Below are 57,671 nucleotides of genomic sequence, written 5' to 3'. Positions count from 1 at the left end.
GACATCGGCATCGTGCCGTCCCGCCGGACGCGCGATCCCGAGGAGGTCAGCGTCGCCTGGCAGATCGACGCCTACCGGTTCGAGATGCCGCTGGTCGTCGCGCCGATGGACAGCGTCGTCAGCCCCGCCACCGCGATCGCCGTCGGACGGCTCGGCGGGCTCGCCGTGCTCGACCTCGAAGGGCTCTGGACGCGCTACGAGAGCCCCGAGCCGCTGCTCGCCGAGATCGCCTCGCTGGACGACGTCCGCGCCACCCAGCGGCTCCAGGAGATCTACTCCGAGCCGATCAAGGAAGAGCTGATCGGCCGCCGGATCGAGGAGGTCCGCGAGGCGGGCGTCACCGTCGCGGCGCGGCTGTCGCCGCAGCGCACCGCACAGTTCCACAAGGCCGTCATCGACGCGGGCGTCGACCTGTTCGTGATCCGCGGGACGACCGTGTCCGCCGAGCACGTGTCCGGGCGCGCGGAGCCGCTGAACCTCAAGCAGTTCATCTACGACCTCGACGTCCCCGTGATCGTCGGCGGCTGCTCCACCTACACGGCGGCGCTGCACCTGATGCGCACCGGCGCGGCCGGCGTGCTGGTCGGGTTCGGCGGCGGTTCCGGGCACACGACGCGGACCGTCCTCGGCGTCGCGGTCCCGATGGCCACCGCGGTCGCCGACGTGGCCGCCGCCCGCCGCGACTACATGGACGAGTCCGGCGGCCGCTACGTGCACGTGATCGCCGATGGCGGCATGGTCAACAGCGGCGACATCGCCAAGGCGTTCGCCTGCGGCTCCGACGCCGTGATGGTCGGCTCCCCGTTCGCCCGCTCCACCGAGGCGCCCGGACGCGGCTACCACTGGGGCAGCGAGGCCCACCACGGCGACGTCCCCCGCGGCACCCGCATCGAGATCGGGACGATCGGGACGATGGAGCAGATCCTGCACGGCCCGTCCCACGTGGCCGACGGCTCCATGAACCTGATCGGCGCGCTGCGCCGCTCGATGGCCACCGCCGGGTACACGGAGCTGAAGGAGTTCCAGCGGGTCCAGGTCGTCGTGGCCCCCGGGCAGTCCACGGACTGAGCCGGTCCAGGGGCTGAGCCGGCCGCCGACTGAGAGACACCCCACCCCCGTTTGATCGCATCTCGGGGTGAACCGGTCCTTACTCTTGGGTAGGAACCTGTTCCGAAACCGAACCGCTGTGGGGGGATGCGCGATGACGGGATCACCGGTGACGGGTCTTGGAAGCTCCCGGCTCGGCCCGGCCGAGCGGGCGGCGGCCCTTGACCGCATGGCCCGCGAGGAGTTCGACGTCGTCGTGGTCGGCGGCGGCATCGTCGGCGCCGGCGCGGCGCTCGACGCGGCCACCCGCGGCCTGTCGGTCGCGGTGGTCGAGGCCCGCGACTACGCGTCCGGGACGTCGTCGCGGTCCTCCAAGCTGATCCACGGCGGGCTGCGCTACCTGGAGCAGTACAACTTCGACCTCGTCCGGGAGGCGCTGACCGAGCGCGCGCTGCTGCTCCAGCAGATCGCGCCGCACCTGGTGAAGCCCGTCCCGTTCCTGCTGCCGACGACGCACCGCGTGTGGGAGCGCGCGTACCTCGGTGCGGGCGTGGCCCTCTACGACGCCCTCTCCTTCCAGATGGGCAGCACGCGCGGCGTCCCGCACCACCGGCACCTGACGCGCCGCGGCGCGCTGCGCCTCGCGCCGTCCCTGCGCAAGGACGCCTTCACCGGCGCGATCCAGTACTGGGACGCGCAGGTCGACGACGCCCGCTACGTGCTGACCGTCCTGCGGACGGCGGCGGAGTACGGCGCCCAGATCGCTTCGCGCACCCAGTGCCTCGGGTTCCTGCGCGAGGGGGAGCGGGTCACCGGCCTGCGCATCCGCGACCTTGAGGGCGGCGCTACCAGCGAGGTCCGCGCGAAGCAGGTCGTCAACGCGACCGGCGTGTGGACCGACGACATCCAGGAGCTCGTCGGCGGACGCGGCCAGATCCACGTGAAGGCGTCCAAGGGCATCCACCTGGTCGTGCCGAAGGACCGCATCCACTCCTCGACGGGGCTCATCCTGCGCACCGAGAAGTCGGTGCTCTTCGTGATCCCCTGGGGCCGCCACTGGATCATCGGCACCACCGACACCGCCTGGGATCTCGACAGGGCCCACCCCGCCGCGTCCAAGGCCGACATCGACTACGTGCTGGACCACGTCAACTCCGTCCTGGCGACGCCGCTCACGCACGACGACGTGGAGGGCGTCTACGCGGGCCTGCGCCCCCTCCTCACCGGCGAGACCGAGGAGACGTCCAAGCTCTCCCGCGAGCACGTGGTCGCGCACCCCGTCCCGGGCCTCGTCCTGGTGGCGGGCGGCAAGTACACGACCTACCGGGTCATGGCCAAGGACGCCATCGACGCGGTCGCCCACGGCCTCGACGGCAAGGTCGCCCAGTCCTGCACCGACCGGATCCCGCTCGTCGGCGGCGACGGCTTCCAGGCCATGTGGAACGCCCGGCACCGCCTCGCCGCGCGCTCCGGCCTGCACGTCGCCCGCATCGAACACCTCCTGCGCCGCTACGGGACGCTCCTGGACGACCTGCTCGAACTCATCGCCGACAAGCCCGACCTCGCCAAGCCGCTGAGCGGGGCCGACGACTACCTGCGCGCCGAGGTCGTCTACGCCGCCACCCACGAGGGCGCCCGGCACCTCAACGACGTCCTCGCCCGCCGGACCCGCATCTCCATCGAGACCTGGGACCGCGGCGTCGGCGTCGCCCAGGAGGCGGCCGACCTGCTGGCCCCGGTCCTGGGCTGGTCCAAGAAGCAGCGCGACAGGGAGATCGAGTACTACCGCAAGCGCGTCGAGGCGGAGCGCGCCTCCCAGACGCAGGAGGGCGACCAGGAGGCCGACGCCCACCGCCGCGGCGCCCCCGACATCGTCCCCGTCGCCACGCCCTGACCCCGTCGCCTCCGGCCTGGCGCTCAGCGTTCGAGGCGGCCTCGCATGAGGGCCCTGCCGGTGCTGTACAGCTCGGCGGGGACCCGGACGGGGTCGAGGAGGTGCTGGAATGCCAGGCCGAAGTCGAGGGCCATGGTGAGGGTGGCGCGGTCGTCCGGAGCGATACCGTCGGGGGCGGTTTCGTCGGGGGCGGCGCCGTCCGCGGGTTGGAGCTCCCGGGCGAGTTCGGCGCGGCGTTCGGCGTACCAGTCGGCGATGCGCCACCCGGCGGCGTAGTCGCGCATGCCGTAGAGCCAGAACTCGACCAGGAGCAGGGCGAGGCGGCGTGGGGCCTCGCCCGGGTCGCGGCGGGACGGGCGGCCGGTGGGGTCGGCGTCCTCGGCGTCCTCGGCGGCGGCGCGGAGCTCCTCGCAGACGCCGGTGCGGGTGCGGGCGCTGGTGATGCGCTCCATCAGGGCGAGCAACATGTCGGTCTTGCCGGCGAAGTTGGAGTAGACGGCGCCCTTGGTGAGGCCGGCGGCCGCGGCGATGTCGTCGAGCGAGGCGCCGTGGATGCCGCGTTCGGCCCAGAGGCGCTCGGCGGCGGCGAGCAGGGCGGCGCGGGTCTGCTCCCGCCGGTCCCGGCGCGGCCGGGGGCGGCCGGGGTCACCCTCGGGCGTGCGGCCGCGGGCGTGCGTCATCGCTGTCCCTCCCCTGGACGGCGCCGCGCCCTCGGGCGGCGCTGAGATTCTCCTCCTGCTTTCGGGATACACCGGGCGGACACGGTCAGTCCTCGACTTGCACAACTCCGGCCTGCTTGGAACGGTCCGTTCGGCGAGGTTTGTCAGCCGCGGTCGGAGAAACCGGGATCGCCCGGGGGAGTCGGCGGGACCTAGTGGGGCATATCACTGCAAGTAGCGCATTACTTGCGGGTAGCCAAACTGGACGGGTGGTCATACCCTGCCTGCATGGCATCCCCGACGGTCCCTGCCGAAGGCGCGGCAGACCCTGCCGAAGGCGCGACGAACTCTGCCGAAGGCGTGAAGGACTCTGCCGAAGGCGCGAAGACCACTGCCGAAGGTCCGGCGAGCTCTGCCGAAGGCGTGAAGGACTCCGCTGACGGCACAGCGAACACTGCCGAAGGCGCGAAGACCGCTGCCGATGGCACGGCGAGCACGGCCGAAGGCGCGAAGGACTCCGCCGAAGGCGTGAAGGAGTCTGCCGAAGGCGCGGCAAGCACCGGAGGCGTGAAGGACTCTGCCGACGCCGCGGCGGACTCTGCCAAGAGCGCGGCGGAGCACAGCCTCCCCAAGGCGCTGATCGACCGGCTGGTCTCGCATGTCGTCTCGGACGGCGCCGAGACCGCGACGATCCCCACCCCCTTCACCGGTGAGCCGCTCGCGGCCGTTCCGCTGTCGAGCCCCGAGGACGTCCGGGCCGCCTACGAGCGGGCGCGCAAGGCGCAGCGGGCCTGGGCGGCGCTGCCGGCGGGCGAGCGGGTCAAGCCCTTCCTGCGGCTCGCGGACGCCCTGGTCGACCGGCGCGAGGAGATCCTCGACGTCATCCAGCTGGAGACCGGCAAGGCGCGCCGCCACGCCATGGAGGAGTTCCTCGATGTGGCGCTGTGCTCGCTCTACTACGCCCGGCGGGCCCCGCGGCTGCTGAAGCCGCGCCGCCGCCAGGGGATGATGCCCGGGGTGACCCGCGTCCAGGAGCTGCGGCACCCGAAGGGCGTCGTGGCGCTGATCGCGCCGTGGAACTACCCGTTCGCGCTCGGGGCCAGCGACATCGCGCCGGCGCTGATGGCGGGCAACGCGGTCATCCACAAGCCGGACACCCAGACCTGCCTGTCCAGCCTGTGGGTCCTCGACCTGCTGGTGTCGCTCGGGCTGCCCAAGGACCTGTGGCAGATCGTCGTCGGGGAGCCGTCCGAGATCGGCGACCCGCTGGTGGACAACGCCGACTACGTCTCGTTCACCGGCTCCACGCGCGGTGGCAAGGCGATCGCGGAGAAGGTGGCGCCGCGCCTGGTCGCCTACTCGCTGGAGCTCGGCGGCAAGAACCCGATGATCGTCATGCCGGACGCCGACGTCGAGCGCGCCGCGCGCGGCGCCGTCCGCGCGTGCTTCACCAACGCCGGGCAGCTGTGCATCTCGATCGAGCGGATGTACGTGCACGAGGACGTCTACGACCGCTTCGTCCCGAGGTTCGTCGAGCTGGTCAAGGGCATGAAGCTCGGCACCGGCCTGAACTTCGAGGCCGAGATGGGCTCGCTGACCCACAAGCGCCAGCTGGACGCGGTTTCCGCGCACGTCGACCAGGCCGTCAAGGAGGGCGCGACCGTCCTCGCCGGCGGGAAGGCCCGTCCGGACGTCGGCCCGCTGTTCTACGAGCCGACGGTCCTCGCGGACGTCAACGGCGACATGGACCTGTGCGCGAACGAGACGTTCGGCCCCGTCGTCTCCGTCTACAAGTACCGGGACGAGGACGAGGTCGTCGCCCGCGCCAACGACACGTCCTACGGGCTGAACGCGTCGGTGTGGACGAAGAACGCGGCGCGCGGCCGCCGCATCGCCGCCCGCATCCAGGCGGGGACGGTCAACATCAACGACGGCTACGGCGCCGCGTACGCCTCGTACGACTCCCCGATGGGCGGGATGAAGCAGTCCGGTGTGGGACGCCGCCACGGGTCCGAGGGGCTGCTGAAGTTCACCGAGGTCCAGACCGTCGCGAGCCAGCACTTCATGGACCTGGAGCCGCCGGCCGCCATCGGCTACGACAAGTTCGCCGACTACATGGCCACCGGCATCAAGCTCATGAAGAAGCTGCGGATCAAGTAGGGAACGCCTGTGAAGCATGACTTCGACGTGCTCGTCGTCGGGTCGGGGTTCGGCGGCAGCGTCTCGGCGCTGCGGCTGACCGAGAAGGGCTACCGGGTCGGGGTCATCGAGGCGGGCCGCCGCTTCGACACGAACCCGGCCGGGGCGCCGGGGTCCCGGTATCCGGAGCTGCCGAGGACGAACTGGCGCATCGCCCGCTACCTGTGGGCGCCCGCGCTCGGCCTGACCGGCATCCAGCGGATGCACCTCATCCGCGGCGCGAAGTCGAGCCGCGTGATGGTGCTGGCGGGCGCGGGCGTCGGCGGCGGGTCCCTCAACTACGCCAACACGCTGTACGTCCCGCCGGAGCCGTTCTTCAAGGACCGGCAGTGGGCGCACATCACCGACTGGCGGGACGAGTTGGCGCCCTACTACGAGCAGGCGAAGCGCATGCTCGGCGTCGTCCAGAACCCGACGACGACGGCGGCCGACAAGGTCATGAAGCGGGTCGCCGACCGGATGGGCAAAGGCGAGACGTTCGTGAAGACGCCCGTCGGCGTCTACTTCGGGCGCGGCGCCGGGATCGAGAGCGCCGACCCCTACTTCGGTGGCGAGGGCCCGCGCCGGCGCGGCTGCCTGGAGTGCGGCGAGTGCATGACGGGCTGCCGCCACGGCTCGAAGAACATGCTGACGGAGAACTACCTGTACCTGGCCGAGAAGGCGGGCGCCCGGGTGATGCCGCTCAGCCGCGTCACCGCGGTGCGGCCGCGCGCCGGGGGCGGCTACGAGGTCGACATCGTCCGGACCGGCTCGTTCGGCCGCAACCGCAAGACGCTCACTGCCGAGCAGGTCGTCTTCGCCGCGGGCACCTACGGGACGCAGAAGCTCCTGCACAAGCTGAAGTCGACCGGGCTGCTGCCGCGGCTGTCCGACCGGCTCGGCGCCCTGACCCGCACCAACTCCGAGGCGATCCTGGGCGGCGGGCGCCGGGGCGGCAAGCCGGGCCCGGACTTCTCCGAGGGCGTGGCGATCACGTCCTCGTTCCACCCGACGCCGGACACCCACATCGAGCCCGTCCGGTACGGCCGCGGCTCGAACCTGCTCGCGAGCCTGCAGACCCTCCTGGTGGACGGCGACCGGCCGGGGGAGCGGCACAGGCCGCGGATCCTGAAGTTCGCCCGTGAGGTGGTGCGCCGGCCCGGCGACCTCGTCCAGCTCTTCGACGTCCGGCGCTGGTCGCAGCGGACCGTCATCGCGCTGGTCATGCAGACCCGCGACAACTCGATCACGCTGAGCCCGAAGAAGGGCCCGTTCGGGTGGGACGTCCGCGCGTCCGCCGGGCACGGCGAGCCGAACCCGACCTGGATCCCCGAGGGGCACGAGGCGACCCGCCTGATCGCCGAGGAGATCGGCGGCATCCCGGGCGGCGCCTGGGGCGACCTGTTCGACATCCCGATGACCGCGCACTTCCTCGGCGGCTGCGCGATCGGCGACTCCGCCGAGACGGGCGTGATCGACCCCTACCACCGCGTCTACGGGCACCGCGGACTGCACGTCGTGGACGGCTCCGCCGTCTCGGCCAACCTGGGCGTCAACCCGTCGCTCACCATCACGGCCCAGGCCGAGCGCGCCATGTCGTTCTGGCCGAACCGTGCGGAGAAGGACCCTCGCCCCGCCCTGGGCGACGCCTACCGGCGCCTCGCCCCGGTCGCGCCGAAGAACCCCGTCGTCCCGGCCGACGCCCCCGCGGCTCTGAAACTCCCGATAGTCGACATCGCCTGACCCGCTCGGTGGCCGCCCCGGCGGAAGCCGAGGAGCCCGGTGCCGGAGCGGAAAGCTCCGGCACCGGGCTCACCGGTCAGACGGGGTACGTAATCAGGCGCCGTCGGGGATCAGGCGCGGTAGGCGGCCCACTGGTTCTTCATGCGCGTGGACTGGCCCGGCGTGAACTCGTACATGCAGGAGTCGTAGCTGTAGTCCATGAAGTTGTGGATGGGGTCGGCGCCGGGCGCCGAGCAGGTGTCGCGGCCGGTCGGGCAGCCTGAGGCCGGGCTCTGTTCGGCGGGCGTGTCGGAGACGCTGTCGCCGGAGCCGCTGCACCCGCCCTGGAACGTGTGGTAGAGCCCCATCCAGTGGCCGACCTCGTGGGTTCCGGTGTCGCCCTCGTTGTAGTTGCCGATCGAGCCGCCCGGCAGGCTCTGGTAGTGGACGACGACGCCGTCCATCGACGGCTGGGAGCGGTAGCTGCTCGGGAACGTGGCCCAGCCGAGGAGGCTGCTGCCGAGGTCGGCGGTGTAGAAGTTGAGGTCCTGCGCGTTGCCGGTGTGCAGCGCGGACTTCATCTTCCTCTCGTTGCCCTCGGGGTCGGAGAACCAGGCCGCGTTCTGCGTCCGCCTGATCTCGGCCAGAGTGAACGTGACGCCGCTGCCGGCGTAGGCGTTGTTGAGGACGGTGAGCTGCTTGTTCAGGACCGAGTCGGACACGTTGCCCGCGCTGCCGTAGACGACCTGGAAGTGCACCCGGACGGTGATGGCCGCCGCGGTGCTCGCCTTCCTCAGCTTGCCGACGCGGTTCTGGAAGTCCTTCTCCATCGCGGCGACCTGGGCCGCTCCGGGCTGGTTCCGCTCGGTGGCGTGGGCCCCGGCCCGGACGCGGGCCTGCGCGGGCTGGTCGGCGCAGACGGTGGACGAGGCGTGCCCGGCGGAAGGGGCGGCGAGTGTGGCGGGTGCGGCAGGGGCGTACGCCGTGAAGGCGGCGGCCATGCCGAGTACGGCGGCGATTCCGGCGCGTTTCATGGAACTCCTTGGGGGTGCTGCGCGAGCGGGGGAGCGCGCGCTGGGGGAGCGGAGTCATCGCTGGAACTAGGGTGAATGCGAACAAACAACGCGTCTTTAGCAAACCTGAACGAACACGGATGCGTAATGCTGAATACGGCGCCGTAGCGCGGCGGCGTAGCGTGGCCCCATGGATGTGGAGGCCGAGGCGGCACGCATCATGGCCGAGCTGCGGGCGCAGGCGGACCCGGTGCGGGCCGAGGGGGAGAAGCGCTATCTGAAGAGCGAGTTCGCCCATATCGGCGTCCCCGTTCCCGCGCTGCGCAGGATCGCGGTGTCGGCGGTCAAGACCAAGCCGACACGGGAGGAACTGGTCGCCCTCGCCGCGACCCTCTGGGACGTCACCGACGAAGGCCGCCCGGTGCACGAGGCCCGCATGGCCGCCATCGAGGTGCTCATGAAGCGGGTGGCGTTGTTGGAGCCGCGCGACGTGAGCCTGGCCGAACGGCTCATCCGCGACTCGGCGAGCTGGGTGTACGTCGACCAGCTCGCGGAGAAGGTCGTCGGCGCCCTGGTCTTCCGCCACCCGGACCTGGCGGCGGTGCTCGACGCGTGGGTCGCCGACCCCTACATGTGGGTGCGGCGCACGGCGATGCTGGCGCTCATGGCGGGTGTGCGGGCGGGAGATCCCGACCTCGCCCGCATCGACCGCTACGGGGACGCGCTGATCGCCGAACGCGAGTTCTTCATCCGCAAGGTCATCGGCTGGGTGCTCCGCGAACTGTCCAAGAAGGACCCCGACTGGGTGGCCGCCTGGGTCGAACCCCGCCTCGACACCATCTCAGGCGTGACCCTACGCGAGGCCGTCCGCCGCCTACCCCCCGAAGTAGCGACCCACCTCAAGACCACCGCCAAGAACAAGACCGCCACCAGGAGCAAGGCCGGAGTGGGCCGGGGCTGAGTGCAAGGCCGGGGCTGATGGTCAGGCCGCGGCCTGTAAGCGGACCGCGGCCGACGGCCGTGTCAGGCGCGGTAGGCCGTCCACACCTTGTGGATGCGGGCGCCCTGGCCGGCGGTGAAGGAGTTCATGCAGGTGTCGTAGCTGTAGTCCATGTAGTTGTGGATCGGGTCGTCGCCGGGCGTAGGGCAGGTGTCCTTGTAGGCCGGGCAGCCGTTGGTGGGGTCGCGCTCGGCGGGGGTGTCGGAGACGCGGTCGCCCTGGCCGCTGCAGCCGTCCTGGAACGTGTGGTACAGCCCCAGCCAGTGCCCCACCTCGTGGGTCGCGCTGAACCCCTTGTTGAAGTTGTGGATGGAGCCCCCCGGCATGCTGGCGTAGTGGATGGTGACGCCGTCCATCTCGAGGTCGGACTTGTACCTCCAGGGGAAGGTCGACCAGCCGAGCAGGTCGCCGCCGATGTAGGTGCTGTAGAGGTTCAGGTCGGCCTTGCCGCCCCTGTGCAGCTTCGGCTTGTAGGTGTCCTCGTAGCGTTCCGGGTCGCCGAACCAGGCCGCGTTGTCGGTGCGGCTCACGGCCTTGAGCGTGAAGGAGACGTGCGTGTCAGCGCCTCCGTTGCGCCCGCCGTAGGACGCGTTCATCGTGTCGATCTGGCGCTGGATCATCGCAAGGGACACGTTGCCCTTCGCGCCGGCGTGGATCACATGGAAGTAGACCGGAATGGTGATCCGCGCCCCTCGGCGCAGGCCGGCCGCCTTCGCGGACCCGTGCTTGCCCTGGCCGAGATCGTCGAGGATCCGGTTCAGGCGCGCTTCCACGGCCGCGGCCTCGGCGGGGCTCAGGTCCAGGTCGTCGCGGACATGGCCGTCCGTCCGGTGCCGCACGTCGGCGTGCCGCTCGGCTGAGCGGTTCGCGGCGAGGGGCTGCGCGCAGTCGCCGCCCCGGCGTTCGTGCCACGGGCTCGCGGACGGCCCGGAAGGCGCGGCGGGGACGAGGGCGGCGAGCAGAGCGGCGGCGGCGAGCAGCTTCACGGCACTCCTAGGGACGTCGCTCGCGGCCGGGGACCGGGCGAGCGCGGCGTTCCGGCGAGCACGGCGCACCCCCGGAGGCCGACTTCCGCGGAGACCGGGTTCGCGAGGAGACCGGGCCTCGGGGGAGAGCGGGCTTCCGGGAGAGCTGTGCTTCGCCGAATACAGGACGTCATCAACTGATAGCAGAACGCGGTCATTCTGTATGTGTGATCAAGGTAAATCGATGCTGACCGTTATCGGTCAGTTGCCGCATGTAACGATCGGCTCCGGGGTGCGGCGCATCGGCGCAGGCAGGGGCCCGTAGACTGGGAGACCCTTCCGGCCGGGCGAAAGGCGTAGTTGGTGGCCGCAGACCAGTCCTTTGACACCGTCCTCGTCGTCGACTTCGGCGCGCAGTACGCGCAGCTGATCGCACGACGGGTCCGCGAGTGCCATGTGTTCAGCGAGATCGTGCCGTCCACCATGCCGGCGGCGGAGATGCTCGCCAAGCGGCCGAAGGCGATCATCCTCTCGGGCGGCCCGGCTTCGGTGTACGCCGAAGGCGCCCCGGTCGTGCCGGAGGGCCTGTTCGACATCGGCGTCCCCACGCTCGGCATCTGCTACGGCCACCAGGTGATGGCGCAGGCCCTCGGCGGGACGGTCGAGAACTCCGACGTCGCCGAGTACGGCGGCGCCACCGTCGCCGTCACGTCCCCGGGCATGCTGTTCGCGGGCTTGCCGCACGAGCAGGCGGTGTGGATGTCGCACCGCGACTTCGTGAGCAGCGCCCCCTCCGGCTTCACCGTGACGGCCAGCACGGACGTCACCCCGGTCGCGGGCATGGAGGACCTGGAGCGCGGCTTCTTCGGCGTCCAGTTCCACCCCGAGGTCCTGCACACCCAGCACGGCATGGAGATCCTGCGGCGCTTCCTCTACGAGGGCGCCGGGTGCCGGCCGAACTGGACGATGGTGAACATCGCGGACGAGTCCATCGAGGCCGTCCGGCAGCAGGTCGGCGAGAAGCGGGTCATCTGCGCGCTGTCGGGCGGGGTCGACTCCGCCGTCGCCGCCGCGCTCGTCCAGCGCGCCATCGGCGACCAGCTGACCTGCGTGTTCGTCGACCACGGCCTGCTGCGCAAGGGCGAGCCCGAGCAGGTCGAGAAGGACTTCGTCGCGGCCACCGGCGTGAACCTGCACGTTGTGGACGCCCAGGAGCGCTTCCTGTCCGCCCTCGACGGCGTCACCGATCCGGAGGAGAAGCGCAAGATCATCGGCCGCGAGTTCATCCGGGTGTTCGAGGAGGCGGCCCGCGAGATCGTCCACGGCGGGTCCGGGGCCGCCGGGGAGCCGGCCGAACCGGTCGAGTTCCTCGTCCAGGGGACCCTCTACCCGGACGTGGTCGAATCGGGCGGCGGCACCGGCGCGGCCAACATCAAGTCGCACCACAACGTCGGCGGCCTCCCCGAGGACCTCCAGTTCAAGCTGGTCGAGCCGCTGCGGACGCTGTTCAAGGACGAGGTCCGCGCGCTCGGCGAGCAGCTCGGCCTGCCCGCCGAGATCGTCTGGCGGCAGCCGTTCCCCGGCCCCGGCCTCGGCATCCGCATCATCGGCGCCGTCACGCGCGACCGCCTGGACATCCTCCGCGACGCCGACGCCATCGCCCGCGAGGAGCTCACCCGCGCCGGCCTCGACCGCGACATCTGGCAGTTCCCGGTCGTCCTGCTCGCGGACGTGCGGTCCGTGGGCGTGCAGGGCGACAGCCGCACGTACGGGCACCCGATCGTGCTGCGTCCGGTGACCAGCGAGGACGCGATGACCGCCGACTGGGCGCGGCTCCCCTACGAGGTCCTGCAGCGGATCTCCACCCGCATCACCAACGAGGTCCGCGAGATCAACCGCGTCACCGTCGACATCACCTCCAAGCCCCCGGGCACCATCGAGTGGGAGTAGCAGGCACGGCGAAGGCCCGGACGGATCCGTCCGGGCCTTTCGCTTTCACCGGCCGGCGCCGGCCCTGCCGCCAGGCCGTGCCGCCGGCGTCAGACGTGCTGTCGGCCGAGCAGTCAGACGGTGGCGGGGGCCAGGGCGGCCTCGGCGTCCAGCGTCGCGGCGGCCGCGTTCACCACGGCGGCGATCCGCAGCGCCTCCTGGACGAGCTCGCGCGACAGGCCCGCCTCGCGGACGACCTTCTCGTGCGACTCCAGGCACCGCCCGCAGCCGTTGATCGCCGACACGGCGAGGCACCACAGCTCGAAGTCGACCTTGTCGACGCCGGGCTTCCCGATGATCGACATCCGCAGCCGGGCCGGGAGGGTCGCGTACGTCTCGTCCCCGATCAGGTGGGTGGCGCGGTAGTACACGTTGTTCATCGCCATGATCGACGCGGCGCCCTTGGCCGCCTCGAACGCCTCGGCGGACAGGTTGTCGCCCGCCTCCTCGGCCAGCTCCCGGATGACGACGGTGCTGCGTGTGGCGAGGGCGCAGGCGAGGACCGTCCCCCACAGCTGCTGGTCGGTGAGCTGGGAGGTCGAGGTCAGCGAGCCCAGGTTGAGCTTGGTGTCCTTGGCGTAGCCCGGGAGGGCGCCCTTCAGCGCGTCCACGCTCATGATCATGCGTCCTTTCGTGCGGACGGCCGGCCGCGGTCCGCGCGGCCGGCCGCCGTCGGTCGTGCTGGGACTCCGCGGGATCGGACCCGGTGAGAGGCTCAGGCGCCCGCGAGCAGCTTGGTCGCGTCGAGCGTCTCCTCGCCCTTGTTCCAGTTGCAGGGGCACAGCTCGTCGCTCTGCAGCGCGTCCAGCACCCGCAGGACCTCCTTGACGTTCCGGCCGACGGAACCGGCGGTCACCATGGCGAACTGGATCTCGTTGTTCGGGTCCACGATGAACGTCGCGCGCTGGGCGACGCCGTCCTCGGTGAGGATGCCGAGCGCCTCGGACAGCTCGCGCTTGAGGTCGGACATCATCGGGAACGGGATCTCCCGCAGGTCCGGGTGGTCCTTGCGCCACGCGTAGTGGACGAACTCGTTGTCGACCGACGCGCCCAGCACCTGAGCGTCGCGGTCGGCGAAGTCCTCGTTGAGGCGGCCGAACTCGGCGATCTCGGTGGGACAGACGAAGGTGAAGTCCTTCGGCCAGAAAAAGACCACGCGCCACTTGCCCTCGTAGGACTTGTGGTTGATCGTCTCGAACGCGTTGTCGGCGTCCAGCGAGACGCAGGCGGTGAGCTCGTACTCGGGGAACTTGTCACCGACAGTAAGCAACGCATGCTCCTTCGACATGAGAAAGGGTCGCCTCCGCATGAGGAGGCGCAGGAAGGCCGCGGGCTTCCCGCCTCGGCGGCCGTGTCACTCACAGTGCCGTGAGTCGATTCGCAAGAGAAATCGATCTGTCGCAAGTGATCGATAGGAACTTCTTATCAATAGCCCGCTTGCCTGCACTGACCTGCGGAGCAATGACCGGGTGGTGCGGAAACCAAGCCGACTACTAGATGTAAATCACATCGACTCGCCCAAAACGGGCTTCACGCTCGGTGACGAGCCAGTGTAGGGCGTCGAGCCCGCACAATACGCATCGAGTGACCTATCCCTCAAAGCCGGTCATTCTCTCGGGCGTGGGCGGCGGCGTGGGTGGCGAGGGCTTCGGCGGCGTCGGCGAACATGTCGGCCAGGCCGGGCAGGGTGGTCTTGAGTTCGCCGTCCAGCCAGGCGATGAGGTTCTCGTTCCAGCCGGCGACCAGCATGGTGGCGACGAACTGCACCCGCGCGTCGGCGTCGGGCGGGATGTCGTAGAACGTCCGGGCGTACTCGATGACCCGGCGGGTGTAGTCGCGGCGTGCGGCGGCCTGGCGCTCGCGCAGGACGGGACTGGCGGTCGCCTCCACCAGCATCACGCGGACCTTCCGGGGGTCCGCACGGCTCATCTCCAGGGCGGCCACGGCGGCGGAGCGGACGGTCGTGCGCAGGCCGGCGTCCGGCCCCGCGGCGGCGACGCCCTGCGCGGCGGCCTCGGCGACCTCCGTGACGATCCGGTCGTGGACCTCGGTCAGCAGCGCGTCCAGGTCGGCGAAGTTCTCGTAGAAGTAGCGCGGGTTGAGGCCGGCGCGAGCGCAGACGGCGCGCAGGGACGTGCCTCGGACGCCTTCCGCCGCGAGCAGGTCGAGGGCCGCCTCCAGGAGCGCGGCGCGGCGGTCGGCGCGGCGGCGGTCGGCGGTGACGCCGCCGTACGGGCGAGGGCTCACCTCCCAATCTTGACACAGGCGTTTCCAGAACCTACCTTTCTGGCAACACGCGTATCCAGATGGGGAGGCCCCCATGCCCCGGACCAGCGAAGCCGACTCCCCGAAGCGCGAGCCCGTGAACGGCGGGCCGCAGGCCGATCGGGCGGACATGGCGCGCATCTTCGCGCCGCTCATGCACGAGCACGACTACGTCATCGACCAGATAGACGGGGAGCTCCCGTCCGGCCTCACCGGCACGCTGTACCGGATCGGCCCGGGCAAGTGGGAGGTCGGGCGCACGCTGATGCACCACCTCTTCGACGGCGACGGGATGGTCTCGCAGTTCGCCTTCGACGGCCGGTCCGTGCGGTTCCGCAACCGCTACGTCCGGACGCCGCAGTTCAAGCACGGCATGGTCTCCAGCGCCCCCAGCCACCCGGGGGTCGGAACGCCGCTTCCCGGCGGATTCTGGGCCAACTTCGTTAAGGGGAAGGGGCCGGCGAACGTCGCCAACACCGGCGTGGCGCTGCACGCCGACCGGCTGCTGGCCCTGTGGGAGGGCGGTCCGCCGCACCGCCTCGACCCCGACACCCTGGAGACGCTCGGCGCGTACGACTTCGACGGGCGTCTGCGCGGCGCGCTCAAGGCGTTCTCCGCTCATCCGAAGTGGGATCCGGTGACGGGCGAGATGTTCAACTTCGGGCAGGACTTCACCCCGCTGCCGTCCCTCAACTGCTGGAAGGTCGACCGGCACGGCAGGCTGCGGCGGCTGGCCAGAGTCCGGATGCTGAACATGCCGTGGAACCACGACGTGGCGCTGACGACCGAGCACATGGTGTTCGTCCTGGACCCGTACATGGTCGACCTGCGCACCATGTTCGGCGGCGGCGCGTCGGTGTTCGACGCGATCCGGCACCGTCCCGAGAAGGGGACGCGCTTCGTGCTGGTGCCGCGCAACGGCGGCCCCGCGCGGATCGTGGAGCACGAGTCGCTCGTGCACGTCCACGTGGCGAACGCCTTCGAGGACGGCACCGACACCGTCGTCGACCTGGTGCGCTTCGACGACTTCGAGGCGATCAGACGGGACCTGTCCGAGTTCCGCACGCGCTTCACCGACCTGCCGTCCAGCAGGCTCATGCGCTACCGGATCACCCCGGCGGGCCGCGTGATCGAGACGCAGTTGTCAGACACGCCTGGCGAGTTCCCCCAGTACGACTGGCGCCTCTCCACGCGCCGCCACCGCTTCACCTACATGACGGGACGGACGGGCCCGAGCGGCGAGTACGACACCATCCTGAAGGTCGACAACGACACCGGGCATACGCAGGCGCATGAGGCCGGCCCGGACACCTATGTGGGCGAGCCCATCTTCGTGCCCCGCGCGCCGGATTCCGACGAGGACGACGGGTGGCTCCTAACCGTGGTGTATCTCGCCCCAGAGCACCGGTCGCGGCTCACCATCCTGGACGCCCGGGACCTCGCCCCCGTCGCGAACCTCCACCTTCCGCACCACCTCCCCTTCGGCTTCCACGGCACCTTCACCTCACGAGTCGCCGATCCCGGCGCCCCGATCCCGCACCCCGACCGCCTCCCCATCCACTGAGCCCCGCCCCATCGTGTGGGCGCAGTACCGCGCGGACGCTGTGGCGAATCCCACCCCGCCTCGACCTGGGACATGTCACGGTGCGTGACCTCGGTTGGGTAATCTCTCGGTCAGGATGGCGATCAGCAGACCGACGGTGGCCCAGTTGCGGGCCTTCCTGGCATTGGCGGAGTACCTGCATTTCCGCGACGCCGCCGCCGCGCTCCGCATGAGCCAGCCCGCCCTGTCCGGAGCCGTGGCGGCGCTTGAGGAGAGCCTCGACACTCGCCTCGTCGAGCGGACGACGCGCAAGGTCCTGCTGACGCCCGCGGGTGAGCGGGTCGCGCGGCGCGCCGAGACCGTCCTGGCGGAACTCGACCGGCTGGTCGAAGAGGTCAAGGCCGTCCGGGGGCCGCTCGTGGGGCCGCTCCGCGTGGGGGTCATCCCGACCGTCGCTCCGTACCTGCTTCCCGTCGTCCTGCCGCGGCTCGCCAAGGAGTTCCCCGACCTGGAACTGTCCGTGCACGAGGAGCAGACGAGTCACATCGTCGCGGAACTGCTCGCCGGGCGCCTGGACGTGGTGCTGCTGGCGCTCCCCGTGCCGGCGGCGGGCGTGACCGAGCTGCCGCTGTACGACGAGGACTTCGTGCTCGTCGCGCCCGCGGGATTCGACCTGGACGCCACCGAGGTGGAGCGGGAGGCGCTGAACGACCTCGACGTCATCCTCCTGAACGAGGGCCACTGCCTGCGCGACCAGGCGCTCGACGTCTGCAGGGAGGTGGGCGCGCGCGCCGCGGCGGCCACGTACGCGACGAGCCTGGCGACGCTGGTCCAGCTCGTGTCGGGCGGGCTCGGGGTGACGCTCGTCCCCGAGACGGCGCTGCACGTGGAGACCCGCCGGGCGCCGAACCTCGGCGTGCACCGGTTCGCGGCACCGGCGCCCTTCCGCCGCGTCGGCCTCGGCTTCCGGTCGACGTCGCCGCGCGCGGACGAGTTCGAAGCGCTCGCCGCGAGCATCCGCACCGCCGTCGCCGACTCGGGCGTCGCCCCCGGCATCCGTCCCGCCTGATCTGGTCCGTCTGATCTGGTCCGTCCGGTATCTGCCCGCCTGGAACTCGGGGCGTCGGGGGCGGTGGGCGGCCGATCCGGGGATTAAGGCGCGGGTCAAGTGGCGGCCAGGCGGGGTCAAGTCTGCGTCAGGGGACGTCCTCGCAATAGCGATGCGCGTTCGTGCGGCGGCGTGACGTCACCATGCTCGTGGGGCGAGGAGGAGGCCCCATGTCCCCGAAGCTCAGCGTCGTCGTGCCTTTCCACAACACCGAGGAGTACTTCCGGGAGTGCCTGGAGTCGCTGGCCGGCCAGACGCTGGGCGACCTCGAAGTGATCATGGTGGACGACGGGTCCACCGACAACGGCGCCGTGATCGCCAAGGACATGTGCGGCCGCGACCCCCGGTTCCGGCTGTTCACGCGGGAGAACGAGGGGCCGGGGCCGGCCCGCAACGCCGGGGTGCGGCAGGCGAGGGGCGAGTACCTGGCGTTCGCCGACGCCGACGACGTCGTGGAGCGCGAGGCCTACGCGCGGCTGGTCGCGTCCCTCGAACGGACCGGGTCCGACATGGCGTGCGGGAACGTCCAGCGGATGGACGACGACCGGACCTGGCAGTCGTTCCTGCACGACGGCCTGTTCACGGAGCCCCGGTCGAAGACGCATGTGTCGTCCATGCCGATGCTGATGCGCGACCGGACGCCGTGGAACAAGGTGTACCGCCGCTCGTTCTGGACCCGGACGGGTCTGGAGTTCCCCCCGGGCTACTACGAGGACCCTCCGGTCACGGCGCGCGCGCACGCGCTGGCCCGCTCCGTGGACGTCCTGAGTGAGACCGTCTACTTCTGGCGCAGGCGCCCCGGGTCCATCACAGAGGACCGCTACGACTGGGACAACTTCAGCCAGCGCATGCGCTCCGCGCGGGCCGTGCGGGACGGTCTGGCCGACTACGCGCCGCACCTCCTGAACGCCTACGACGAGCACGTCCTCATCCCCATCGAACTCCGCGTCCTTTTCGAGGCCCTCCCCAGGACGCAGGACGAGCACCGCGGGGAGCTCCTCGCCATCGGGGCGGCCCTGGCCAGGCAGGTGAGCCCGCGCGTCCTGAAGCGGCAGCCCGCGATGACCCGCCTCCAGATGCACCTGCTGTGCCGGCGGATGATGCCGGAGCTGCTGGAGGTGCTGCGCTACGTCCAGCTGCGCAAGGCGGCGGACGCGCCGCGGGTGCGGCGCGGCCTGCGCCACCGCTGGTACGCGCAGTTCCCGTTCTTCGAGGACGAGGAGCGGGGCGTCCCGGCCCACGTGTACGACGTGACCGACGAGCTCAGGCCGGTCGCGGTGATCGACCGGGCCACCTGGGCGGACGGCCGGCTCCGCCTGGAGGGCCACGCCTACATCCGCCATCTGGACTCCTCCAGCGAGGACGGGTCCCGCATCCGGCTCTGGCTGCTGGCGTCCAACAAGCGGGGCCTCGTGCGCGTCCCGGTCAGGAGGGTCCGCAGGCCGGACGTGACCGCCGGGTCGCGGCAGTCGAACGTGACCTACGACTGGTCCGGGTTCGTCGCGGAGGTCGACCCGTCCTCGCTGCGGATGTTCGGCCGCTGGCGGGACGTCGACTGGGTGCCGTGCGTCGAGATCGTCAACCGGGGGCTGCGGCGCCGGTCGACGTTCACCGGCCCGCGCCTCACCGGGCGGCAGTGGCCGCGGGAGCGGGAGTGCGCGCCGGGCGTGCTCGTCCAGGGCGTCGCCGGCCGGCACCGGTTCATGATCCAGGTGCGCCGCACGCCGGCGGCGGTCGTCGGCTGCCATCTGGAGGGCGGCGAGCTGTGGCTGGACGGCTGGAGCCGCGTTCCGCTCGGGGACGAGCCGCGCGTCACCGCCGCACCGAGGTCGGGGCGGGGCAAGGTGCTCGGGGCGGTCGAGCCGGTCGGCGCCGAAGGGTTCCGGGCGCGGCTGCCGGTCGCCGGGCTGGTCCGGCGCCCGGGCGACTGGGAGGTCACCCTCTCGGACGGGATCCGCCCCTACCTGGACGAGGATCCGGCGGGCGCGGCGTTCCCCGTCCCCGGCGGGGAACTGGAGATCGCCAGGACCCGGCGCAGCGCCCTGCGGATCGTCGTGCGCGGCCGCGTGCTCGCCGTCGAGGAGGTGTCGTGGTCGCCGGACGGCGCGCTCCACCTGGCGGGCACCTGCTCGGACCGGATCGGGCGGCCGGACTCGCTGACCCTCAGGCGGCGTCGGTCGAGCGAGGAGCACGTCGTCGGGCTGAACTGGGAGGACGACCGGTTCACCGCGGTGTTCTCGCCCGCGCGCATGCCGGTGTTCGGGCTGTCCCGTCCGCTGGTCTCCGGCCGCTGGGACGTCGTCGCCGCCGTCGGGGGGCAGGAGCAGCCGGTGGTCGTCCGGCGCCACACCCTCCGCGACCTGCCCGAGCCGTTCGAGGCGGGGCTGCACCGGATCACGGTCCGGGCCCAGAAGAGCGACCAGTTGCAGCTGCGCGTGGAGACGGCCCTGGACGACGACGAGCGCGGGGCCTACGCGCAGAGCCGCATACGGTCCGGGCACTACCGGCGCCACCTGAACCTGCCCGTCCGTGAACTGGCCGTGTTCGACGCGTACCGGGGACGCCAGTACTCGTGCAATCCGCGCGGCATCTACGACGAGCTCCGGCGGCGCGACACCGACCTGGAATGCGTGTGGGTCACCGAGAACGGGCAGTTCGGCAAGCCGGCGGGCGCCCGGACCGTCCTCACCGGGACGCGGGAGCACTACGAGGCGCTCGCCCGCGCGCGCTACATCTTCGGCAACTGGTCGCAGCAGGAGTGGTTCACCAAGCGCGAGGACCAGACCTACGTGCAGTGCTGGCACGGGACGCCGCTGAAGAAGCTCGGATACGACGTCAAGCGGATGCCCTACAAGCGCACCGAGGGCGTGGACTGGATGGAGTACGACGTCCCTCAGTGGGACCTCCTGCTCACCCAGAACGCGTTCTCCGTGCCGCTGTTCCGGCGCGCGTTCGGCTACTCCGGCGAGGTCCTCGAAAGCGGCTACCCCCGCAACGACGTGCTGAGCAGCCCGCACCGCGACGAGATCGCGGCGGCGGTGCGGCGGCGGCTCGGCATCCCGGAGGGCAAGCGGGTCGTCCTGTACGCGCCGACGTGGCGGGACGACTTCCACCACGCGATCGGCAAGCGCGCGTTCCGCCTCGAATTCGAGATCGACAGGTTCCGCGCCGCGCTGGGCCGCGACCACGTCCTGCTCCTGCGGACGCACTACCTCGTCACCGACCGCCCAAGGCTGCGGCCGGGCGACTGCGTCATGGACGTGTCCGTCTACCCCGACATCTCGGAGCTGTTCCTCATCAGCGACGTGCTCGTCACCGACTACTCGTCGTCCATGTTCGACTTCGCCGTGACCGGCCGCCCGATGGTGTTCTTCACCTACGACCTGGAGCGCTACCGCGACCACGTGCGCGGCTTCTACTTCGACTTCGACGCCGAGGCCCCGGGGCCGCTGCTCGCCACCACGCAGGAGGTCGTCGAGGCGCTCAGCGAGCCGGCCGCGCTGGAGACGGGGTTCCGGGACGCGCGCGCCGCCTTCGCCGCCCGGTACTGCCCGCACGACGACGGCCATGCCGCCGCCCGCGTGCTCGACCGGGTCCTCCGCTGAGCCCGCCGGACCCGCCGGCCGCCTCGTCGCGAATCCCCGAAAGCCCACCGAATCCCCAAAAGCCACCGGATCCCCGAAAGCCCAGTACGGAGCCGCTCGTGTCCCCGCAGATCAGCATCGTCGTCCCCATCCGCAACACCGGCGGCCGCCTGGCGGAGTGCCTGGAGTCGATCGCGGGGCAGACGCTGCGCGACATCCAGGTGCTCATGGTGGACGAGCCCATGGGGGAGGAAAGGGCGGGCGACGGCGGAACGGGCAAGGACGCGGCGCTCGCCAAGGAGTTCGCAGGACGCGACGACCGTTTCGCGGTCCTGAAGCCCGGTCCCGGCACGGCGGCCATGGACGCCGGCATCGAGCAGGCGAAGGGCCGCTACCTCGCCTTCGCCGACGGTGAGGACGCGGTGCCGCCCTACGCCTACGAACTGCTCGTCAGGACGCTGGACACCACCGGCTCGGATCTCGCCGGCGGCAACGTCATGTGCCTGGACGAGGACCAGGTGTGGCAGTCACCGCTCCACAGGGACTCCTACGCGGAGACCATGAAGTCGACGCACGTGACCCGCCACCCTGCCCTCCTGCAAGACAGGACGGTGTGGAACAAGGTCTACCGGCGCTCGTTCTGGGACGCGCACGGCTTCGAGTTCGGGTCCGGCCGGGACATGCTCATCGCGGTGCAGACCCACCTGCTGGCATCCGTCGTGGACGTGTTGGACGCGACCGTCTACTTCTGGCGCGACCGTCCAGGGACGGCCATGCGCACGCGCCCCGACCCGGCCGACATCACCCAGCGCATGGCGAACCTCGCGAAGACGCGGGAACTCGTCCGCACGCACGCGCCGGACCTTCTGGCCGTCCACGACATGTACGCGCTCGACCTGGACGTGCGCGAACTCATGCTCGCCCTGCCCGCCGCCACGTGGGAGGAGCGCGAACGCCTGGTCGAACTGGGCGCCGAGGTCGTCGCGGAGGCCGGGCGCCGGGCCACCGTCGGCCTTGAGGCGATCAGAAGGCTGGAGACGTACCTGCTCGGCGCGTGCATGCTGCCCGAACTGCTGGAGGTGCTGCGCTTCGAGGAGAGGGGGCTGCGGGACGTCCCGCTCGTGTCCCGCGGCCGCCTTCGGCAGCGCTGGTACGCCCGCTACCCCTTCTTCGACGACCCGGACACGGGCATCCCGGAGGACGTGTACGACGTCACCGACGAACTGGTGCTGTGGGCGGACGTCGACCGTGTGGAGTGGGACGTCGACACCCTCATCGTGGAGGGGCACGCCCACTTCGACCGGTTCGGGGTCGCGTCGGTGACCGATTCCCGGATCCGCGTCTGGATGCGCGACGTGCGGACCGGCAAGGAGATCCGGCTGCCGGTGGAGCGCAGGTGCGTCCCGGAGGTCACGGCACGCGCCGGCCGGGCGAACGTCTCCCTGGACTGGTCGGGGTTCACGGTCCGGGTGGAGCCCGAATACCTGCTGGACGGCGACGAATGGCGGACGGCCACCTACGAGCTGTTCGCGGAGGTGACGACGGCCGGGCGCAGGGCGGTCCAGCGGTTGACCGCGACGGCCCCGGCCGTGCGGTGGACGGCGGCGCGGCAGGTGGACGAGCACGTGGCCGTCCAGCCGGCGGCGGGCGACGACGACGTGTTCGTCGTCCACGTCAAGCGGGCCAAGGCCGTCCTCACCGGGCTGCGCCGCGAAGGCGACGTGCTGGTGCTGTCCGGCTGGACGCGGCGCGCGCTCGGCGCCGGAGCCGCGATGGTCGCGGTCCGCAGGCACGGGGGAGCCGAGGTCCGCGGCGAGGTGACGCTGCGGCAGGCGGCCGTCCTGCGGATGGCGGAGGGCACCGGGTTCGACTTCACCGCGAGGCTGCCGCTGGAGTACCTCGCGTCCGTCCCGGGCGGCGAGCCGCACGGCCCGCACCTGCGCGACGCCATCGACTGGGACATCCGGTTGACGGGCGACGGCGGCCCGCTCCGCCTCACCGTGGCGAGCAACGTCAGGCCCGCTCGGTTCGCCTTCCCGGAAGGGGAGGGGCGCGGCCGGGAGTTCGCCGTCAGCCGCACCGCGTTCGGGAACCTGCGCGGGGTCGAGCGCAGCATCCGCCCGGTCGTCACGGACGCCGAGTGGGACGCCGGCGGCCTGCTCACGCTGACCGGCGACTTCGCCGACCCCGAAGACCGCCCCGACCACTTCGTCCTGCGGCGGCGCCTTTCCGGTGACGAACACCGCGTCCCTGTCACGTGGGAAGGCGACGCGGGAGCCAGCGACACAACCCGGAAGGGCGCCCGGTTCACCGCGACCTTCACGCCCGCAGCGATGCCGGTGTTCGGGACGGACCTCCCCCTGAGCAGCGGCACCTGGGACCTGCTGGCGCGCACGAGTTCCGGAGAGGTGGCCCTCGTCGTCGAACGTGAGGCGATCCCCGACCTGCCCGACCGGCACCGCGTCGGAACGCACGAATTCGAGGTCGGCGTCCACCAGATCGACGCGTTGATGCTGTTCAGCCGTCCGGCCTTGGAGGACGACGAGCGCGGCGGCCACGCACAGGTCCTTCTCTTCCAGAGGGACTATCCCGTCTACCTGCGGAGCCCCCTGGCCGATATCGCGGTCTTCAGCAGCTACGACGGCAACCAGTACAGCTGCAGCCCCAGGGCCGTCTATGAGGAGCTCGTCCGCCGCGACACCGATCTGGAATGCGTGTGGATCTCCCGGGACGACCAGTTCGCGGTGGGCGGCAAGGCGGAGACGGTCCTGGCCGGCAGCCGCGAGCACTTCCGCGTCCTCGCGCGCGCTCGGTACATCGTCACCAACCAGGCGATGCCGGCCTGGTTCCTCAAGCGGGAGGGGCAGACCTACCTCCAGACCTGGCACGGCACCCCGCTGAAGCGCATCGCCTACGACCTGAGGGACATGCCGTACCAGCGCATCGAACCGCTGGACTGGATGGAACGGGAGGTGCCGCGATGGGATCTCCTGCTGTCCCCCAGCCCCTACGCCACACAGGTCATGCGGCGGGCCTTCCGGTACGAGGGCGAGGTCCTGGAGGCCGGGTTCCCGCGCAACGACATCCTCAGCACGCCCGAGTGGGAGCGCATCGGGGCCCACGTCCGGAAGCGCCTGGGGATCCCCCAGGGCAAGAAGGTCGTCCTCTACGCGCCGACATGGCGGGACGACCGGTACCACGGTGGGGGCAGGCACGGCTTCTCCATGGAACTGGACCTGGACACCATGCGGCAGGCCCTCGGCGACGACCACGTCCTCCTCCTCAGGACGCACCACCTCATCACCGACCGGGACCTCAGGCTCACCAACCGCATCGCCGCGGACCGGCTCGCCGGGAGCGACTCGGGTCCCTTCATCATCGACGTGTCCCGATACCCCGACATCGCCGAGCTGTACATGGCGGCCGACGTGCTCGTCACGGACTACTCGTCCGCCATGTTCGACTACGCGATCCTGGGGCGACCCATCGTCCTCTACACCTACGACCTGGACTGGTACCGCGACCACCTGCGCGGCTTCTACTTCGACCTGGAGGCCGAAGCGCCCGGCCCGGTCGTGCGGACGACCGCGGACGTCGCCGAGGCCGTCAGGGCGGCGCCCGCCGGCGAGCAGCGCTACGCGGACGCCTACGACCGCTTCTTCGTGAAGTACTGCCCACACGACGACGGCCAGGCGGCGTCCCGAGTGGTGGACCGCATCTTCGGCAAAGCCTGAACCCCGTCCCAGCTCTTCGGTGAGCACGTAGCCGGGGCCCGCCGCTCAGCCAGGGCGGCGGGCCCGTGCGAACAGTCGCACGCCCGGCCACGAGGCGGTCGGCAGCCGCCGTTCCAGCGCGGCGGACAAGCGCAGCGCCTCGTTGGCGAACGGGTGCAGCGGCGCCAGATCCTCGCGCCGCGCCGTCCGATTCCTGAGCAGCCGCAGGAGCGGCCTGTGCAGGACGCCCCTGCTCCACACGCGCTCCAGCACCAGCCCGGCGCCCTCCAGCAGATCGACCAGGGCGCGGCGGCTGTAGCGGCGGACACGTCCGAGGGCCACGTCGTGCGCCGACCAGAGAGCCATGTCGCACGACACGGACACCAGCGCCGTCCCGCCCGGCCGCAGCACCCGCGCGACCTCCGCGGCCGCACGCGCGTCGTCCTCCACATGCTCCAGCACGTCCAGCACCAGGGCCAGGTCGTATTCGGATGCCGGAAGCGGCAGGTAGCGCGCGTCTCCCTCGTAGGCCTCGACGCCGTGGGCGCGGGCCAGCGCGACGGCGGCCGGGCTCAGGTCGACCGCGGTGGCGCTCCAGCCGTGGTCGGCCAGCACGCGGCAGCACGCACCGGACGCGGCGCCGATGTCGACGGCCGTACCGGGCACGCTGAACCGCAGCAGTTCCGCCGACAGGATCGCCCGGCGCTCGCGGTACCACCAGTTGTCGTTCTCGATCCGCGCGATCCGCTGGAGCTCGGTGGTGTCCACGGAACAAGCCGACCGCACCGGCGCAGGCCCGTTCCATCGACGCCGCCGCCCGCGCACGGATCGTTGACGCCGCCTTGACCCCGCCCCGGACGTGAACCCCGGTCGGCCTCTCTCAAGATCAGCGTCCCGCGAGGTCAGCGCTTCTTGCGGCGGCGCAGGAGGAAGCGGATGAACAGGATGAGCACCACCAGGCCACCGACGGCGGGAACGGCACGCTTGGCGATCGACGGGCCGACGAACTCCAGCAGGTCGATCGCGTCGTCGCCGTCGTCCCTGGCGCCCGCGCGCTGGGGCTCCCCGCGCCCGCCGGCCACGTGCAGCGAGGGTCGTTGCGAGGGCTCGGCCTTGACCGGGCCGGGCTTTTCGGCGGTCTCCTCCGGCGTCGCAGAGGCCACGCCGGTCTCGGCCTCCAGCTCCGGCTTGGCGGCCTCCGCGGCACTCTCTGAGGCCGCGCCGGGCCTCTCCGATACCTCGCCGGACGTCTCCGCAGGCGCAACGGCGGCGACGGCGGGCGTCTCGGCGGAGGCCTCGGCGGGCTTCTCAGGCGGAGTCTCGGCGGGCTTCTCAACGGGGGCGGCAGGGGCGGGTGCCTCCAGCTCGGCGGCCAGCTGCGTCGCGAACCGGGAAATGATCTTGGAGCCGACCTCGGACAGGATGTTGCGGCCGAACTGCGCCGGCCGGCCCGTCACGTTCAGCTTGGTGTGGACGGACACGCGGGTGATGCCGTCCTCCTCGCGCAGCCTCGCCTGCACGGTCGCCGCCGCCGTCCCGGACCCGCGGGCCTCCTTGGCGGACGCCTCCATCGTGACGACGCGGGACGACTCGTCCGCGGAGACGATCCGCGCGGTGCCGCGGTAGGTGATGGTCATCGCGCCGACCTTCACCTTCATCCGGCCCGAGTACTCCTCGCCCTCGACAGAGTCGAGCGTCGCGCCCGGCATGCAGGCCGCGACGCGCTCCACGTCGAGCAGCACCGACCAGGCCTGATCCACCGGCACGGGGACGGTGAAATCGTGGTCCAGCTCCATGATCAGTGTCCTTATCGTCCGGAGACCTTGCCCGTGACCTTACGGTGGCCGCCCGTCGCGTCGCCAGTGGGGTCATACCCCCCACGCTCCAGGCAACTCGGTACCCCGCAGCCCGGCGAACATGCGGGACGGCCCACATGCGGTACGGCCCACATGCGGTACGGCCCACAGGCGGGAGGTGGACATGCGGCCGGGCAACGGGGCGACGGTGCCCGGCCGCATGTCCATGCCGCGCGGGCGGGTCAGCCCGCGGCGGCCGCCAGCGCGCGCGCCGTCAGCACCGTGGCCAGATGCGCCCGGTACTCCGACGACCCGTGCAGGTCGGTGGGCGGCTCCGTGCCGGCCGCCGCCTGCGCGGCGGCGGTCCGGAACGTGTCCTCCGACACCGCCCCGCCTCTGACGGCGGTCTCCACCGCGCTCGCCCTGACCGGGGTCGGTCCCATGTTGGTCAGTGCGATCCGCGCCTCCTCGACGCCGTCGCCGTTGCGGCGGACGGCGCACGCGATGCCGACGATCGCCCATGCCTGCGCCGTCCGGTGGAACTTCTCGTAGTGCACGCCCCAGCCCGCGCCTAGCTTCGGCACGCGCACGCCTACGAGCAGTTCGTCCGGCTCCATCGCCGACGTCATCCAGTCGACGAAGAACTCTGACGCGGGGATCTCCCTCTCACCGCGCGCGGACCGGACGAGGAGCACCGCGTCCAAGGCGAGCGCGACCGCGGGCAGGTCGCCCGCCGGGTCCGCGTGGGCGAGCGACCCGCCGAAGGTGCCGCGGTGCCGGACCGCCGGGTCGGCGACGGTCTCCGTCGCCTCCACGATCAGCGGGACGTGCTCGCGCACCAGCGGATCGCGCAGCACCTGGTGGTGCGTCGCCATGGCGCCGATGAACACCGAGTCGCCCTCGTCGCGGATCTCCCGCAGCGCGTCGATCCGGTCCAGGTCGATCAGCGCGTCGGGGTAGGCGAGCCGGAGCCGCAGCAGCGGCATCAGGCTCTGCCCGCCCGCCAGCACCTTGGCGTCCTCGCCCGCGTCGGCCAGCGCCTGGACGGCGTCGTCCAACGAGGCGGGACGGACGTAGTCGAACGTCGCGGGGATCACTGGTCACCTCCGGCCGAGCCGAGTCCGCCGCCCGCGCCCGGTTCCGCGGCGGCGGGTTTCTCCTCCGCGCGCATCGCGCGCCACACGCGTTCGGGCGTGCACGGCATCGGCACGTCGTGCACGCCGTACGGGCGCAGCGCGTCCACGATCGCGTTGACGACCGCCGGCGTGGAGGCGATCGTGCCGGCCTCGCCGACGCCCTTCACGCCCATCGGGTTGGACGTCGCGGGCGTCTCGGTGCGGTCGGTCGTGAACGACGGGAGGTCCGCGGCCGACGGGACGAGGTAGTCGGCCATCGTGGTCGTCGTCAGGTTCCCGTCCGCGTCGTAGACGGCCTCCTCGTAGAGGGCCTGGGCGATGCCCTGCGCGAGCCCGCCGTGGACCTGCCCCTCGACGATGAGCGGGTTGACGACCTTGCCGACGTCGTCCACGGCCACGTACTTGCGGAGCTTCACCATCCCGGTCTCGGTGTCGACCTCGGCTGCGCACAGGTGCGTGCCGTGCGGGTAGGAGAAGTTCTCCGGGTCGAACGTGGCGTCGGAGTCCAGGGACGGTTCCAGACCCTCCGGCAGGTCGTGCGCGGCGAACGCGGCCAGCGCGACCTCCTGGATCGTCTTGCCCTCCTCCTGGACGCCCCGGACGCTGAACCGTCCGCCGCTGAACTCCAGGTCCTGTTCGGACGCCTCCAGCAGGTGCGCCGCCACCTTGCGGGCCTTCTCCACCACCTTCTCGCAAGCGGAGAACAACGCGACGCCCCCGACGGCCAGGGAACGGGAGCCGTACGTGTCCATCCCTTTGGGAGAGACCGCGGTGTCGCCGTGCAGGACCTTCACGTCCTCGAACGGCACGCCGAGCCGGTCGGCGGCGATCTGCGCCCAGGCCGTCGCGTGGCCCTGCCCGTGCGGAGACGAGCCGGTGACCACCTCGACCTTGCCGGACGGCAGTACGCGCACCGACGCGTGCTCCCACCCGCCGGCCCCGTACGACAGCGAACCGAGAACCCGGGATGGCGCGAGACCGCACATCTCCGTGAACGTGGACACCCCGATGCCCAACTGCACCGGATCGCGCCGTTCCCGCCTGTCCGCCTGCTCCGCGCGGAGCTTGTCGTACTCGAACAGCTCCAGCGCCTTCTCGGTCGCCGCCTCGTAGTTCCCCGTGTCGTAGGTGAGGCCCGCGATCGTTTCGTACGGGAACTCCTCGTGCTCGATCCAGTTGCGTCGCCTCACCTCGATGGGGTCGACGCCCAGTTCGTCGGCCAGCTCGTCCATCATCCGCTCGATGGCGTAGGTGGCCTCCGGGCGGCCCGCGCCCCGGTAGGCGTCCGTGGGCGTCTTGGTCGTGAAGACCCCCGTGCAGGTGAACGACAGCGCGTCCATCTTGTAGATGCCGTTGAACATGAACGCGCCCAGCAGCGGGATGCCGGGCGTGACCAGCATCAGGTACGCGCCCATGTCGGCCAGCAGTTCGACCTTCAGGCCGCGGATCCGGCCGTCGCGTTCGGCGGCGAGCGTGAGCCGCTGGATCTGGTCGCGGCCGTGGTGGACGGTCATGTTGCCCTCGCTGCGGGTCTCCGTCCACTTGACCGGACGGCCGAGCCTGCGGGCCAGCAGCAGCGCGAGGACCTCCTCCCCGTACACCTGCAGCTTGGAGCCGAAGCCGCCGCCGACGTCGGGGGCGACGACCCGGATCCGGTGCTCGGGGATCCCGGTGACCGTGGCCAGCATCAGCCGCAGGATGTGCGGGATCTGCGTGGCCGAGTACAGCGTGAACTCGTCGCCCTCGGGGACGCACAGAACCGACCGCGGCTCCATCGCCGTCGGGATGAGCCTCTGTTGGACGTAGCGGCGCTCCAGCACGACCGGGGCGTCCCTCATCGCGGCGTCGAGATCCCCGTTCTCGAACACCCACGTGTAGGACTTGTTCGTCCCCAGGTCCTCGTGCACCAGATCGGCGCCGTCGGCTATGGCCGCTTCCATGTCCACCACGGCGGGCAGCGGCTCGTAGTCGACGTCGATCTCCTCCAGGGCGTCGACCGCAGCGGCCTTGTCCCGGGCCACGACGCAAGCGACGGGCTCTCCGACGTAGCGGACCTCGTCCACCGCCATGGGCGGATGGTCCGGATGCTTCATGTCCTCGGTCACGACCCACGCGCACGGCAGCGAACCCTGCTCCGCGGCGAAGTCCCGCCCGCTGAACGCCGCGACGACCCCGGGACGCTCCTTCGCGGGCGCGGTGTCGACGCCGGTGATCCGGGCGTGCGCGAACGGGCTGCGCAGGAACGCCACGTACAGCGTGCCCGCGGGCGTCATGTTGTCGGTCCACTTCGTCCGGCCGGTGATGAGCCGGGCGTCCTCCGACCGCTTGCGCGGGGTGCCGACCTCCTGCACGGTCACGGCGTCACCTCCTGCCGACCGGGCTCGCGCATCTCGCTCGCCGCCCGCCGCACGGCCTTGACGATGTTCTGGTAACCCGTGCACCTGCACAGGTTCCCTTCCAGCCCCTCCCGGACCTCGTCCTCGGACGGGTCGGGGTTCTCCCGCAGCAGGTCGAGCGACGCCATGATCATGCCGGGCGTGCAGTAGCCGCACTGGAGCGCGTGCTCCTCGTGGAAGGCCTGCTGCATCGGGTGCGTGGTGCCATCGACGCCGAGCCCCTCGACGGTCGTCACGTCGTGGCCGTCCGCCTGGACGGCGAGCACGGAGCAGCTCTTCACGCTCATCCCGTCCATCAGGACGGTGCAGGCTCCGCAGTTGCTGGTGTCGCACCCGACCGGGGTCCCGACCTTCCCCAGCCGTTCGCGCAGATAGTGGACGAGAAGGAGGCGCGGCTCGACGTCGTCTTCGTACGTCGCTCCGTCGACCTCGACACGGATACGTGGCATGCGGTTTCTCCCAGGGACGTCTCGGGGTGGACAGTGAGAGACGTCCCTGGGCGGGGCACGCTGATCCGGCCACGTCATCGGGGCCACCTCCGTGGAAGGCGACCCTACGAACCTAATCCGGGGTTGAATGCCGTACTAGTCCTCGACGTCTCTTATTTACCGACGTCTGGGGGACTGATGGCCTCTAGTGCACGCGGAGCAGAACCGGCCAGGTCTTCGGCCCGACGATCCCGTCGTCGGAGACGCCGCCCCACCGCTGCACGGCCCTGACGGCCGACTCGGTGGTGTCGTCGAACTTCCCGGTCATGCTCACCTCGGGGTGGCTGCGCGCGAGCAGCAGCCCCTGCAGGCTCTCCACGTGCTCCCCGTGGTCGCCCTTGCTCAGCTGCGGCAGCTTCTTCACCATGTCCTCCGTCCAGTTGCCCCCGCCGTAGGCGGGCCGTCCGTAACCGGCGATGACGCCGGAGTCCCTGACGCGGCGCCTCACCGAGTCGCTCGTGTTGCCCTCGATCGTCTGCAGGCGCCCGCCGCCGAGGACCTTCTCGACGACGCCGACGTGGTCGATCGCGCCGATGCTGTTGGTGGCGCCCCAGTCGAAGAACACGATGTCGCCGGGCTTCGCCTGGTTGACGCTCGCGGTCGTCCCGCTGTGCCAGCGTCCGGCCTTCTGGAAGTCCTGCGCGTGCCACACGGTGTAGGCGCGGTCCCCGCCCGGCAGGACGGCGCTCGCGTTCCCGCTGTGGCGCGCCCAGTAGGTGATGGCCATGTCGCACCAGGACGCCCGGAGGAACTCGTTCCCATGCCTGGCCGCGTACTCCCGCGTGATCGTGTTCGGGCGGCCCGACATCCCGAGCGACTTGCGGGCCGCGGCGATCATCCCGGCGGCGCTCATGCAGTACCGCCCAGGTCCGCACCGTCCTGGCCTGTGCCGTCCTGGCCTGTGCCGTCCTGGCCTGTGCCGTCCTGGCCTGTGCCTGCTGCGCCTGTGCCTGCCGAGTCTGCGCCGTCCACGCCGGCCAGGCCCTCCCCGCGGAAGATCCCTTCGGCGTCGGGCTCGCCGTACAGCTCCCGGAGGATCTGCTCCTCGTCGGGTTCGGTGGCCCGGTGGACGTCGGGGTTCACGTCCACCTCGTCCATGTGGGTCGCTTCCGCGGTGTCTGTTCTGGTCTGGGGGGTCACGTTGCTTCTCCGCAGCGTTGGACTGTCCGATCGGCCAGGAGCCTCCGTTCTGTGGGCGGCTCCTGGCCGACCGTAATAGGAACATCCACACTTTCTCCGGTTTTTACCTAAAAACACGCATTAGCTAGCTTTCCACCCCCCACCAGCCAAGACGCCGGCCCCACCCCAACCCGCCCACCCAGCCACCCCCAGGCCGGCCTCCCCCAAGCCGGGGGAGGGCGGGCCGCCCTTCCGGGCGCCGCTTGGGAACGTTCCATTTTCGAGACGGGGGAAGTGGGCCGGCGGGCACGGGCGAATGGCTCGACAGGGCGGGGCAGAGGGGCTTGATCAGGGGATATTTGGCGTTTCCGGGGTACGAGCCGCCTATGTTCTTCTTTTCCTCTTCCCGGCTGGGATGCCTGGGGTCGTTGCTCGTGACCCTGGTACTCACCTGGGCCGTGTACGTGTTCCTCAGCCGCTGAGCCCGCGGCGCGGACGGGGGTTCGCGGAAGGGGCGAGGGCTCGCGGAAGGACGGACAGGCACTCGGCGGGCGATTCCGGCCGACTGTGCGTGATCAGCTTGACAAGGTTCGGTTACCGAGTGTCTCCTTGTGTGCGTGACGAAGCGCGCGCAGACAGACAGCCCCGTGGCCCTCGGCCGCGTGGCCAGCGCGCTGTGTCCTTCGTGTTGTCGCTGACCCGGTTCCGGGCGATCGGCGCTCCTGCCGACGGTCCCCGTTCCCGCTGACGATCCGTCTCCGGCCGACACACCTGCACGAAGGACTCTTCCCGTGGACCTTTCCGTGGTTCCCGATCTCACCATGCGCGGCCAGGACGATCCGCACGCCCGCGTGATCGCCCTCCGTCCCGCGACCGTCGGACAGCTCGCCGCCCGCGTCCGCGCACTCGCCGGACGTCCGGGCGAGTGGTGGCGGCTCGTCCGGTTCGACCCCGACGCACCCGTGCACGTCCCGCTGGACGGCGAGATCTGGCTGACCACCTGGCCGCCCGGCCATGGCAGGACGATCCGGGCCCAGGCCAGCACCCTGATCGCGGGCGAGCTGGCGGAGGTGATGATCACCGCGCGCGGCGTCACCGAACGCCCGCTGCGGGCCAACCGGGTCCGGGTGCACGGCGGTGCGCACGGTGTCCCCGGCGGTGTCCCCGGCAGTGTCCCCGGCGGTGTCCCTGGCGGCGAGGAGCCCTATGAGGGGTCGCCTGCGCTGACGAATCCGGGGCCGGCGTTCGCGGTCAGCTTGCACGCCGCTGCAGCACGTCCTTCGGGCCTCCCGCCCAGGTGATGACGAGTTTCCCCGAGCGCAGGACGGCCCGTCCGTCGATCCGGTCGTGCGAGCCGTTCGCGCAGCTCAGCTTGATCCGGCCCGTCGCGTCGACGGTGCCGGTGCAGAAACCCGGCGAGTTGAGGGCGGCGGCGCCCCGGAACAAGAAGAGGGCCACGCGCTGGGAGCCTGAGCCCGCCGTCCAGGTGCCGTCCAGCGCCGACTTCTTCTCCACTCCGGGCCGCACCCCGTTCAGCAGCGGCGGCGTCGGACGCGCCGTGGGGGACGCCGAGGGGCGGGAGGAGGCGGGCTCTCCGGAGTCGCTGCAGCCGGCCAGCGAGGCGGCGAGAAGGGCGGTGAGCAGCGCGCTGGGGAGCAGCCTCCGCGCGGGCACGGCCGGCCGCATGGGTCCTCCAGAAGATGAAGACGCGCGGCGGGCCCCGGGGGATTAGGCCCGCCGCGCGTGAACCGGGGGTCGGCGCGGGACGGCCGGGCCGTCCCGCGGAAAATCCACACCAATAGAAACCCGTAGGTTTTTCACGTCAAGATGCTCGGCGACGTCCGGCCGAATCCGGTCAGAAGGTCAACCCGTGGAGGCGCGAAGGGGTCCCAGCCGCCGGGACGGGACCGCGAGCCGGTCGTGGCAGGTCAGCCAGGGGCGTCGGCCAGGTAAGGGGAGGCGGCCTCGCGGCCGACGAGGGGAAGCAGCGCGAAGTAGGTGAGGGACGGCAGCAGCGACGGCAGTTCCTCCGCCTCGCCCGTCTCCATCTGGACGTGGATCGCGCTGTAGATGCCGCCCACGATCGCGTCCACGACCGGGATCGGGACTGGCGGCAGGGACGGGTCGGTGAAGAAGACGCGGAACCGGGTGAGGTTGTCGATGCGCGCCTGCCTGACCTGCGGGCCCGCCGCGTTCACCTCCACCAGCGACGCCCGCGCGAACCGGGGCTCCCGGGCGAGGGCGGCGAGCAGCGTGCGGAGCCCGGCGTGGATCCCGTCCGGCCAGGTCGGGGCTGCCTCGTAGGCCTCCGTCATGCGGCGGAGCAGGATGTCCATGCCGCGCTGGTAGGCGGCGAGGAAGCACGCGTCGAGGTCGGAGAAGTGCGCGTAGAACGTCTTCTTCGTGACGCCCGCGCCCTCGGTGACCCGGCTGATCGTCGTGTGCGCGTAGCCTCGCTCCGAGACGACGTGGACGAACGCGTCGATCAGCCGCTCACGCTGGATCCCCGCGACGGTCTCGGGGGAGAGGCCGTGCCGGCCCGGCTTGATGGCGCGTCCCGGGTCCAGCGCGGACCGGGAGCCGGGCAGCATGTCCGCGCAACCCGCCTCCGGTGTGCCGGCCTTCCCCGCCATCGACCCTCGCTTCGTCACCTGCCGTCGGGATCACACTACTCGGCGTTCCCGGCGCGAGGGGAAGCCCCGGGCCCTGCGGCACGGGTCACAGTCCCACGTCAGCGCAGGTGCCGGCGACGCGAGCGGGTCAGCACCCGGACCGTTCCGACGAGCCCGAGCCCGATCAGCACGACCGGGATCATGGCCGTCAGCGGCAGGACGTCCCCGTCCGTCAGCCCGTCCGCGAGGAACAGCCCCGCCAGGGAGAGGAAGAACAGCCCCGTCACGGGCCCTGCCGGATCGAACCGGAACCGCTTCTGACCGGTCATCTTTCCGCCCGCCCCCGTCCCGCTGGATTCTCTATCCCTGAACGCTGTGTCTCTGAACGCTGTGTCTCTGAACGCTGTGTCTCTGAACCCGGAGGCCCCGAGCTCTGTGTCTCTGAGCTCTGTGTCTCTGAGCTCTGTGTCGATGGAGTGAATGTCGTCGACATGGGTGGCGCCGGGATCGTCGCCGGCGGCTCGCCGCTGCTCAGACACGGTGCACGTCCACGTCCCCGAGCTTCCCGCGGATCCGCAGGACGATCACCGGCGGGTTCGCGGTGGACGCGCCCTCCGGTTCCAGGGTCTGCACGACCTTGGCGGCGGGCCCGCTCGTCGTCCGGTGGTCGACCCGCACGTCGCCGAGCCCGATCCGCGCGTCCACCAGCACGCGGGCGGTGGGCGGCACCGTGACCTCCAGCCCGCCGACTCCGACCTCGGCGTCGATCGTGACCCGCTGGCCGGCCGCGACCGGCAGGGCGGAGAGGTCCAAGTCGCCCTGCCCGATGCCCACCTTGTACAGGCGGCCGATCTGCGAGGTGTCGGTGGGACGCCAGTTGACCTCCCCGTACTCGGCGTTGCGCGGGACGTCGCCCGCGACCGAGGTGGTCAGCATGGCGAGGGTCAGCACGGTCCCGGCCGCCGCGAGGCCGCGGGTGCGGAACCAGCCGCCGACGACCAGGCCGAGCCCGATGACGGCGAGCGCGGGCGCCATGACGATCAGCCAGGAGTCCGGCGCCGGGTAGGACCGGGCCACAGGGATCATCGCCGCGCCGGCGGCCATGGCGGCGAGCAGCGTGATCGCCGCCACCGGCGACGTCCCGCCTCCGCAGCCGTGCTGAGCGGGCGCCTTGGTCGCGGAGGCGGGCGCGGTGCCGAAGGGTGCGGTGCCGAAGGGCGCGGTGGCCGCGGGCGTCTCCGCCCACGCGGCCGAGTACGCGGCGAGGTCGATCATGCCGTCGGGCAGGCCGCTCGCCCCGGGCCCGGAAGGCCCGTGCCCGCCGAGAGGCCCGTCCTTGCTGAGGGAGACGCCGCCGACGGTGGCGGGCTCCGACCGGGTCCACCCTGCGGAGGGCTCCGGCGGATACCCCGTGATCCGTTCTGGGGTGGTGCGCGCCACGGCCACGAGGTCTACGCCCCGCGAGTGCGCGACCAGCAGCACCAGCCCGAACACCACGAGGAACGCGATCGCGTCGGTGAGGACCCCGCCGAACAGGCTGAACGTGACGCCGACGCACAGCAGCGCGCCGAGGATCGTGAGGACGGCCTGCCCGTCGAACCACCGCTTGAGCATCTGCTCGGCGATCGACGACTCGTCCGGGCTCGCCGGCATCAGCAGCGCCGCCGCGATGTAGAGGAAGACCCCTTGCCCGTGCGCGAGGACGAGGATCGCGAACCCGACGCGGAACACGACCGGGTCGATGCCGGTGTAGCGGCCGAGCCCCGTGCACACACCGGCCAGCACCTTCCGCTCGGCGTCGCGCGCAAGCCGCCGGTAACCGTCTGCGGCCTGCTTCCCAACGCTCTGCTTCCCAACGCTCTGCTTCCCGAGGCCCTGCTCCCCGAGGCCCTGCTCCCCGTCGCGCGTCTCACCGCGGCCCTCGATGGGCCGCCCGCCGTGTCCAACGCCGTCCTCAACGCCGTTGCCTGTGCCGTCGTGAATGCCCACGCCGTCGTGAACGCCCTGGCCCACGCCGTGCCCGCTCTCGCTCGCGTCGCCGCCAGGCCCGCGCAGGTCCTCTTTCCGACCCTGTTCCTCGCCCATGCCAGCCATGGTCGCGCGCCACCGGCGACGGACGGTATCGGGGACGCCCCTGACTCTCCCCCGAGATTGGAACCAGGGTCAGGGCGGGCTCAGGGTTCGTGCGCCCTTTCGGCGCCGCCACCGACAGTTCACTGTGGCGGGCGGTCGAGCGGGCTGGACTCGGTCAGGCAGACTCGGGCGGGATCGGAAACCCGTACCGCTGAGAGATCTCACGCAGCGCCCGAATGCAAGCAGACTGCACGGGCGCATAGCCTGCGTACTGGAGCTTCACACTGGCGAACGGCTTGTCTGCGCAGGTCCCGCGCTTTTCGGTCTGGCCGTGCCAACCGCACTCGCCACGCCGTCCGGCCGTGTCGCTCCCGTGGTTGGCCGGGTCGAACGGCTTGACCCAGATCACGTGCCCGTCGCTCGCCATGGCCGCATGCTACGAACCGGCATACGTGACGCGCTGGCTGTCGGCCGGCACCGGACAGCCGCGCGGCCGACAGGACGGCCATTCGCAAGATCGCGGCAAGCGCCGGCCAGGTGCGGCGGGCACTCGTGCGAGACGGTGGTCGAGCAGCTCGCCGGGCCTGCGGTCAGGCGAACCGCGCAACACCGGCCCAGACCCGACGGTGAGGGCGCCGGCGCTGGTCCCATTTGGATCAATGCCCGGTTTCGACCCTGAGGCGGGACCAGGGCTGGTCCCTGATGCGGATTATGTCCGGGCGTGTGACCATCGATGACGTGGGAGAATCTTGGGAAGGGCGGCGGTGAAGCAGGAGACGGCGGAACGGCCGGCGGCGCCACCGGGACCGGTGGACGCGGCGCCTGCCACGCCCGCCCGGCTGGAGCGGGCGGCCGAAGGGCGGCTCATCGCCGGAGTGAGCCGGGGCCTGGCCTCGCATCTCGGCGTGGACGTGTTCCTCATCCGCGGCGCGTTCGTGCTGCTCACGGTCGCGAGCGGGCTCGGCCTCGCCGCCTACGCCGCGTTCTGGATCCTCGTGCCCGCCCAGGAGAAGGCCCCGGCCGAGGCCGGGCGGCGGCGCGGACGTGACTGGGGCCAGCTGCTCGCCTACGCGGCCGTCGCGATGGGGCTCGCCGCGCTGCCGTGGGGAGCGGCGGGGGTCGTCCGGTGGGCGCTGTGGCCGTTCATCGTCGGCGGCGTCGGCGCCGCGATCCTCTGGCAGCAGGCCGATCGCGACCAGCGGCAGCGCTGGACGCTGCCGCTGCGCCAGCGGTGGCTGCGCAGCCTGCTCGGACTGCTCCTCGTCGTCGGCGGCATCGGCGGGTTCGTGGCGCAGAAGGTGGAGGCCGACCAGGCGCGGTCCGTCCTCATCGCCACGCTGATCATCCTCACCGGGGTCGCGGTGATCGTGACGCCGTGGGTGGTGCGGCTCTGGCAGGACCTCGACGCGGAGCGGCACGAGCGCATCCGGTCGCAGGAGCGCGCCGAGCTCGCCGCCCACATCCACGACTCCGTGCTGCACACGCTGACGCTCATCCAGCGGAACGCGCACGACACCCGCGAGGTCCAGCGGCTCGCCCGCTCCCAGGAGCGGACGCTGCGGACATGGCTCTACCAGCCGCGCGCCGACCCCGACCGGACGTTCGCCGCCGCGATCAGGGAGACGGCGGGCGAGGTCGAGGACGACCACGGCGTGCCGATCGAGGTCGTCTGCGTGGGCGACACCGCGCTGGACGAGCGGCTCGGCGCCGCGCTGCAGGCCGCGCGGGAGGCGATGGTGAACGCCGCCAAGTACGCGGAGGCGCCGTCGGTGTCGGTGTACGCGGAGGTGGAGGGCGACGAGATCGCCGTCTTCGTCCGCGACCGGGGCAAGGGATTCGATCTCGACCAGGTCCCGGCGGACCGGATGGGTGTGCGGGGGTCCATCATCGGACGTATGGAGCGCAACGGCGGGAAGGCCACCGTCCGCACCGCGCCGGGCGAGGGCACCGAAGTGCGCCTGGAGATCAAGAAGTCATGAGCGCGGCCGCCGGGGCGTCCTCCCGGGGCGCGCGGCATGAGCGGCGGCCGACCGGGGACGCCGGTGGCCGCCGCCCACGGAGGAGCGGGACATGAGTGAGGCGTTGAAGAGGGTCGTGCTGGTCGACGACCACCAGATGTTCCGGACCGGTGTGAAGGCCGAGCTGGGCGGCGGCGTCGAGATCGTCGGCGAGGCGGGCGACGTCGACGAGGCGGTCGCGGTGATCCGCGGGACGCAGCCGGACGTGGTGCTGCTGGACGTCCACCTGCCCGGCGGCGGGGGCATCGAGGTGCTGCGGCGGCTGCACGGCGCCGTCACGTCCAAGTTCCTCGCGCTGTCGGTGTCGGACGCGGCGGAGGACGTGATCGGCGTCGTCCGGGGCGGGGCCCGCGGCTACGTCACCAAGACGATCTCCGGCCCCGAGCTGACGGACGCGATCGGCCGGGTCGCCGAGGGGGACGCGGTGTTCTCGCCGCGGCTGGCCGGGTTCGTCCTGGACGCGTTCGCCGCCACGGACGCCCCGGCCGTCGACCCGGAACTGGACCAGATCACCCAGCGGGAGCGGGACGTGCTCCGGCTGATCGCGCGCGGGTACGCCTACAAGGAGATCGCCAAGGAGCTGTTCATCTCGGTGAAGACGGTGGAGACGCACGTCAGCAGCGTCCTGCGGAAACTCCAGCTCTCGAACCGGCACGAGCTGTCGCGCTGGGCCGCCGCCCGCCGCCTCGTCTAGGCGGGCGTATGAGGCTCATGTGTTTGCCCGGACGGGCCCGGAGGTAAACGTTTTCTCTGCGGTTGTGAGCGAATCGTAATTCCCGATTCCCGTACATCATGATCACGAACACCGTCCGGTATGGGACAGTCGCTCTTCATGACATACCCTCCCTCCGGGCCCCCGCAGCCGGGCCCCCAGGCGCCCTACCCGCCTCCTCCGCCGATGCCGGGCGATCACGGTCCCGGGTCGCCCTACGGCTCGAACACCGAGAAGACCAACGGCCTGGCGATCGCCGCGCTCGTGACCGGCCTCATCCCGTGCGTCAGCCTCGTCGGCCTCGTCCTCGGGATCATCTCCCTCAGCCAGATATCGAAGAAGGGCGGCAAGGGCCGCGGGCTCGCGATCGCCGGGATCGCGCTGGCCTGCCTGTGGATCGTGCTCAGCATCGTGGCGTTCGCGCTGCGCGGCGGCGGCTCGTCCGACGACGGGGCCGCTCCCAAGCCGACCGCGACCAAACCCAAGGAGGTCGACGCCCAGAAGATGAAGCTCGGCGACTGCATCAACGACAACTCGGGCGCCACAACCAGCACGGCGACCGAGGCCCCCGTCGAGGTCGAGAGCGTCAAGATCGTCCCCTGTGCCGGCCCGCACGACGGCGAGGTGACGGCCGTCTTCAAGCTGAAGGGCTTCGTCATGCCGCCCGAGGCGCGGCTCCAGCAGCTAGCCTCGACCGGATGCAAGCTCCGCACGCAGGCGCGGATCAACCGCGACCCGGCCGCACGGGGCATCGCGAGCTCCTACTACTACCCCACGGCCGACTCGTGGAAGTCCGGTGACCGCACCGTCACCTGCGTCGCCGTGGCCGCCACCGACGGCAAGAAGCTCACCCGACCCCTGCACCGCTGACGACCCCGGCGCTCGCTGGGCGGCCGGCCCGCCGCCCGGTCCCGCCAGCGCCAGGCTCTGCCTGAGCCCAGTCTGGCTCCCGCTCTCCGGCTCTCCCGCTCCCGCGAGCCTGACACTCCTCCGACCGACGGTCCCCCACGCGCCACGGTTCTTGCGCGAGAAACGCCTCCACCGCCGCCGTAGCCCCGTCCAGCAGGACCTGCTCGGCGACGCTCCTCCGAGCCCGACTTCCGAGTCCCTGCTCAGCGTCCGGTCTGCGCCCAATGCCCCGTCCGTGTCCAACGTTCGGTATGTGCCCAGCGTCCGATGGTGCTCACTGATGCGACGCACGCATGGCGTCAACGACCATCTCGGCGATGTGCTCCACCGTCGACACTCCCGCTCCCATCGTCGGACTGTCGCCGCTGCACACCGCGATGAGGAAGTCGTGGTCATGCCCGGTGATGCGGCCGATGCTGTTGATCGCCCAGCCGTGCCCCTGGTGGCGGACCGGCGTCCAACCGTTCTTCAGCGCCACCTTCTCGCCCGGACGCGCAGCCGCGCTGATGCCCCACGCCTGCTCGTCCAGCACGGAACCCATCAAGCCGAGGACGTACCGGCGGGCGCGCGGTTCCAACGGACTCGCGTCCGATGCCAGGTTCGTAAGCAGACGCACCTGATCGGCCGGGCTGGTCAGGGACGAACCCCACGAGGTGTGAAACGGCTTCGTGTGCCTCAGTCCGAAGGCCTTGTTCGTGTCCGCGACGCCAGGAGCGTCCCCCGCTGCGGAGTACAGGGCGTTCGCCGCCGAGTTATCGCTTTGCCGGATCATCGTCCCGGCCAAGGCCCGTTCACCGCCGGTCAGCCCTCGGCCGTCGCGCTGCCGCTGCAGCAGGAGGCTGGACAGGATGTCCACCTTCATGATGCTGGCGCTGACGAACCGGCCCTTCTCGTTCTCGCCGAACGACATGCCCGTCCGCAGATCCGTCACCATCACCCCCGCCTTGCCTGGACGTTTCTGGATATAGGTGTCTACGGCCCGGCGCAGTGTCACGGAGTCGAACGGGCGCGCGGCGAGCTGGACTGCGTTCACCTCCCGCCCACCCGCCGAAGGCTCGCCGGCCTCAACGACACCGCCGCTTGCGTGCCGCGTCCCGTCCGCCGTGATCCAGTAGGCGGTCGAACCCGCCCCGATACCCGCCGCGAGAGCGAGCACAATGAGATAACGCCGCATCGATTCCCCCGAATGTCGTGCGACCCAGAACTGACGTAAACCGTGAACTTGGAGTGCGCCTCGAACAGGCGTGCCTGCCCGACCCGCGCGCCCGGTCCGACATGCGCGGCTGAACCGGACATAGGCCCTGACCTGGCGCGCCCGCCCCCGCCGTGCGCGCAGACCTGCCGCGCGTACGCGAACCAGCGCACGTACCTGATCCGGCGCTCCTGCCAAGCAGGACGTGCGTGCCGGACCTGGCGCGCGGACCTGCCGCGCGTCTGCGAACCAGCGCACATGCCCGCTCCGGCGCGTCGTGCCAGGCAGGACGTGCGTGCTGGTCCTGTCCCTGCGCGCGGCCCAGGACCTGGCGTGGCTACCGGCCCCCGCACGCGCCCGATCAGGCGATCCGTGCCAGACAGGACGTGCGTGCCGGATCTGGCATGCGTGCTGGATCTGCCGTGCGTGCAGAATCCGGGCGCTTACTTACTGCTGGCCCGCGGCCTGATCCGGTGCATGCGCCTGGACGGCGAAGTGCCCGGATCGGCGCGCTTATCTGCTCCGACCTATGTGTGGGCCCGACGAAGGTGCGCGCCTGGCTCGGCGTGAGTGCTTGGCTCGGCGCGCGCCCGGATCGGGACGCGTACCCCTGCTGGCACACCTGCCTGAACCGGTGCGTGGACCTGGCGGACGCGCGCGCCCGGTTCGGCAGCGCGACCCCACCGAGTCCGCGCGTGTCTCGGCTGGCGCGCGTGCCCGTCTGGCCCTGGTACACGCGACCAGCCGAGTCCCGCATGTCTCGCCCGTTGCACGCGCTGCTCCAAACCGCGCCTGCTCCCACACCACGCGTGCCTGGACGGCACGCGCCTCACGTAACGCGCATGCCTGGACGGCATGCGTGCTTGGCGCGACGTGGGTGCCTGGACCGGTGCGTGTCCCGATCCGGCACGCGTTCCTGGCTTGGCGTGCGGGCCGATTCAGCGCGCGTGCCAAGCGGTCGGCGTACCTGGTCCGAGCTGGGCGTGCCTTGGGGCGGCAAGCATGCTTGGCAGCCTGCGTGCCCGGACCGGTGTGTGTCCGATCCGCTCGCATGCCTGACCTGGTGCGCGTGCCATTCCGGTCCGCGTGCCTCGGCCAGAGCGGGCCTGGTCCGACCTGTGCGCCTGGGTGGCGTACGTGCCTGACGTGGTGCGCAGGGTGATCCGGTGTGTATGCCTGAGCTGGCGGCACCTGGCCCGGCTCAGCGCGCGTGCCTGACCGAGCGCGTGCCCGACTGGTGTTCGTGCCCGACTGGTGTTCGTGCCGACCGGTGTGCGTGCCCCGTCGGGCCTGTGCGCCTGGGTGGCGTGCGCGCCTGACCTGGTACACGTGTCAAATCCGCGTGCGCGTCTGACCTGACGACTTGGGTCCGGCTCAGCACGGTGGCCCGTCCGGTGCGCGGCCCTTCTGGTGCGCTCCCCGCCCGATGTGCGTGCCTGTCCGGTGCGCGGTTCCGCCGGTCTGCGTGCCTCGGCCGACGTGCGCGCCTGGGTGGCGTGCGTGCCCCACCTGGTGCGCGTCCTGACCCGGCATGCATGCCTGGCTTGGCCTGCATGCTGACCCGGTGCGCGCACTCAGTCCGGCCCGCGTGGCTGGTCCGACCTCCGCGCCTGGATGGGCGGGCGTGCCTGGCCTTGCGTCCGGCTCCTCGATCCGTACGTGCGTTCGGATCGGGGTGCGTCTGGTCTGGCGTGCGTGGCGCATGGGCTTGCGTGCCTGGGTTGGTACGCGGCCCGAGGCGGCGTGCGTGCCCTGAGCGGCGTGCGCGCTCGGTCTGGCTTGCGTGTCCGGACTGGAGGCGTGCCAGACCTCAAGCGGTGTGCGTGCCTGAAGCGAGCGGGACGACCTTGGCCGTCGTGACCGCCTTGACCGGTGTGCGCGGCTGCCTGCGGGCGGGCCTTAGAGGGCGCCCGGAAGGCGGGCCGGGCAGCCCGGCTCGCAGCGCTCGGAATGGCGTGCCACCCGGCGCGCGTACGTGCCGAGGCGGCGGCGCAGGACGGCGGTCGTGAACGGCCCGGTGCCCGGGAACCCGTCCACCTCGCCGCGCCAGCGGATCAGCGTGCCCGCGAAGTGCGGCTCCAGCGTGATGTCCGCGCGGAGGCGCCGTTCCGGGTGTCCGGCCAGCGCGAGGTACCCGTAGTGCCGCGGTGGATCCCACGCCACTACCTCCTCGCGCCAGGACCGGACGTAACGGACGGCCCCGAGCCCGTTCGGGTGCTCATCGCCGGCGGACTCCCGCCGCACCCTGGTCCAGAAACCGCCCCACTCGTCCCAGGCCTCCGGTACGCACAGGTGCTTGAAGATCACCTCAGGCGCGGCGGCGGATGTGGCGGTGGCCTCGATCTCACGCGGCATGACGACCCCCCGAGTTCTGTCACATGGGGGTACATGCCCGCTCGGAGGCTGATTACAGCTCGTAATGGAGTGTATTTGCCAAGTGACCGAGACTTGGGCGGCGTGACCTGATCGGCGTGTCTTCGAGACGCCTTGAATCAGGCGGTGTCGACGACCTGGAACGACTCGGCGAGACGTCCCTCGGGGAGCCCCGCGGCGGCGGCGTTGGCGCTGAGCCAGCCGCGCAGCATCTCCGGAAGCCCGTCCCCCATGTGCGCGGTCTGGCTGGCGTGCGCCCGCAGCGCGCTGACCTTCCGGTCGAACCGGTCGGTGATGTCGACGTAGTGGTTGACGACGGGGCCGCCGCTGATCCACACCTCCCGCGCCGTCCACGCCTCCAGGCCCTCGTCGGCGAGCAGCTCCGGGAACGCGTAGGGGTTGCGGGCGTCGGGGTAGACGGCGTCGAGCGCGGCCGAGCCGACCGCCCGGTGGTCGGGGTGGCTCGGGTAGATCCGCTCGTAGTTCCGCTCGGGGGACGGCATCAGCACCCGGTCCGGCCGCACCTGCCGGATCACGCGGGCGATGTCGCGGCGCAGGTCGAAGGTCGCCTCGACCCGCCCGTCCGGGTAGCCGAGGAACCGGACGTCGCCGACCCCGACGCACTTGGCCGCCGCGCGCTGCTCCTCGCGGCGCAGCGCGGCCATCTCGTCGCGCGAGACCTCGTCGTCGAAGCCGCCCGCGTCGCCGTCGGTGACCATGAGGTAGACGACCTCGATGCCGCGGTCCGTCCAGCCCGCGACCGTCCCGGCCGCGCCGAAGTCGACGTCGTCCGGGTGCGCCATCACGGCAAGGATTCGCTGCAGTTCGCTGTCGTCCAGAACATTGGTCACAGTTTCAACCATAAGGTCGGCGAACGGTTTCAGGTACATCCGGAGATCGTGCTTTCAGCGAACGTTCCGGGTGCCCGGATAGCGACGCGACCGCCTACCGCGCAGCCCCTTGAGGGCCGACGGCGTCAGAGGCGAGCCCCGTCCCAACGGGCCCTGCCCGAACATGCCCAGGCTGAACGTGCCCTGTCTCAACCTGACCCACCCCAACGTGCGGCCTGTCAGAACAGGGCCTGTTAGAAACGGGGGTCTGCTGCAACGAGCGCTTGTCGAGACTGGGGACCCTGTCGGGACGGGCCCGCCCGAACGTGCGGCCCGTCCCGAACGCGCGTCCTGCCCGAAGGTGGCCTCCTGACCGAACGTGCGGCCCGCCCGAACGTGCGCGCCGCCCGAACGTGCGCCCGGCCCGAACGTGCGGCGTGTCAGAAGGTGAGCAGGGCCGAGAGAAGACGCTCCTGGAACGCCGCCACGTCGCTGCCGATGGCCACCTTCACCGGACGGCGGGTGTCATCGGCGGGCAGTGAGCGGGCGTCCCATACCGTCGTGCCGCGCGTCAGTTCGCCTCGGAGCTCCACCCGGACCGGGCGCTGGACGTACTCGCCGAGCTCGGGGGCGACGACGAGCATCGCGGCGAGGGCGTCGTGGATGACCGCGCCCCGGCGCTTCAGGGTGGGCGTGTAGGCGTCCGCGTAGAACTCCAGGATGTTCGCGGCGAACCGGGCGACGGGGGTGTCGTGCGCGGCGAGCCGGTCCAGCCAGTCGTCGTGGACGGCGGTCGGGTGCGTGGCGTCCAGCGGCACCAGGACGATCGGCCAGTCCGCGGCGAACACCAGGTCGGCGGCCTCAGGGTCGTGCCAGATGTTCGCCTCGGCGTGCGTGGTGATGTTGCCGGGGTGGTCGAACGCGCCGCCCATCACGACGACCTCGCGGATCAGCGACGGCAGTTCCTCGTCCAGCAGCAGCGCCGCGCCCAGGTTGGTCAGCGGACCGGTCGCGAGCAGGGTCAGTTCGCCGGGCATCGCGCGGGCCAGCCGGACGATCTGCGCCGGGGCGGGCTCGGCGACCGGGCGTCCCGCGGGCTCGGGAAGGTGCGTGTCGCCGAGGCCGTCCGTGCCGTGCCAGTCCAGCGCGTAGTGGACGTCCTGCGCCATCGGCCGTGCGGCGCCGACCGCGACCGGCACCTCATGCCCGCCCACGCCCTGCCCATTCGGAAGGCTCTGCCCGTCTGCGCCCTGCCCGGACCCGTCTGCGCCGGCCACCGGGATGCCCGCGGCCTCCAGGACGCGCAGCGTGTTGAGCGCGCCGGTCATGGGGTCGATGTTTCCGTGGACGGTGCCGACCGCCGTCAGCTCCGCCTTCCCCGCCTGGACCAGCGAGGCCAGATAGAGCAGCGTCATCGCGTCGTCGATGCCGGTGTCGCAGTCGTAGAGGATCTTGGGTGGCTTCGTCACGGATGCAACCTATGCGGGCGCGGGCCGTCCGGGCACCCCGGTATCGCATGATCAACGATTGGGTCTGGGATGGGGGCGTTCGCCGGGGTAGAGCTGAGACATGCGCAAACTCATCAACGCCCCGGCGAACGTGGTGTCCGACGCGCTGCGCGGACTGGCCGCCGCGCACCCGTCGCTGAAGGTCGATCCAGAGAACGGGACCGTCGTCAGAGGAGACGCCCCGCGAACCGGGAAGGTCGCCCTGGTGTCGGGCGGCGGATCCGGTCACGAGCCGCTGCACGCCGGGTTCGTCGGATACGGGATGCTGGACGCGGCCTGCTGCGGGGAGGTGTTCACCTCTCCCGTCCCCGACCAGATCATCGCCGCGACGATGGCGGTCGACGGCGGCGCCGGCGTCCTCCACCTGGTGAAGAACTACACCGGCGACGTCATGAACTTCCAGATGGCCGCCGAACTGGCCGAGGACGAGGACATCGAGGTCGTCTCAGTCATCGTCGACGACGACGTCGCGGTGGAGGACAGCACGTTCACCGCCGGGCGGCGCGGCACCGGCGCCACGCTGTTCGCGGAGAAGATCGCCGGGGCGCTCGCCGAGGAGGGCGCGCCCCTCGCGGACGTCGCGGCCGTGGCACGGGAGGTGAACGAGCGCAGCAGGTCGTTCGGCGTCGCGCTGTCGTCCTGCACGGTCCCGGCCGCCGGGACCCCGACGTTCGAGCTGGGCGAGGACGAGATGGAGCTCGGCATCGGCATCCACGGCGAGCCCGGCCGTGAGCGCGTCAAGGTCGGCACCGCCGTGGAGATCGTCGACGCCTCGCTCAGCGCCATCGACGCGGACATGCCGCTGTCCGGCTCCGAGGTGCTCGTGCTGGTCAACGGGATGGGCGGTACCCCGCTGATCGAGCAGTACGTCGCCTACGCGGCGGCGGCCGAGTGGCTGGAGGGGCACGGCGCCACCGTCGTGCGCCGCCTGGTCGGACCGTACGTGACCAGTCTGGAGATGGCGGGCTGCATGATCAGCGTGTGCCGGGTGACGCCCGACCTGACCCGCCTCTGGGACGCGCCCGTCGAGACCCCCGGGCTCCGGTGGGGCCGATGAACACGGGATCGAGCGGTGCCGGATCGAGCGGTGCCGGATCAAGCGGCGCCGGATCGATGAACGCGGGGGATCTCGCGTCCTGGATCCGGCAGGCGGCCGAACGGGTGTCCGCCGACGCCGATCGGTTGACCCGGCTGGACGCGGCGATCGGCGACGGCGACCACGGTCTCAACCTCGACCGGGGCTTCCGCGCCGCCGTGGAGGCGCTGCCCGAGGACGTTCCGCCGGGCAAGGTGCTGATCGCCGCCGGACGGGCCATCGTCTCGAAGACGGGCGGCGCGTCCGGCCCCCTCTACGGGACGGCGCTGCGCCGTGCCGGCAAGGCGTTCGGCGACGCCGCCGAGGTGGACGCCGTCGCGCTGGGCGACGCGCTTCGGGCCGCCCTTGAGGGCGTCCAGGACCTCGGGAAGGCCGTCGAGGGCGACAAGACGATGGTCGACGCGCTGGCTCCGGCGGTCGCGGCGTACGAGGCGGCGCTGGCGGACGGCGTCGACCTGGCCGGATGCGCGCGGGCCGCCGCCGAGGCCGCCGCGAAGGGCGCGGACGCCACCGTCCCGATGCGGGCGCGTAAGGGCCGGGCCAGCTACCTGGGCGAGCGCAGCGAGGGACACATGGACCCCGGCGCCTCGTCCACCGCTCTGCTGCTCCAGGCCCTGGCCGATGTCGCAGGGGAGGGGTGACATGGTCGGGATCGTCATCATCTCCCACAGCCGGACACTGGCCGAGGGCGTCGCCGAGGTCGCCCGCGCCATGGGCGTCGGCAAGGCCGTCGTCGAACCCGCGGGCGGCGACTCCGAAGGGCGGCTCGGGACGAGCATCGACCTCGTCGAGCAGGCGGTCGCCGCGGTCGACGACGGTGAGGGGGTCGTGCTGCTCGCCGACCTCGGCAGTTCCGTGCTGACCGCCAAGATGCTCATCGAGGACGCCGACGGCGACGACGTGCTGCTCGCGGACGCCCCGCTGGTCGAGGGCGCGGTCGCCGCCGCGTCCATGGCCGCGACCGGCGCGGACCTCGCCGCCGTCCACGCCGCCGCCGAATCAGCCCGCGACCACCGCAAGACCAGCTGAACCACCCCGTGGTCGGGCCGGACCTGATCGGCGCCGGCCCGACCACGGCGGCTCTTTTCGGACTGCACAGTCCAGAACTGGCCGTTCGCTTCAAGCCGCCCGCTTCAGGTCGTGCGGTTCAGAGTGCGGGGCGCTTCACGCTGGGCGGTGAGGGCTTCGATTCAGGCGGCGTAGTTCGGGGTGTCGTGTGCCGCGCGGGGCATGGTGGTTCAGTTCGTGTTGCGGTTCAGCGCATGACGACGGTTCAGCACGACGTGCGGTTCCAGAGAGTGGCGGTTCAGGGCGCGGTCGGTCAGAGCGTGCCGACTCAGAGCGTGCCGACTCAGGGTGTGGCGGGGTCAGGGTGTGGTGACTCAGGGTGTGGCGGGGTCAGGGTGTGGTGACTCAGGGTGTGGCGGGGTCAGGGTGTGCCGACTCAGGATGTGGCGGGGTCAGGGTGTGGCGTCGGGGCCTTCGAGGAGCGTGCCGAGGACTGAGGCGACGCCTGCGGTGGGGTCGCCTCTGACTTCGTAGACGCGCGTCTCCCCGGCTGCCCCGTACTCCTCCGCCCCGTCCCCGGAGACCGTGATGCGGTAGGCGGGCAGGTCGGCGCCGATCTCGCCCCGCTCGCCGCGGGCGTGCGCTGCGGCGAGAGCGTCCACCGCATGCCGGACGCGGTCCGCTTGGCCGGCGGGGAGGGTCTCGGTGTCGTACTGCGCGACGACGGTGCTGTAGCCGGTGAAACCGCCGGTGCTCTCGATCGTCACGCGCATGCCGCGCACCTCCCCGTCGACTCGTCTGCTCTCCGCTCTCTACCCGCTCGCCGCGAATCCCTACTCGCCGCACGGATTCATCGCCGAACGGCCTCACGCGCTGGACGTCCCGACCTGTCGAGAGTCCCTAGTCACTGGGCGCCCCCACTCTCAGAACGTCCCTACTCCCCGGACGTCCCAACTTGCTGAGCGTCCACACACTGAGCGTCCACACACTGAGCGTCCACACACTGAGCGTCCACACACCGAGCGTCCACACACCGAGCGTCCACACACCGAGCTTCCGCGGGTGGAGCCTCTACTTGCTGAATGTGCTGCGCAGCTCGTCCAGTCCGCTCCGGAGGATGTCGTCGTCCTCCAGTGAGCCGCCCTGGGCCAGCTTCTCCGCGGAGACGGCCTGGTACTCGGGCATCTGCATCGTGCCGCAGCAGCGCGACCTGTCCTGGCCGGCGAGCAGGCTCGCCGAGTTCTCGTCGTGCGGCTGGACCTCGGTGACGTCCTGCCCGTCCCCGGTGTAGGCGGCCTCGGTCATCGCCATCTGCCCGCTCATCAGGTCGCGCAGCGGCGTCGCCGCCGTCGTGATCTCCCGGACGGCGAACCGGTTGCGGATGAACGTCCGGTAGATGGCCGGCTCGCCGCGGTTCGCCGAGGCCTGGAGCATCTGGTTCGCCACGTCCACGTACCGGGCCCCGGTCGCGGGCGACGCGACGATCGCGTCGAACACCAGCTTGCACAGTGTGGACGCCGTCTCGATCAGCACGACCGCCGCGTCCTTCGTGCGCTGCTGCCGGCTGAGCTCGAAGGTGTAGACGTCCGCGAGGATGTCGTAGATCGCGCCGGTGAACACCTGCGAGATCGCGTGCACCTCGTTGCCGACCTCGCTGAGCTTGAGGTCGTTGTCGGCGTTGCGGAGTCCGGACGGCATGCCGAGGGCCTTGCCGAACTGCTCGGCCAGCTCCGTCAGGAACGACTTGTCGTGCAGGTTCGCCTTGGTGAGCGCGACGAGCGCGTCCGCCTGGTCCGGTTGCGCCAGGGCCAGGAAGATCGCCGTGATGTCGCCGAACGCCTCGTGCAGGCCGCCGGTCTGCGGCGGGTTGTCCGCCGACAGCCAGCCCGGCTTGAGGCCGTCCAGGATCGCGTGGCCCGTCTCGTGCGCGACGATGTCGAAGGACTGGCACGTGAAGAGCACGTTCGACGGCGGCTGCCCTTGCGGAGTGAAGAAGAGGAACTTCAGCGCCTTGGCCGTCCGCGTGTAGAACGCGTTCGCGCCCTCGCCGGCGTGCGGGAACACGGTGATGCGCTCGGTGTTGCCCCCGACGTTCCACGCGAACGGGATCGGGACCCCGCCGTTGTGCCGCTCGTACATGGCCATCGTCTCCCGGACGACGGCGAACGTGTGCGCGCAGTCGAACTGCGGGGTTCCGGGCGTGAAGACGAAGTCGCCGTTGATGTTGCGCGCGACCGGGGTGACGCCCTGCAGCTCGGTCTGGACGCGCAGGTCCGTCGGTCCGTTCAGCACCACGGTCGGGATGAAGGTCAACCGGGCGCCGAGCGCGGTGACGGACGGGTCCTGCTTGTAGACCAGGAACCGGTGCCCGGGCTGCGCGGGAACCGGAATCGGCACCGGGCGCGGGACGGGACGCGGAAGCGGCCGGGCCGCCACCTGCGCGACCTGGGAGGCCCGTCCGGGCCACTGCGCGGGCACGACGATCTCGGTGGTCTCGGCGTCCCGTTGCGTCTGGAGTTCTTGCTGGTGGATCTTCATCAAAGCCACCTTCCCCCTGTGACAGTGCGCGAGCCCCTGTGACTCTGCGCTGCTGTGTGCGGACATGCGGGGTTGCAGTACGGGGCCTTGCATTCCGGGCTCGGACCGAGTCGGCGGCCCGACCGGTGCCCGCTCCACTTCCAACGTCTGCCGGGCAGCGAGATCGAGTCAACCCGCTGTGCTCAAAAGGCACCCCATCTGTCCACATGCTGCCTTCGGGCCCCTGATCAGGGTCGCCGGAGGTATCGGCCGGACGCGGAGTCGGGCCCGTCCGCCAGGCTCGTCCGAGGCGGGGAAGAACGCGCACGGATCACGAGCCAACCGATCGCCGGAGGGGGTTGGGACGGAGTGCGGGCGAGGTTCGACAGGGTTCGGGACGGGGCCGGGCGAGGTCCGGACAGGGGGCCGGGCGGGGGCCGAGGCGCTCGCGGTCGGCGGACGCGCCGAAAACGTCCGCGCAGCGCCGTAGACTCGCACGTGATGTCGAAGACCGAAGCTCACCCCTTGCTCGACGGCCTCAATCCGCAGCAGCGCGCCGCCGTCGTGCACTCCGGCGGCCCCCTGCTGATCGTGGCCGGCGCAGGCTCGGGCAAGACCCGGGTGCTCACGCACCGCATCGCCCACCTGCTCGGCGAGCGGGAGGTGCACCCTGGCCAGATCCTGGCGATCACCTTCACCAACAAGGCGGCCGCCGAGATGAAGGAGCGGGTGGACGCCCTCGTCGGGCCGCGCTCGCGCGCCATGTGGGTGATGACGTTCCACTCCGCGTGCGTCCGGATCCTGCGCCGCGAGGCCAAGCGCCTCGGCTTCCCCACGAGCTTCTCGATCTACGACCAGGCCGACGCGAACCGGCTGATGGCGCTCGTCTGCCGCGAGCTCGACCTCGATCCCAAGCGCTACCCGCCGAAGTCGTTCAGCGCCCAGGTCTCCAACCTGAAGAACGAGCTGATCGACTACGAGACCTTCAAGGCGCGGGCGTCCACGCACATGGAGCAGACGCTCGCCGAGGCCTACGAGATGTACCAGGCGCGGCTGCAGCAGGCCGGCGCCATGGACTTCGACGACCTGATCATGATGACGGTCAACCTGCTGCAGGTGTTCCCGGAGGCGGCCGAGCACTACCGGCGCCGGTTCCGGCACGTCCTGGTGGACGAGTACCAGGACACCAACCACGCGCAGTACGAACTCGTCCGGGAGCTGACCGCGCCCGTCGAGGGCGTCGGGGCCGCCGAGCTCTGCGTCGTCGGCGACGCCGACCAGTCGATCTACGCGTTCCGCGGGGCGACCATCCGCAACATCCTGGAGTTCGAGCGCGACTACCCGGACGCCACGACGATCCTGCTGGAGCAGAACTACCGCTCCACGCAGACGATCCTGTCCGCGGCCAACGCCGTCATCGAGCGCAACGCCGACCGCAAGCCCAAGAAGCTCTGGTCCGACCAGGGCGAGGGCCACAAGATCATCGGCTATGTGGCCGACAACGAGCACGACGAGGCCGCGTTCGTCGCCCGCGAGGTCGACAAGCTCACCGACGACGGCGTGGCCCGTCCCGGTGACGTGGCCGTCTTCTACCGCACCAACGCGCAGTCCCGTGTCTTCGAAGAGGTGTTCATCCGGGTCGGGCTGCCGTACAAGGTCGTCGGCGGCGTCCGGTTCTACGAGCGCAAGGAGATCCGCGACGCGCTCGCCTACCTGCGCTGCCTCGCCAACCCCGAGGACACCGTCTCCCTGCGCCGCATCCTGAACGTCCCCAAGCGGGGCATCGGCGACCGCGCCGAGGCCTGCGTCGAGGCGTACGCGTCCCGCGAGCGCATCTCGTTCTGGCAGGCACTCCGGACGCCCGAGGACGTTCCCGGCATGGCGACCCGCTCGATCAACGCCGTCCGCGACTTCGTCGTCCTGCTGGACGAGCTGCGCGCCGCCGCCGAGTCGCTCACCCCCGCCGACCTGATCGCCGAGGTGCTGAAGGCCAGCGGCTACCTCGCCGAGCTCCAGGCGTCCAAGGACCCGCAGGACGAGACCCGCGTCGAGAACCTCCAGGAACTCGAGGCCGTCGCCCGCGAGTTCGAGGAGCGCCTCGACGGCGAGTCCGCCGAGGGCCGCCTTCCCGAATTCCTGGAACAGGTCGCCCTGGTCGCCGACGCCGACTCCATCCCCGGCGGCGCGAAGGGCGGCCCCGTCCCGCCGGGCGAGCAGCCCGAAGAGAGCGAGCACGGCGTCGTCACCCTGATGACCCTGCACACCGCGAAGGGCCTCGAATTCCCCGTCGTCTTCCTCACCGGCATGGAAGACGGGGTCTTCCCCCATTTGCGCGCCATGAGCAACCCCAAGGAACTCGAAGAGGAACGCCGCCTCGCCTACGTAGGCATCACGCGCGCCCGGCAACGCCTCTATGTCTCGCGGGCCACGATGCGGAGTTCATGGGGAGCGCCGCAGGTCAACCCGCCGTCCCGCTTCCTCGGCGAGGTGCCGAGATCCCTCGTCGAGTGGGAGCGCGAGGCATCGTCCACGTCCGGCTCCGCGATGTCGCGAATGGCGGAACGCCCGGGGACCCGCTCCCCGGGGAACCGCCCCGTCCCGTCCTTGTCACCGGGCGACAAGGTCACCCACGACGCCTTCGGCCTGGGCACCGTCGTCTCCGTCTACGACAAGGGCGAAAAGGCCAGCGTCGACTTCGGTGGCGACTACGGCGTCCGCACCCTCGTCCTACGCTTCGCCACCATAGAAAAACTCTGACCCCCTCAATCTGCGTCGGCGGTGGACGTGTCGATTGGAGCACGTCCGCCCAGCAGACGCCGGCCGCTCCACGAGAACCGTCCAGCCGCCCAGCCCGCCGCCCACCCGACCGAGCCCGAAAACGCGGCAACGCGGCAACGCGGCAACGCACCCAACCCGCAAACCCCTCGCCTCAGCGAGGTCGATTGCTCGCCTCGGCAAAGCGTCCGCCCCCTGGCGAGCACCCACCTTGGCGAGCGTTCGCCCTGGCAGAGCGTTTGCTCTGCGGAGCGCTCGGTTCGGCGGAGTATTCGCACTGGCGACGCTTTCGCCACTGTGAAGTACTCGGCTAAGAGCGGTGCTTGCGCTAGCGGATTGCTCGCCGCAGCACAATGTCCACTTCAGTGGAGCGTTCGTCCCTGCTGAGTGTTCAGCTATGCGGAGCACGCCGGCCTGGCGCGGAGTTCGCTTCTGTGGGTTGCTCGGCTCGGTAAGGCGTTCGCTCTGGTAAGCGCCCATGCCTGCAACGCTCCCCTCAGCGACGGTTCTCCTATGAGCGCTCGACTTGGCGGAGCGTTCGCCTCTGCGGAGCGCTCCTCCCGGCGAGGAGTTCGCCCCGTGAAGCGCTCGGCTCAATGAAGCGTTTGCCTCGTCGGGGGTGTGGAGGGCCTGCGTGGGGTGCTTCGCCGGTCCCATGGTGGCGATCGTCGTTCTGGGGTTGCGCGGTCAAGAACCGGTGTCGGTGGCACGGGTATAGCGGGCGGCGAGGGTGCGCAGGTGGTCGGCGAGTTCGGGGTTCGCCGTCTCGTCGATCCGGAAGTCGGCGCCCAGCATGCCGAGGTAGACGGCGAGCATGGACGGATCGTCGGAGCCGACCTCCACGATGCACGTGTCGTCATCGGCCGGTTCGACCGTGATGCCGGCGGGGAGTCGAGCCGCGATCTCGGTGGCCGGCGCGTTCACCACGACCCGCGCTCTGTAGGCCCACATCGCCCGGGCGAGGCCGGACGAGATGCGGGCCGCGACGTCCTCGTCCGGCATGTCCCGAGGCGCGAATCGGGGACCGGCGGGCGGGCGCAGGACGATGCGGTCGACGCGGAAGGTCCGCCAGTCGTCCCGCTCCAAGTCCCAGGCGAGGAGGTACCAACGGCGGCCGGAGGCGACGAGGCGGTGGGGTTCGGTCACGCGGGGCCCGTCTGCACCGTCGTGAGTGCGGTAGTCGAAGCGCAGGCGCTCGTTGTCGCGGCAGGCGGCGGCGATCGCGGTCAGCGCGGCCGCGTCCACGGGCGGCTCCGAGCCTGGCAGCGCGACCGTCGTCGAAGCGAGCGTGCCGACACGGTGGCGCAGGCGCGACGGCAGGAGGCGCTCCAGCTTGGCGAGCGCGCGGACGGAGCTTTCCTCGATGCCGGAGACCGCGCCGCTCGCCGCCGTCCGGAGCCCGATCGCCACCGCGACCGCCTCGTCGTCATCGAACAGCAGCGGCGGCAGGACCGCGGCCGGGCCGAGCCGGTAGCCACCGCCGACACCCGGTGACGCGTCGATCGGATACCCGAGTTCGCGCAGTCGCTCCATGTCGTTGCGGACGGTCCGGGCGGTGACGTCGAGGCGTTCTGCCAGCTCAGGCCCTGTCCAGTCGCGCGGTGCTTGGAGGAGCGACAGCAGCCGGAGCAGCCGGACCACCGAGGTTCGCGTCATCTCTCCATGATGCCGCGCATTGAGGAACGATCTGTTCCGCAATGACCTTTAGCGTGCCTGCCATGACGAACGAGATCCGTCCATTCCGCATCGATATCCCGGCGACCGAGCTGGAGGACCTGCGAGCCCGAGTGTCCGCGACGCGCTGGCCATCGACCGCGGGGGTGGCCGACTGGAGCCGCGGCGTCCCGATCGAGTACCTGAAAGAACTCGCCGGATACTGGGCCGCCGAGTTCGACTGGCGGGCGCAGGAAGCGGCGCTGAACGAGATCCCCCAGTTCAAGACGGTGATCGACGGCCAGACGATCCACTGCTTCCACGTGCGGTCGCCGGAGCCGGACGCACTGCCGATCGTCCTCACGCACGGCTGGCCCAGTTCACCGATCGAGTTCATGAAGATCGTCGGGCCGTTGACCGATCCCCGTTCTCACGGCGGCGATCCCAGGGATGCCTTCCATGTCGTCCTGCCCTCCCTACCGGGCTACGGTTTCTCCAACCCGATCGGTGACGCGGGCTTCAACCTGTTCGGCGTCGCACGAGCGTGGGCGGAATTGATGCGCCGACTCGGCTACGAGCGGTATGTCGCGCAAGGTACGGATGTCGGCTCGGGCGTCGCCGGAATGCTGCCGATGGTCGACCCGGGGCATGTCGCAGGCGTCCACCTGTCCGGAACGGGCGCGGCCCCGCCGTTCGGCCCTCCCCTTGAACCGGATCGGTTCTCTGGTGCCGATCGAGCGCGCGCACAGAAGTTCAACAGGTTCAGGGAGGAAGGGATCGGCTATCTGGCATTGCAGTCGACTCGCCCGCAGACCCTGGCGTACTCCCTGAACGACTCGCCGGTCGGTCAACTGGCCTGGATCGTGGAGAAGTTCCACGAGTGGACGGACCCGGCCATCGAGTTGCCCGATGCGGCCGTTGATCGGGACCAGTTGCTCACCAACGTGAGCCTTTTCTGGTTCACAGGCTCCGGGGCCACCTCCGCCCACGCCGTCTACGAGGGCATGCAGGCATGGAAGGCCTTCGCCGCAACGGAGAGCGGCCCCTCGCCGAAGCCGGACGTTCCCGTCGGTGTGGCCGTATTCGCTGCCGACAGCACCATTCGTTCCCTCATGGACCCAGACGGCGATATCGGGCACTGGTCGGAATACGACCAAGGTGGTCACTTTGCAGCCATGGAAGTTCCGGAGCTACTTGTGGGTGACATTAGGCTCTTCAGTCGATCCCTTAGGTGAGAGTTAGTGCTTATAGAAGGCCATAGTGAGACGGCTCTCGCAACGAGGCAGCGTGCGAAGAGAGGGTGAGTCGTCGAGGGGTCTAGTACGGAGAGGTCTCCCGCAGAGAGGCGTTGCTCATAGAGGAGAGTTCTGAGAGAGGCGGACCGCGGCGGCCGCCAAAGGGGGTGGAGCCACGGGGGGCGGAGTAGTTACAGGGCGGAGTAGTTACAGGGCGGAGTAGTTACAGGGCGGAGTAGTTACAGGGCGGAGTAGATACAGGGCGGAGTAGATACAGGGCGGAGTAGATACAGGGCAGAGTAGATACAGAAGTCGAGCCCGTAGAGGGATAGTGCTCGTAAAGAGGTCGAACGGGTGGGGTGGCGCTGCGTACGGGGCCGCCCCTCCGAAGTCAAGGGCGCCTTCGGCGTCGCTTCGCGATGGGACTTCGTCCCACCCTTGACTTCGGAGCCTCTGCGGCCCCTGGTGCAGGTTTCGTCGGGCAGGCTCCGCCTGCCCCCGCCCGACGCGCCACCCCACTCCTCCAAGAGCCATCCCCTCGACGAGGGGACCACCTTCCAACCGCAACCGAGCCGCCCCATCGACGTGCGCGCCGCCCCACTGCCGAGCCCCCTCGCCACCGGGCCACGCCGACACCGGGCCACCCCGACATCACGGAGCAGTGTCCTGCGCCGGCTGTGGCCGTACCCGGGCCTGGGTCAGGTTCCGTCCAGGCCGTGGTGCAGCAGCCTGGTGAATGGATCTGCTGGCGTCGCGCCCGCAGCACCCGTCTGCCAAGGAAGACCAGCCATGAGGGAGGTTGCAGACCAAGGGAGTCCGCGCATCGGGGAGTTGTCCAGCCAGGGAGCTGTCATGTCAGAGAGAGCTGGTTTTTCAAGAAACCCACAGCGGAGGCGATTGGCAACGGTGAGCTTCCGCTAGACGAGACCCACCGGCTGTAGGCGCCCATGCAATAAAAGGAATGCCATCCGCCAGGGGCCCACTTCGGGACGAGCGGGCTTCTTGCCACCGTCTCGCTTCCCTGAGCTTGAGCGCGTGACGAAGGCCTGTGTGCCCGTCCTGCTCCATCACGGCTCGTGAGTAGCCCGGCAACAGCGGACGGCCACGCAGCCGATGGCAGGAAAGCCGGTGGTGAGGTAGCGGGCTCGACAGGCATCCTCGTCCTGACCACGCTTGCGGACGGCGCCGAGTTCATCGGCGAACTCAAGAAATTTGGCTCCCTCGGCTAGGGCCCACCGCTGGGGAGAAGGTTGTCCTACCACGGCGCAGACGGCCCGCCGAAGCGAACTCACCTTTTCCTTGAGAAGGACCAATTGACGAGTTATCCCCCTAAGACGTGTCCGCGATCCAGGCAGGTTTGGTGGTATTTGTGCTTTGGTGGGCGTGCCGCCAAACCGAAACGCCCGTCTTGTCCCATGAGCCTGATTGGCTCTTAAATTGATCAAGCTTGACCTATCTCGGTGGTGACAGTAATTAGCCTCCGATCTCGCGTCTGTTCGCCCACTAGTTCGATATACTCTGTGTATGTGTTCGGTTACGGGTATG

At 70.9% G+C, this 57,671-nt stretch carries 44 protein-coding genes (1 of these 44 running past the window's edge); 19 read left to right on the top strand and 25 right to left on the bottom strand.

Features of this window, described 5'->3' with window-relative positions; translation table 11 throughout:
• Together ABWI07_RS39550 and ABWI07_RS39545 are read left to right on the top strand one after the other, a co-directional pair.
• A protein-coding gene (locus ABWI07_RS39550) for a GuaB3 family IMP dehydrogenase-related protein (protein WP_149259529.1) crosses the window boundary here: on the top strand, positions 1-1,068 show its 3' portion. 48 nt of this gene lie to the left of the window's left edge; the window shows 1,068 of its 1,116 coding nt (coding positions 49-1,116); its start codon lies beyond the left edge, outside the window; it ends in the stop codon at positions 1,066-1,068.
• Positions 1,069-1,201: 133 nt separating this feature from the next.
• Complete coding sequence (locus ABWI07_RS39545) at positions 1,202-2,941, top strand: glycerol-3-phosphate dehydrogenase/oxidase (protein ID WP_149258970.1); 1,740 nt, start codon at positions 1,202-1,204, stop codon at positions 2,939-2,941.
• Between the two features lie 23 nt (positions 2,942-2,964).
• Here ABWI07_RS39545 and ABWI07_RS39540 read toward each other — a convergent pair whose 3' ends face one another.
• On the bottom strand, positions 2,965-3,621 hold the full coding sequence (locus tag ABWI07_RS39540) for a TetR/AcrR family transcriptional regulator (RefSeq protein ID WP_149258971.1): 657 nt from the start codon (positions 3,619-3,621) through the stop codon (positions 2,965-2,967).
• Between the two features lie 546 nt (positions 3,622-4,167).
• On the opposite strand from ABWI07_RS39540, the gene ABWI07_RS39535 reads away from it, so the two are divergent.
• Positions 4,168-5,760 carry a succinic semialdehyde dehydrogenase gene (locus ABWI07_RS39535; RefSeq protein WP_353821658.1) on the top strand — a complete coding sequence of 531 codons (1,593 nt, stop codon included), beginning with the start codon at positions 4,168-4,170 and terminating at the stop codon, positions 5,758-5,760.
• A gap of 9 nt (positions 5,761-5,769) precedes the next feature.
• A complete protein-coding gene (locus ABWI07_RS39530; protein WP_149258972.1) occupies positions 5,770-7,521 on the top strand; it encodes an FAD-dependent oxidoreductase in 1,752 nt (583 codons plus the stop codon).
• Positions 7,522-7,631: 110 nt separating this feature from the next.
• Here the strand turns inward: ABWI07_RS39530 and ABWI07_RS39525 are convergent, their stop codons facing one another.
• Positions 7,632-8,534 carry a zinc metalloprotease gene (locus ABWI07_RS39525; protein ID WP_200841829.1) on the bottom strand — a complete coding sequence of 301 codons (903 nt, stop codon included), beginning with the start codon at positions 8,532-8,534 and terminating at the stop codon, positions 7,632-7,634.
• 169 nt (positions 8,535-8,703) lie between these two features.
• Here ABWI07_RS39525 and ABWI07_RS39520 point away from each other — a divergent pair, with 169 nt between their 5' ends.
• A complete protein-coding gene (locus tag ABWI07_RS39520; protein WP_353821657.1) occupies positions 8,704-9,474 on the top strand; it encodes a DNA alkylation repair protein in 771 nt (256 codons plus the stop codon).
• A gap of 62 nt (positions 9,475-9,536) precedes the next feature.
• Here ABWI07_RS39520 and ABWI07_RS39515 read toward each other — a convergent pair whose 3' ends face one another.
• Positions 9,537-10,499 carry a zinc metalloprotease gene (locus ABWI07_RS39515; RefSeq protein WP_353821656.1) on the bottom strand — a complete coding sequence of 321 codons (963 nt, stop codon included), beginning with the start codon at positions 10,497-10,499 and terminating at the stop codon, positions 9,537-9,539.
• 342 nt (positions 10,500-10,841) lie between these two features.
• Between ABWI07_RS39515 and guaA the strand changes: the two genes are divergently transcribed.
• Positions 10,842-12,428, top strand: a complete 1,587-nt coding sequence (gene guaA / locus ABWI07_RS39510) for a glutamine-hydrolyzing GMP synthase (protein ID WP_353821655.1) — start codon at positions 10,842-10,844, stop codon at positions 12,426-12,428.
• A 113-nt stretch (positions 12,429-12,541) separates the two neighbouring features.
• On the opposite strand, the gene ahpD is transcribed toward guaA, so the two are convergent.
• The 3 genes from ahpD to ABWI07_RS39495 form a co-directional block, all read right to left on the bottom strand.
• Positions 12,542-13,084, bottom strand: a complete 543-nt coding sequence (gene ahpD / locus ABWI07_RS39505) for an alkylhydroperoxidase, AhpD family (protein ID WP_149258976.1) — start codon at positions 13,082-13,084, stop codon at positions 12,542-12,544.
• Positions 13,085-13,182: 98 nt separating this feature from the next.
• A complete protein-coding gene (locus ABWI07_RS39500) occupies positions 13,183-13,737 on the bottom strand; it encodes a peroxiredoxin (protein WP_353821654.1) in 555 nt (184 codons plus the stop codon).
• 326 nt (positions 13,738-14,063) lie between these two features.
• Entirely contained in the window at positions 14,064-14,714 is a 651-nt protein-coding gene (locus ABWI07_RS39495) for a TetR/AcrR family transcriptional regulator (RefSeq protein WP_353821653.1), read from the bottom strand.
• Positions 14,715-14,787: 73 nt separating this feature from the next.
• Between ABWI07_RS39495 and ABWI07_RS39490 the strand changes: the two genes are divergently transcribed.
• The 4 genes from ABWI07_RS39490 to ABWI07_RS39475 all read left to right on the top strand — a co-directional run bounded on the left by ABWI07_RS39490 (position 14,788) and on the right by ABWI07_RS39475 (position 24,701).
• Positions 14,788-16,296, top strand: a complete 1,509-nt coding sequence (locus ABWI07_RS39490) for a carotenoid oxygenase family protein (RefSeq protein WP_353821652.1) — start codon at positions 14,788-14,790, stop codon at positions 16,294-16,296.
• Between the two features lie 115 nt (positions 16,297-16,411).
• Positions 16,412-17,344, top strand: a complete 933-nt coding sequence (locus ABWI07_RS39485; protein WP_353821651.1) for a LysR substrate-binding domain-containing protein — start codon at positions 16,412-16,414, stop codon at positions 17,342-17,344.
• Positions 17,345-17,553: 209 nt separating this feature from the next.
• The gene (locus tag ABWI07_RS39480) at positions 17,554-20,988 is read left to right on the top strand and encodes a bifunctional glycosyltransferase/CDP-glycerol:glycerophosphate glycerophosphotransferase (RefSeq protein ID WP_353821650.1); all 3,435 of its coding nucleotides are present in this window, start codon (positions 17,554-17,556) and stop codon (positions 20,986-20,988) included.
• Between the two features lie 98 nt (positions 20,989-21,086).
• A complete protein-coding gene (locus tag ABWI07_RS39475; RefSeq protein WP_353821649.1) occupies positions 21,087-24,701 on the top strand; it encodes a bifunctional glycosyltransferase/CDP-glycerol:glycerophosphate glycerophosphotransferase in 3,615 nt (1,204 codons plus the stop codon).
• 45 nt (positions 24,702-24,746) lie between these two features.
• On the opposite strand, the gene ABWI07_RS39470 is transcribed toward ABWI07_RS39475, so the two are convergent.
• The 7 genes from ABWI07_RS39470 to ABWI07_RS39440 all read right to left on the bottom strand — a co-directional run bounded on the left by ABWI07_RS39470 (position 24,747) and on the right by ABWI07_RS39440 (position 31,636).
• Positions 24,747-25,448 (bottom strand): class I SAM-dependent methyltransferase, encoded by a 702-nt coding sequence (locus tag ABWI07_RS39470; protein ID WP_149258983.1) that lies wholly within the window; start codon positions 25,446-25,448, stop codon positions 24,747-24,749.
• 134 nt (positions 25,449-25,582) lie between these two features.
• Positions 25,583-26,476, bottom strand: coding sequence for an SRPBCC family protein (locus tag ABWI07_RS39465; protein WP_353821648.1), 894 nt, complete (start codon positions 26,474-26,476; stop codon positions 25,583-25,585).
• Between the two features lie 242 nt (positions 26,477-26,718).
• A complete protein-coding gene (locus tag ABWI07_RS39460) occupies positions 26,719-27,573 on the bottom strand; it encodes an FAD binding domain-containing protein (RefSeq protein ID WP_149258985.1) in 855 nt (284 codons plus the stop codon).
• Positions 27,570-29,969, bottom strand: coding sequence for a xanthine dehydrogenase family protein molybdopterin-binding subunit (locus tag ABWI07_RS39455; protein ID WP_353821647.1), 2,400 nt, complete (start codon positions 29,967-29,969; stop codon positions 27,570-27,572). The genes ABWI07_RS39460 and ABWI07_RS39455 overlap by 4 nt, the downstream gene beginning before the upstream one ends.
• Complete coding sequence (locus tag ABWI07_RS39450; protein ID WP_141580789.1) at positions 29,966-30,457, bottom strand: (2Fe-2S)-binding protein; 492 nt, start codon at positions 30,455-30,457, stop codon at positions 29,966-29,968. Before ABWI07_RS39450 ends, ABWI07_RS39455 begins: the two co-directional genes overlap by 4 nt.
• 184 nt (positions 30,458-30,641) lie before the next feature.
• Positions 30,642-31,349, bottom strand: a complete 708-nt coding sequence (locus ABWI07_RS39445) for a CHAP domain-containing protein (RefSeq protein WP_149258988.1) — start codon at positions 31,347-31,349, stop codon at positions 30,642-30,644.
• On the bottom strand, positions 31,346-31,636 hold the full coding sequence (locus tag ABWI07_RS39440; protein ID WP_353821646.1) for a hypothetical protein: 291 nt from the start codon (positions 31,634-31,636) through the stop codon (positions 31,346-31,348). Before ABWI07_RS39440 ends, ABWI07_RS39445 begins: the two co-directional genes overlap by 4 nt.
• Before the next feature lie 770 nt (positions 31,637-32,406).
• On the opposite strand from ABWI07_RS39440, the gene ABWI07_RS39435 reads away from it, so the two are divergent.
• The gene (locus tag ABWI07_RS39435; RefSeq protein ID WP_353821645.1) at positions 32,407-32,916 is read left to right on the top strand and encodes a cupin domain-containing protein; all 510 of its coding nucleotides are present in this window, start codon (positions 32,407-32,409) and stop codon (positions 32,914-32,916) included.
• On the opposite strand, the gene ABWI07_RS39430 is transcribed toward ABWI07_RS39435, so the two are convergent.
• The 5 genes from ABWI07_RS39430 to ABWI07_RS39410 form a co-directional block, all read right to left on the bottom strand.
• A complete protein-coding gene (locus ABWI07_RS39430) occupies positions 32,867-33,301 on the bottom strand; it encodes a hypothetical protein (protein WP_149258991.1) in 435 nt (144 codons plus the stop codon). The genes ABWI07_RS39435 and ABWI07_RS39430 overlap by 50 nt on opposite strands.
• Before the next feature lie 242 nt (positions 33,302-33,543).
• Positions 33,544-34,266, bottom strand: coding sequence for a TetR/AcrR family transcriptional regulator (locus tag ABWI07_RS39425; protein WP_149258992.1), 723 nt, complete (start codon positions 34,264-34,266; stop codon positions 33,544-33,546).
• 80 nt (positions 34,267-34,346) lie between these two features.
• A complete protein-coding gene (locus ABWI07_RS39420) occupies positions 34,347-34,556 on the bottom strand; it encodes a hypothetical protein (RefSeq protein WP_149258993.1) in 210 nt (69 codons plus the stop codon).
• A gap of 202 nt (positions 34,557-34,758) precedes the next feature.
• Positions 34,759-36,312 (bottom strand): PspC domain-containing protein, encoded by a 1,554-nt coding sequence (locus ABWI07_RS39415; RefSeq protein WP_353821644.1) that lies wholly within the window; start codon positions 36,310-36,312, stop codon positions 34,759-34,761.
• 163 nt (positions 36,313-36,475) lie between these two features.
• Positions 36,476-36,727, bottom strand: a complete 252-nt coding sequence (locus ABWI07_RS39410) for a hypothetical protein (protein WP_149258995.1) — start codon at positions 36,725-36,727, stop codon at positions 36,476-36,478.
• 382 nt (positions 36,728-37,109) lie between these two features.
• On the opposite strand from ABWI07_RS39410, the gene ABWI07_RS39405 reads away from it, so the two are divergent.
• From ABWI07_RS39405 to ABWI07_RS39395, 3 genes are all read left to right on the top strand, one after another.
• The gene (locus ABWI07_RS39405; RefSeq protein WP_235036801.1) at positions 37,110-38,279 is read left to right on the top strand and encodes an ATP-binding protein; all 1,170 of its coding nucleotides are present in this window, start codon (positions 37,110-37,112) and stop codon (positions 38,277-38,279) included.
• A 91-nt stretch (positions 38,280-38,370) separates the two neighbouring features.
• Positions 38,371-39,012 (top strand): LuxR C-terminal-related transcriptional regulator, encoded by a 642-nt coding sequence (locus ABWI07_RS39400; RefSeq protein ID WP_149258996.1) that lies wholly within the window; start codon positions 38,371-38,373, stop codon positions 39,010-39,012.
• Positions 39,013-39,150: 138 nt separating this feature from the next.
• The gene (locus ABWI07_RS39395) at positions 39,151-39,900 is read left to right on the top strand and encodes a DUF4190 domain-containing protein (protein WP_160160886.1); all 750 of its coding nucleotides are present in this window, start codon (positions 39,151-39,153) and stop codon (positions 39,898-39,900) included.
• Positions 39,901-40,213: 313 nt separating this feature from the next.
• Here the strand turns inward: ABWI07_RS39395 and ABWI07_RS39390 are convergent, their stop codons facing one another.
• The 4 genes from ABWI07_RS39390 to ABWI07_RS39375 form a co-directional block, all read right to left on the bottom strand.
• A complete protein-coding gene (locus tag ABWI07_RS39390; RefSeq protein WP_353821643.1) occupies positions 40,214-41,113 on the bottom strand; it encodes a serine hydrolase in 900 nt (299 codons plus the stop codon).
• A 1,917-nt stretch (positions 41,114-43,030) separates the two neighbouring features.
• Positions 43,031-43,486 (bottom strand): SRPBCC family protein, encoded by a 456-nt coding sequence (locus ABWI07_RS39385; protein WP_149258999.1) that lies wholly within the window; start codon positions 43,484-43,486, stop codon positions 43,031-43,033.
• A 137-nt stretch (positions 43,487-43,623) separates the two neighbouring features.
• A complete protein-coding gene (locus ABWI07_RS39380) occupies positions 43,624-44,367 on the bottom strand; it encodes a PIG-L deacetylase family protein (RefSeq protein WP_200841832.1) in 744 nt (247 codons plus the stop codon).
• A 407-nt stretch (positions 44,368-44,774) separates the two neighbouring features.
• The gene (locus ABWI07_RS39375; RefSeq protein WP_235036736.1) at positions 44,775-45,803 is read right to left on the bottom strand and encodes a nucleoside hydrolase; all 1,029 of its coding nucleotides are present in this window, start codon (positions 45,801-45,803) and stop codon (positions 44,775-44,777) included.
• A 100-nt stretch (positions 45,804-45,903) separates the two neighbouring features.
• Between ABWI07_RS39375 and dhaK the strand changes: the two genes are divergently transcribed.
• Genes dhaK through dhaM form a run of 3 tightly spaced genes read left to right on the top strand, consistent with a single transcriptional unit; the run spans position 45,904 to position 47,967 of the window.
• Positions 45,904-46,899, top strand: coding sequence for a dihydroxyacetone kinase subunit DhaK (gene dhaK, locus ABWI07_RS39370; RefSeq protein WP_149259000.1), 996 nt, complete (start codon positions 45,904-45,906; stop codon positions 46,897-46,899).
• A gap of 56 nt (positions 46,900-46,955) precedes the next feature.
• Positions 46,956-47,579, top strand: a complete 624-nt coding sequence (gene dhaL / locus ABWI07_RS39365; protein WP_149259002.1) for a dihydroxyacetone kinase subunit DhaL — start codon at positions 46,956-46,958, stop codon at positions 47,577-47,579.
• Position 47,580: 1 nt separating this feature from the next.
• Positions 47,581-47,967 (top strand): dihydroxyacetone kinase phosphoryl donor subunit DhaM, encoded by a 387-nt coding sequence (gene dhaM / locus ABWI07_RS39360; RefSeq protein ID WP_200841833.1) that lies wholly within the window; start codon positions 47,581-47,583, stop codon positions 47,965-47,967.
• Positions 47,968-48,398: 431 nt separating this feature from the next.
• On the opposite strand, the gene ABWI07_RS39355 is transcribed toward dhaM, so the two are convergent.
• The gene (locus tag ABWI07_RS39355; protein WP_149259004.1) at positions 48,399-48,719 is read right to left on the bottom strand and encodes a protealysin inhibitor emfourin; all 321 of its coding nucleotides are present in this window, start codon (positions 48,717-48,719) and stop codon (positions 48,399-48,401) included.
• A gap of 298 nt (positions 48,720-49,017) precedes the next feature.
• Complete coding sequence (locus ABWI07_RS39350) at positions 49,018-50,484, bottom strand: gluzincin family metallopeptidase (RefSeq protein WP_353821642.1); 1,467 nt, start codon at positions 50,482-50,484, stop codon at positions 49,018-49,020.
• A 480-nt stretch (positions 50,485-50,964) separates the two neighbouring features.
• Here ABWI07_RS39350 and pcrA point away from each other — a divergent pair, with 480 nt between their 5' ends.
• On the top strand, positions 50,965-53,220 hold the full coding sequence (gene pcrA / locus ABWI07_RS39345) for a DNA helicase PcrA (RefSeq protein WP_200841834.1): 2,256 nt from the start codon (positions 50,965-50,967) through the stop codon (positions 53,218-53,220).
• A 705-nt stretch (positions 53,221-53,925) separates the two neighbouring features.
• On the opposite strand, the gene ABWI07_RS39340 is transcribed toward pcrA, so the two are convergent.
• Positions 53,926-54,894: a helix-turn-helix transcriptional regulator gene (locus ABWI07_RS39340; protein ID WP_353821641.1), complete on the bottom strand. Its 969-nt coding sequence runs from the start codon at positions 54,892-54,894 to the stop codon at positions 53,926-53,928.
• A gap of 62 nt (positions 54,895-54,956) precedes the next feature.
• Here ABWI07_RS39340 and ABWI07_RS39335 point away from each other — a divergent pair, with 62 nt between their 5' ends.
• Positions 54,957-56,126, top strand: coding sequence for an epoxide hydrolase family protein (locus ABWI07_RS39335; protein WP_353821640.1), 1,170 nt, complete (start codon positions 54,957-54,959; stop codon positions 56,124-56,126).
• The last annotated feature ends 1,545 nt before the right edge of the window (positions 56,127-57,671 follow it).

Origin of the sequence: Actinomadura sp. NPDC000600 (genome assembly GCF_040492135.1) — a bacterium.
Lineage (GTDB): Bacteria > Actinomycetota > Actinomycetes > Streptosporangiales > Streptosporangiaceae > Spirillospora.
Note: the sequence above shows the minus strand (reverse complement) of the source record. Positions and strands in the feature narration are given on the sequence as shown.

What these genes read in the sequence shown, in the direction of transcription:
- ABWI07_RS39545 (WP_149258970.1), top strand. Translation starts at nt 1,202, where the DNA reads ATGACGGGATCACCGGTGACGGGTCTTGGAAGCTCCCGGCTCGGCCCG.
- ABWI07_RS39540 (WP_149258971.1), bottom strand. Translation starts at nt 3,621, where the DNA reads ATGACGCACGCCCGCGGCCGCACGCCCGAGGGTGACCCCGGCCGCCCC.
- ABWI07_RS39525 (WP_200841829.1), bottom strand. Translation starts at nt 8,534, where the DNA reads ATGAAACGCGCCGGAATCGCCGCCGTACTCGGCATGGCCGCCGCCTTC.
- ABWI07_RS39520 (WP_353821657.1), top strand. Translation starts at nt 8,704, where the DNA reads ATGGATGTGGAGGCCGAGGCGGCACGCATCATGGCCGAGCTGCGGGCG.
- ahpD (WP_149258976.1), bottom strand. Translation starts at nt 13,084, where the DNA reads ATGAGCGTGGACGCGCTGAAGGGCGCCCTCCCGGGCTACGCCAAGGAC.
- ABWI07_RS39490 (WP_353821652.1), top strand. Translation starts at nt 14,788, where the DNA reads ATGCCCCGGACCAGCGAAGCCGACTCCCCGAAGCGCGAGCCCGTGAAC.
- ABWI07_RS39485 (WP_353821651.1), top strand. Translation starts at nt 16,412, where the DNA reads ATGGCGATCAGCAGACCGACGGTGGCCCAGTTGCGGGCCTTCCTGGCA.
- ABWI07_RS39480 (WP_353821650.1), top strand. Translation starts at nt 17,554, where the DNA reads ATGTCCCCGAAGCTCAGCGTCGTCGTGCCTTTCCACAACACCGAGGAG.
- ABWI07_RS39465 (WP_353821648.1), bottom strand. Translation starts at nt 26,476, where the DNA reads ATGGAGCTGGACCACGATTTCACCGTCCCCGTGCCGGTGGATCAGGCC.
- ABWI07_RS39450 (WP_141580789.1), bottom strand. Translation starts at nt 30,457, where the DNA reads ATGCCACGTATCCGTGTCGAGGTCGACGGAGCGACGTACGAAGACGAC.
- ABWI07_RS39445 (WP_149258988.1), bottom strand. Translation starts at nt 31,349, where the DNA reads ATGAGCGCCGCCGGGATGATCGCCGCGGCCCGCAAGTCGCTCGGGATG.
- ABWI07_RS39430 (WP_149258991.1), bottom strand. Translation starts at nt 33,301, where the DNA reads ATGCGGCCGGCCGTGCCCGCGCGGAGGCTGCTCCCCAGCGCGCTGCTC.
- ABWI07_RS39420 (WP_149258993.1), bottom strand. Translation starts at nt 34,556, where the DNA reads ATGACCGGTCAGAAGCGGTTCCGGTTCGATCCGGCAGGGCCCGTGACG.
- ABWI07_RS39415 (WP_353821644.1), bottom strand. Translation starts at nt 36,312, where the DNA reads ATGGGCGAGGAACAGGGTCGGAAAGAGGACCTGCGCGGGCCTGGCGGC.
- ABWI07_RS39410 (WP_149258995.1), bottom strand. Translation starts at nt 36,727, where the DNA reads ATGGCGAGCGACGGGCACGTGATCTGGGTCAAGCCGTTCGACCCGGCC.
- ABWI07_RS39400 (WP_149258996.1), top strand. Translation starts at nt 38,371, where the DNA reads ATGAGTGAGGCGTTGAAGAGGGTCGTGCTGGTCGACGACCACCAGATG.
- ABWI07_RS39395 (WP_160160886.1), top strand. Translation starts at nt 39,151, where the DNA reads ATGACATACCCTCCCTCCGGGCCCCCGCAGCCGGGCCCCCAGGCGCCC.
- ABWI07_RS39390 (WP_353821643.1), bottom strand. Translation starts at nt 41,113, where the DNA reads ATGCGGCGTTATCTCATTGTGCTCGCTCTCGCGGCGGGTATCGGGGCG.
- ABWI07_RS39385 (WP_149258999.1), bottom strand. Translation starts at nt 43,486, where the DNA reads ATGCCGCGTGAGATCGAGGCCACCGCCACATCCGCCGCCGCGCCTGAG.
- ABWI07_RS39380 (WP_200841832.1), bottom strand. Translation starts at nt 44,367, where the DNA reads ATGGTTGAAACTGTGACCAATGTTCTGGACGACAGCGAACTGCAGCGA.
- dhaK (WP_149259000.1), top strand. Translation starts at nt 45,904, where the DNA reads ATGCGCAAACTCATCAACGCCCCGGCGAACGTGGTGTCCGACGCGCTG.
- dhaL (WP_149259002.1), top strand. Translation starts at nt 46,956, where the DNA reads ATGAACGCGGGGGATCTCGCGTCCTGGATCCGGCAGGCGGCCGAACGG.
- dhaM (WP_200841833.1), top strand. Translation starts at nt 47,581, where the DNA reads ATGGTCGGGATCGTCATCATCTCCCACAGCCGGACACTGGCCGAGGGC.
- ABWI07_RS39355 (WP_149259004.1), bottom strand. Translation starts at nt 48,719, where the DNA reads ATGCGCGTGACGATCGAGAGCACCGGCGGTTTCACCGGCTACAGCACC.
- ABWI07_RS39350 (WP_353821642.1), bottom strand. Translation starts at nt 50,484, where the DNA reads ATGAAGATCCACCAGCAAGAACTCCAGACGCAACGGGACGCCGAGACC.
- pcrA (WP_200841834.1), top strand. Translation starts at nt 50,965, where the DNA reads ATGTCGAAGACCGAAGCTCACCCCTTGCTCGACGGCCTCAATCCGCAG.
- ABWI07_RS39340 (WP_353821641.1), bottom strand. Translation starts at nt 54,894, where the DNA reads ATGACGCGAACCTCGGTGGTCCGGCTGCTCCGGCTGCTGTCGCTCCTC.
- ABWI07_RS39335 (WP_353821640.1), top strand. Translation starts at nt 54,957, where the DNA reads ATGACGAACGAGATCCGTCCATTCCGCATCGATATCCCGGCGACCGAG.